Here is a 55,225-nt window from a genome sequence, read left to right as displayed (position 1 = left end):
GCCGCCGGTTTCGGTTGCGGTGACCTTGAAGTTGGCATCGAGTTTGACGGTGGCGTGGGTGCCGTCCGTCTTGGTGACGTGTGCTTCGTAGGCGGCGCTGCCGTCGTCTTCGGTGGTCATGTTCTCGACCGTGGCGCCGGAGTTGGCGGCGAGGACGGCGTCCTTGACCTTGGTGGCGGTGTCGCCGGTCAGGGCCGTTTCGTTCCCGTGCGCGGCCCCTTTCGAGGCAGGCGCGGACGGGCTGGCGGTGGAGGTGTCAGTGGTTGCGGCGTTGGCCGGCAGGGCCATGGCGGTGAGAGCGCCGCCGCCTGCGACGGCGCCCATCAAGGCAACGCCCGCAGCGATTTTCCGGACTTTGTTCACGTTGGTGCTCCTTAGAAGTTCAACTCCGACGGTTTCGAAGCTATCCCTATCCTGGAACCCCATACTTTCGTGCCTCTGTACCTACCCTGTGCCTGGACTGTGACAATTCCTGCCGACTCACAGCACGCGGATCGGGGCGCCAAATGGAGACTAGAGGTTCGTCATCCCTTCTGCGGCGTCGTTGTAGCGTCCGCCCTGCACCTGGATCTTGGAGGCAGCGTCCTGAATCTCGCCCAGTTCCTCCGCAGACAGTTCGACCTTGGCGGCACCGATGTTCTCCTCCAAACGGTGCAGCTTGCGCGTACCGGGGATCGGGACGATCCAGGGCTTTTGCGCAAGGAGCCAAGCCAAGGCTATCTGACCTGGCGTGGCACCCTTTCGTTGCGCGATGCTTGCCAGCAGTTCGACGACGGCGGCATTGTGCTCGAGCGCTTCCGGCGCGAACCGGGGAATGGTGCTGCGGATGTCGTTGCCGGCGTCGAAACTGGTGGCCGCGGTAATGGTTCCCGTCAGGAAGCCTTTGCCGAGCGGGCTGTAGGGCACAAAGCCAATGCCCAGTTCCTCACACGCGGCCAGCACTTCCTCCTCGGGACGGCGCCACCAGAGCGAGTACTCACTTTGGACAGCGCTCAGGGGCTGCACTGCATGAGCCCGGCGAATTGTCGCCGCCGAAGCTTCAGACATGCCGAAGTGCTTCACCTTGCCGGCTTCAATCAGTTCCTTGACCGCACCCGCAACGTCCTCGATGGGAACGTCAGGGTCCACGCGGTGCTGATAGTAGAGGTCGATGGCGTCGACGCCGAGCCGGCGCAGCGAGCCGTCCACCACATCCTTGATGACCTCGGGGCGGCTGCTCACCCGACCGCTTGGCTTGCGTTCGGCGGGATCGATGTCCCACCCGAACTTTGTCGCGATCACCACCTGCCCCTTGTACGGGGCGAGAGCTTCGCCAACCAGTTCCTCGTTGGCGTACGGACCATAGATTTCGGCAGTGTCGAAGAAGGTCACGCCCCGGTCTACAGCGGCGCGGATCAGCGAGGTCATTTCCCGCCGATCCGGCTTTTCGCTGTATCCACCGGTCATGCTCATGCAGCCCAGCCCGACGGCGGAGACCTCCAAACCGTGGGTGCCCAGTGTGCGCTTTTCCATGGTTGGTCCTCCTGTGTTGTAGAAACGGGGGCGAGTCTCGCCGTCAACACTAAGGAAACGTCGGTACCGCAGGGAGTCCCTGTCAGTACCTCCCTCATGGGGGGATCTCATGGGGGGAGCGCCCGACGGCGACCCGCCGCCGTCGGACGCTGGAACTGCGCATCAGCACGCTGGTCGGTTACGAACGTCGCTCGAGACATGCTGCTTGAGCAGCGAGCCTCCGGCTTCTGCCTTCAGTTCACGGTCTTCAACCATGACCTGCCCCCGGAGGACCGTCATGCTCGGCCATGCGGCCACCTCGTAGCCGTCCCACGGAGTGTAGTCGGCCTCGTGCAGGTCCTCAGCGTGGATGGCCCGCTTCACTGTGGTGTCCAGGACCGCCAAGTCGGCGTCACTGCCCACCGCGATCACGCCCTTCTGCGGGTACAACCCGAGGATCTTCGCCGCGTTGGCGGAGGTGATGTCAACAAAGCGGGTGACATCGAGACCGCGTTTGGCCACCCCTTCGGTGTACGCGACCGCCATGCGCATCTCGACGCCGGCATGACCGCCCGTGGCGTCAAGAATGGTCTTGCCACGGGTCTTCACCTCGAGGTCGGTGCACACGCCGTCGGTTGCCAGGGTGCTGAGTGAGCCTTCGAGTAGCGATTCCCACATGGAGTCGCGATCGGTTTCCGATTTCAAGGAAGGGTAGGTGTGGTAGATCGCGCCGTTCTTCTGTTTATAGTCCTCGGCCGTGAAGTAGGCGTAGTGGGGGAGGATCTCGCCGTAGACCGCTTGGCCGCGTCCCCGCGCCTCACGGATGGCGTCCACGCCTTCGCGGGCGCTGACGTGCATAAGATAGATGGGCGCACCGACGTGCTCGGCGAGCGTAATGACTCGCTGGAAGGACAACTTTTCCGAGAGGTTGTTGTGGGCGTGGTGCATGTTCTCCAGCCCTATCCTGCCTTCGCGCTGCAATTGCTTGTAGGCATACATGACGATGTCGTCGTCCTCGGCGTGCACCGCCAGCATTGCCCCGGCCTGGGCTGTTTGTTGCATGAGCCCCCAAATATTGCCGAGGTCCGTCTTCTGCTTGGGGCGCGTCGGGGTGGTGTTGGTCATCCAGACTTTGTAGCTTCCATGGCCGGCTGCGACTGCGTCGGGAATCTGTTCGAGCACTTCGAACGGAATCTCCGGTTCCTTGAACGTGCCGTGCAAGGCGTAATCTGTGTAGCTTGACCCAGCCCACTCGGCCGATTTGCGGGCAAAGGACTCCGAGAGCTCATCGCCGGGTTGCCAATGCGCGAAGTCCACCAGGGTGGTGGTGCCACCGTAGATGGCGCCCTCACTCACGCGATCAGGGCCAAAACACTTGATTCCGCTTTCGGCCGCCGTCGGAAGAACGGAGTTGGTATGGACATGTGGGTCCACACCGCCGGGGACAACCAATTGGCCGCGGAGATCGACCGTACGTGTCGCCTCCTCCGTGGGGCCGAGGCCAGTCTCCCGAAGGGAGACAATCTTGCCTCCCGCTATGCCGATGTCCAGGGTTTTGGCGCCAGACGGGGTAACGACCAGGCCGTTGGTGAGAACGAGATCAAGCATCAGGGGGTCGCGCCTTTCAGAGTTGGTGAGGGGTCAGTGTTGGTGAGGATCAAGGGAAAACGGTGTGGACGTGAAGTAGCGGGCGGCGAGCGAGACTTTTACGGAGGCGCGCGCGTTGACCAGTTGGGAGACAGAGACATCCGCGGCCGCGCTCATCAGCATCGCCGTTTTCTCCCGGGTCCACTTCCGGTCGGCCTGCAGGAGTTCGAGCATGTCGTCGAGCGCCAGCCGGGCGGCGTCGTCGAGCGTCTCGCCGTCACCGATCGTGATGACGGACCCCCCGGACAAGACCACAGGCCGTTTGACGGTGACCCCGGCCAGAACGTTGCAGGAGAGAACAACGCTGCCCTCAACCTCCACGGCGGTGAGGGAGCACTCGCCGTCGCCCTGTACTGCGTGGAGGTCTCCGGCATAGAGCAGGGCGTGGGCGCTCTGGACGGGCAAGATGACGGCAGAGCCTGCGGTCACGTCCTTGCAGTCCATGTTGCCGCCGTGCACCCCGACCGTGCTTGAATTGGGATTCTCATCGGCCGGTGCCACGCCAATCTTGCCGATCATCGGCCGAACGGGAATCCGGATATCGTCGTCGAACCGGACATTCCCGTCCTCAATGTCGACAATCCGGCCGGATCGGCCCAGTCCATCCGTGAAACCGCCGCGCCCGGGGAGCGTGACCATTGCGCCCCGATCGGCGATTCGGATCTCGTGGATGTCAACGCGGAGTGTGTCCCCCGGATTGACCCCGCGGACAGCCACCGGCCCCGTCACTGGGATCGATAGCTTCTCGTATTCGCCGGTGCGTTCGAACAAGCCCCCGGTCAGTAGGCTCCTTGCCTCGAGCAAGAATAGCTCGCCCTGGTTCACTTCGATCACGGGAGTCGCGTCTCGGTCAAAGGACCCCGACGCCGATTCATGGCTTGCGTGGAGCATGTTGAGCATGCTGCCCCTTTCGTTGAGGCGGTGGGGAAAACCTAGGCGGTGGGGTAGACGGGCAGTGCCCACTTTTGATCGGCGGCAACACGCCCGACGACGGCCTGGCGGTAGGCATGCTGCAGCTGGCGGGTTAGTTCGCCGGCTGTTCCGTCGCCGATGGGCGTGCGGTCCACCGACGAGACGTGGTTGATTTCGGCGGCGCTGCCGCACACGAAGATTTCGTCAGCCGAGTAGAGTTCCGTGCGGTCGATTGCCCGTATGTCCACGTCGACGCCGAGCACGTTTCGTGCCAGATGAAGGACACTGTCCCTGGTTATTCCCTCCAGGATGCTGTCCGTTGCGGGGGGTGTGCACAGCCTGCCTTGGCGGACCATGAATACGTTGTAGCCTGCGCCTTCCGCAACATGGCCATCCTCGGTCAACAGAAGAGCAGCGTCGTATCCGTTGCGTCGAGCCTCCAACATGGCGAGGCGTCCGTTCTGGTAGTTGGCGATCGACTTGACCCTGGGGGGCATGGAGCGGTCGGACAGGCGGGCCCAACTGCTGATCTGCACATCCAGTCCGCTGGCCCCGAAGTAGTTGCCCATGGGGATGGCCGCCATGAATACGGTGACCGGTCCAGTGTCTTCGGGCTTGCCATCGCTCGAGTCGACGAATACTTGTGCGCGCATGTGGAGGTTCCCGCGCAAATCGTTCGCACGCACGAGGCCGAGCAATTGTTCGCTCAAGACGCCGATGTCGCGCGGCCCGTCGATTTCCACAACCCGCATCGAGTCAATCAGCCGGCGCATGTGGTCGGCAACCCGGAAAGCGTAGAGTTGCTGGTCCTCATCGCTCCAGTAGGCACGGAACCCTTCGAATACGCCGACGCCGTACTTCAACGTTGTGCTCAGGACATGGAGCTTGGCATCTGCGTACTCCACCAGTTCGCCATCGCGGAGCAGGTAACGCACGCTGGGTTCGAATGCAGGCGCCTTGGTGTCGGTCACAGTTGCGGATTCGCTCAGATTGGTCATTGTTGTCTCCAAATCTTGTTCGGAAAACAGATCAGGGGCTCGGCTTCACACCAAGGTTGACATCCGTCTTCATCTTACTGCCGGTGTTGTCACCATAATGAAGATGCTTGAAGGTCCTGTCAACAGTGACCATTGACACTCGATGAAAGACTTCAATAAAGTGATGAAACTTCGATATGCAAAATCTCGGCAGGATGTCGAGTGGCTGGAGCCCGGATGCACCAGTCAAAAGAAGACTTTCACCTACACCCGTCAACCGGATCGAGTGCCAATTGAGTGAAACTACGACAGTCGAGTCCCGGACTCCAGTGACGTCCCTGGGCGGACGTGCGTCGAACTGGGCCAAGCAAAGCAGGGCCTGGGCGTACAAGCGATCAGGGACGGTCCTTGTCGTCGTCGCCGCCGGCATCATTGTGGGACTTCCACTTGCGGCGATTCTTCTCCGACTTCCCCAAAACCCCCTGCAACCGGACGTGGAATCCATGGCCCTGGCCCCCAACACCGTTCATTGGTTTGGCACGGACGGCAACGGCATGGACGTGTTCTCCCGCACGATTGAATCGGCGCGGCTCGACCTTCCCATCTCGCTAGCGGCGACGGCCATTGCCCTAGTCATCGGCGTTCCGTTGGGCTTGTTCGCCACTACCGGGATGGCTGGGGAAGCGATCATGCGGGTGGTTGACGCCTTTGCCGCGCTCCCTATAATCGTGATCGCGGTGGTTTCCATCCAACTCATGGGCGGCGGAGCCACTGATGTCATCCTCGCCATCGCCCTGGTTGCAGCGCCGCGATTTGTTCGCCTATCCCGGGCAGCGGCGATCTCGCTCCGCTCCTCCAGGTACGTGGAGGCTGCAGTCGCCATCGGATGTTCGCCCATTCGTGTGGCCTTCAACCACATCTTCAGGAACGCCTACGGCGTGATCCTGGTGCAGGCCACGCTCACCACGGCCGGGGCATTGAGCACGATTGCAGCCCTGAACTTCCTGGGCGTCGGCGTCAAGCCGCCCCAGCCAAGTTGGGGCGCGATGATCGAAGACGGCGTCAGCATGCTGATCCGGGGTCAGTGGTGGGCCGTGGCGTTTCCCTCGCTGGCCTTGCTGGTGGTCATCGGCTCGCTCAACATCATTGCCGGCGCCATTGAGAACAAGATGGAACGAGTGGAGCACACCCGATGAACAAGGCCCTCCAAGTCACGGAACTCGAAACCGAGTTCCACACTCCCAAGGGTGTGGTCCGGGCATTGCACCGAGTTTCTTTTGACGTGCAGGACAACGAGATCGTCGGAATTGTCGGCGAATCCGGCTCAGGCAAATCGACGGTAGTCCGTTCCATCACCAAGTTGTTGATGCCGCCGGGCAAGGTGTCGGCCGGCACTGTTACCTTCGCTGGGCGCAGTCTCCTCGGGCTGCCCGAGCGGGAGATGCGCCAAATCAGGGGAAAGGACATCGGATTCATTGCCCAGAATCCGTTCAGCGCCTTGAACCCGGTGACCCGCATCGAAAAGCAGTTTGCCAATATCGCCAAGGCGCACGGAGTGAAGGTAGATCCCTCGGAGCGCAACCGTGCACTGCAGCTATTGGAATCGACGGGAGTCCGCGACCCGGAGCGCGTCATGCGCGGTTACGCGCACGAACTCAGCGGCGGTATGGCGCAGCGCGTGGTCATCGCCATGGCGCTCTACCTTAATCCCCAGCTGGTAATCGCGGATGAGCCGACGACGGCGCTCGACCTTACCGTCCAGCGACAGGTGCTTGACACCCTTCGCCGCCTGACGGTCGAGAGCGGCCGCTCGATGCTGATTGTGACCCATGACCTTGGTGTGGTGGCCGCATACTGCAACCGCGTGCTGGTGATGTATCGCGGAAGCATCGTGGAACAAGGACTCGTTGCCGACGTTTTCGTTCGCCCGCAGCATCCTTACACCATCTCCCTGCTCAACTCCGTGGTGCGTCCCGAAGACGAGACGCCGTACGTGCCAGACGGCGGGGAGACCCCGGATGCCGGGGAGCCGGAATCACCAGACCCCTCGAAGGTCCAATTGTCCGAAGCCCGGAGGTCTTGAGAATGCCGCTCCTTGAACTCGTGGATGTCACGAAGATCTTCCGCACTCCTTACGGAGAAGCACGCGCCGTCGACGGCATCACCCTGTCCGTGGAGGCCGGCGAGACGCTTGGCATCATCGGCGAAAGTGGTTCCGGCAAGTCGACGCTCGGCCGCTTGATCCTGAGATTGGTCGAGCCGGACTCCGGATCTGTTGTCATCGAAGGGCAGGACGTGTTAGCCCTCAGCCGTGGCGAACTGCGCAAGAAGCGCCGCCATTGGCAGATAGTCTTCCAAGAACCTTTCGCTTCATTGAACCCGCGCCTGACGATCCGGCAGATAGTAGAGGAGCCGCTCGTCGTCGCCCGGATCGGCACCCGCGCCGAGCGGCGATTGCGGGTCTTGACGACCTTGGAAGAGGTTGGCCTTTCGGCTGATTTCATGGACCGGCGTCCGGCGAACCTGAGCGGCGGTCAACAGCAGCGCGTAGGCATTGCGCGGGCTCTGGTGACGAATCCAAGCCTGGTGGTCCTGGACGAGCCAACATCCTCGCTTGACCTGACCATACGGGCCTCGATTCTCCGTACCCTCGCGCGCCTGCGGGCTTCGCGGCGCCTGACGTACGTCTTCATTTCGCATGACATCGAAACTGTGCGGCATTTTTGTTCCACGGTGGCCGTGATGCATCGCGGAAAAATCGTCGAGGTTGGCCCTACTCAGGAGGTGTTGATGGCGCCACAGCACCCCTACACGCAATCGCTCATTTCCGCCGCACTGCCAGTGGTTCCCTATGCCGCAACCGTTGCCACCACGAATCTTCAGGGGCAGATTTCATGATCCGCTACATCATTTCAAGGCTCGTCATTGCAGCCTTACTGCTGTGTGGCCTCATTACGCTCAGTTTTGGCCTCGTATCCCTTCTTCCCGGGGATCCGGCGGTGGCGCTGCTGGGCGAATACGCAACGCCAGCAGACATCGCCCGTATTCACGCTGAGCTTGGCCTGGACCTGCCTTTCTGGGAACGCTACCTCGGGTACATGTCCAGAACCCTGAGCGGCGACCTCGGCCATTCGCTCTTCACCGGCAGTTCGGTGTCCGGTGAAATCATGACCCGGCTGCCCAATACCTTGATCTATTTGATACCCGGACTCGCCTTGGCCCTCATCATCGGCATGGCGAGCGGAACGTTCGCGGCATACCGCTACCGGCGCTTTGCCGACAAGACATTCACATTCTGGATATCCATCCTCATGGCGATGCCGGAATTCGTGCTGGCCCTCTTGCTGTTGTTCGTCTTCTATCAGCAACTGCGCATCGCGCCCGCGCCAATCGGCATGCTCTCCAGCGCCCAGATAACCCCGCCGCACGTCACGGGGTCAGTTCCCATTGACGCAATAATTGCCGGTCAATGGGCCACGTTTTCGTCAATCCTTGGCCGTGCAGTCCTTCCCATCGTCACCATGGGCCTGTTCTTCGCGGCACCGTTCGGCAAGACGGTGCGCTCTGGCCTCTTGCAGGTGCTCCAATCGCCGCAAATCGAGTTTGCGAGGGCCTGCGGACTGCGTCCAGCCCAGGTGTTCCGGTATGCCCTCAGTGACATTCGCGGCTCACTCATGACCTACTTGGTACTCCTTTTTGCCGCTTCCCTCAGTGGCGCGGCGATTGTGGAAAGCGTGTTTTCCTGGCCTGGGGTGGGCAGTTGGTCGCTCGACGGCGTGCTCAAAGGTGACGTTCCCGTCATTCAAGGATTTGTCCTCATCATGGGATCCACCAGCTTGCTCGGCTATGTCATTCTCGACGCCCTGATAACCCTTCTGGACCCCCGCACGCGCAGCAAGGCCGTGGCAGGACGGCGTCAGCCGAGGGAGCGCTCAACGCCTGCAATCACCTCAGCCAACTCCTGAGAACCCCTCCTCAATAACCCTTGAGAAGTCTTGACAGACATCTCCCGACTTCAATAGATTGAAGACATGTTCACTAAAGTGCATGAAGATAAAGTTATCGCCCTCGGTGGAACCATTCCGCTCGATGGCCGCGTTAGCTGGGTGCCAGCCGGAGCAACCGGCTTCCAGCCGTCGAATTGCTATCTCCTCAGTGAGGGTTCGGGCCGGCTGTTGGTCGATACCGGGCTCGCTGTTCACAGCCAGGAGATCCTCGATGACCTGGTTGAGCTGCTTGAAGATGACGGCCGGCTCTCCATGTTTTTCACGCGGAGCGAGATGGACTGCGTTTCGAACCTTGAACCCATTGCCGGGAAATTCGACATCGAGCGCCTCTTCACCGGCGGCGCCATCAACCCATTCGATGCCTTCGATGACCTCAGCCGCCTCGCGCTCCGAGGCCGTCGGCAGCAGATCGACCAGAAGGGAGAGGGCGGCGATTCCATGGCCCGGACCCCCGAGATCGAGGTGGCGCCCGGGCGTCACTTGACCATCGAGTCGCCGCTCCTGCGGCTCCTCCCGACCTTCTGGGGCTGGGACGCAAATACAGGAACCATCTTCACCTCCGATACCTTCACCCACGGGACCATGACGAGTCCGGAAGGTTCCCGGATCATTGACTCGTTGGCCCAGGACACCACCACGGCCAAGCAGGTTGCCGAGCATCTCTACGCGAAATACGAGTGGATCCCGCGGGCTACATGCGAGCCGCTACGGGAATGGCTCTCGGACAAGTTCGAGACTCTGGCCCCTGAAACCATTGCTCCTTCCCGTGGCTGTGTGATCCGCGGGCGCGAACTCGTCCGCCGGCACCTTGATTTCATGCTCGCCGCGTTGACACCGGAAAAGGCTTAGGAGGATCCCATGGAAGAACTAGTAGAAACAATGAGCCGCGACCTTCCGCGAGAGGTGGCCGACGGCGTCACCTGGATGAGTTCGTGCCTTCCGTTCCATCTCCAGGACCGTGTTATCCACGGGCACACCTCGACCTACCTCGCGCAGGGGACCGAGTCGTCAATCCTCATCGACACGGGCAATCCCTCCAGCTGGAACATCATCTCGAAAACCCTCGACGGTTTGCTGGGGGACAAGCCCCTGAGCTACGTCTTCCCGACCCACCCGGAGCTCCCGCACACGGGAAACCTTCCGCGCCTCGTCGAGAAGTACCCCGACGTCAAGATTGTTGGCGACATTCGGGATTACCACCTCTTCTACCCGCAGATCGTGCCCAACCTTCACGCCCGGGTTCCAGGGGACAGGGTGGATCTTGGCGGCGGATACGAATTCGTGATCGTCGAGGCGATGATCAGGGACCTGCCGAATACCCAGTGGGGCTTCGTGCCGAAGTCGGGTGTGCTTTTCACAGCCGACGGATTTTGCTACATGCACCGTCCGGAACTCGATGATGAGGATCCGGTGCACCTCCCCGGCGAATGTGGCCTGACAACAGATGAGCTCTCGGCACCTATTGCCGTCGAGAATGCTGCCTTCTTCACCGGCAGCGCGTTGTACTGGGCCAGATTCGCCAACGACGCCGACCAGGTTTACGACCGCGTCGGCAAGCTGATGGATGACCTTGGGGTCAAGATCGTGGCACCCACCCACGGCAACGTGATCACCAATATCCCGGAGGTAGCGCCCATCATCCGGGCCGGCCACAAGCACGCCTACCGTTACTAATCCACTGCCACGTCAGCAGCGCACTACTCGTAACACGTCCTTTCCCTCTGTACAGAAATTGGAACCAGGATTATGAAGAATTCGCGTCTATTGCTCGGCTGGTTCGCAGCCGCGGCAGCTGTGTCACTCACCGGATGCGCGGGGGCATCCCCTGCCGCCCAGGTGGCCAAACCCGAGTCGGTTGTTATCGCCGTCGGCGCCCTCCCGGACAGTCTCACCCCCGCACCTTGGGGCGGCAGCGCATCACATGTGGTGCTCAGCGGCCTCGGTTCCCAACTGCTTCAGTACAAGACCGGGGCAACGGACGGCGAATCGTGCTCGACGCCGTCCACCGCGGTGACCGGTCGGCTCGCCGAGAGTGCCGTAGCCGCCCCGGACGGCAAGGGGATCATCGTCAAGCTGCGGAAGCTCACGAGCCAAGTCGGGAATACGCTCTCGGCAGAGGACGTGAAATGGAGCCTGGCGATTGGCATGGTGCGCCAGCCAGTCATGAAGGGAACACTCAAGAGCAGCGGATTCAACGTGGACAACCTCGTCACTGTGATCGACGACCAGACTGTAGAGCTCAACACCCTCGGAATGACGTCCTACACGCTTGAGTCATTGCAAAACAACCTGTTCTACATCCACGACAGCAAGGAAGCGAAGCTCCACGTTACGTCGGATGATCCCACCGCCAACAAGTGGCTCTCCAAGAACCTGGCCGACTACAGCGGCTGGAAGCTCGAAGAGTTCACACCCGGAACCTCCCTGACGGTTACCGCGGACCCGAAGTGGGAAGGCGAGCGGGGATCGGTCAAGCGGGTTGTGGTCAAAGCTGTTGCCAACACAGCCACCCGGACACAACTTGTCAAGACCGGCGAGGCCCAGATTGCCAACGGCTTCGAATATGAGCAGTACGGTTCGATGTCCGGAGTCAGTGGCGTCAGTGTCCTGAAATGCACCAGCCAGACCCGCGACACCATGATGTTCAATACGAAGACCGGTCCTTTGGCAGATGAAAAGGTCCGCCAGGCCGTGTCCATGGCGATCGACCGTGACGCCCTGGCCAAGGGCGCCTACGCTGGTCTCGCTGACCCGGCGGGGTCGATCTTCCCAACGGTGAAGGGTTCGCCCACCTACAAATACGATCCTGAAGGTGCCAAGAAGCTGCTGGCGCAGACCCAGTACGCGAGTGGATTCCCGCTGACGCTCAGCTACAGCGTGAGCCGCCCGGGTCCAGTCGCGAAGAGTTCGGCCGTCCTCATCCAATCCATGCTGGCGAAGGTCGGCATCACCGTGCAGCTGCTGAATGTAGCGAGTCCGACCGACTTCTCCTCGGCGCTCATCGAAGGCCGCTTCCAAGCCGTCCTGTACTCCGAGCCGATTGTCATCGCCGATCCCGCGTTCTACACCTACGCGTTCTACTCCACCGGAGCTCCGAGCAACAGCACCGGATGGTCCAACCCTGAATTCGATGCCACACGGACTCAGCTGGCCTCCACACCCAGCGCGAATACCGACCAGCGGACAGCCCTGCTCAAGAAGATGGCTGGATTGGTGGATCAAGGCGCCCCGATTCTCTCCCTGGTGGAGGTCCGGAACCTGATCGTCAAGCAGGACACCCTTACGGGGGCCGTGCCGCTCACCAACGACCAAGTCTATTTCGCCGGTCTGGGCAAGTAAGCAACCCTACGAAGCGGGTAGTTCTGGCCGGCGGGCGACTGTCGGCCAGAACTCACTCGACCAAAGGTCCCTAAGACCCCAGATCCCCCGTAAAGGAAGAAAGCCATGATTGAAATTTGCGGCAAACCCGTGCGCGACACCCTCCAGGAGTTGCTCGATCCTGCCACCACCGCGCTGGTTGTCATCGACATGCAGGTGGGGGCCGTCTCGTCCGGTGGCGCAATCGGGGATTCCGGGCATGACATGACCATGATGCCGTCCGTCGTCGAAAAGTGCGGACGCGCCATCGCCGCGGCACGTGCCAACGATGTGCCGGTTTTCCACATTCGTGTCGAGAACCTTCCGGACGGCGCGAGCTCGCCGGCGGCCTGGTTGCGCGCCTTGTATACCGCAGCGAACGGTCGCCCCATTGACCTCGGCAAGCTCAGTGCCAAAGGGGACCCCGCGACGGAATTTTGCCAACCCTGCATGCCTGAAGACGGGGAAGTGGTGATCACCAAGCGACGCCCGAGTGCCTTCATCGCCACCGAACTCGCCTTGCTGTTGCGCAGCCAAGGGATTGAGTCGGTGGCGCTCGTCGGCGTTTCCACCGGCGGCTGTGTGGAAGCTACCCTACGCGACGCCGTGCACAACGATTTCTATGCCGTGCTGCTTGAGGATGCGGTGGGAGCCTACGACACCGTTGTGCACGACGCCGCGTTGACAGTCATGCGGGCCCGGCACGACGTTTGCACCCTCGATGAAGCGATTGCTGTCTGGGAGACAGCCAGCACCTCCTGAACCATCTGGATCCAAGGGAAGGAGTGACGATGGAAGGCTTGCTTGGTGGCCGGATCTACCGGCTCGGCGGGGACATCGAGCTGGACGAGCGCGTGAGCTGGTGCCCGCCTGGCATACGGCGTACGCAGGCGGTGAATTGCTATTTGATCAAGGGTCCGTCCGGGTCAGTGCTCGTGGATACCGGAGTTCGCCTTCACCAGGCGGACATCATCGAACAGCTTGATCGACTGCTATCACCCGGTGAGCCGCTGTCCATTGTCCTCACCCGCACTGAAATGGAATGCTGCCTCAACATCCCGGCAATCGAAGAACGCTTCACGGTTGGCTCCGTCTGGTACACCGGCGGAATCACCGTGCCGCGTTCGAAAGCCAAATCCAAGCGGATTGCCGTGGACCCCGGATCATCGATGCGGGTCAAGGTGATGGACGGCGTCGTCGTCGAACTCGTTTCACCGCTCCTCCGGCTTCTGCCGACCCTCTGGGTTTTCGACCCGGAATCAGGCGGGCTGCTGACCTCGGACGCTTTCACCCATGGGGGGAGTGCCGTACCGGAAGCTCGCGAGGGGCTCCGGAAATTTCGCTGGTTCTCCGGGGCGGATACCCGGCCGATCGCCCGGAACATCAGGGACATCTTTCGGAACCGTGATGTGCGCGCCGTCGGGCCGAGTTACGGAACACCCTTTGTTGGCACGAACGTGTGCCTCGATCAGGCGGGGGAACTGGCGCGGGCAATCGAGGAAATGGGTATTCAGTGAATGAGGATGCAGTGAAGCAGGATGCAGTCGAACTACGGTGGCTTGCTGACGGAACTTATTGGCTGGGTGGCTGCCTGTCGGCCAACGCCCAAGGGCAGGAAGTCCACTATCACGTCTCGTCCTATCTGGTGGTGGGTTCCAAATCGACCCTGCTGGTAGACACCGGGGATCCGGCCCACCGTGCCGTCCTTCTCGCCCAGCTGGAATTGGTTCTCGGCGAACGCCCCCTGGATTATGTCTTCCCGACCCATCCCGAAATCCCTCATGCCGGGAACCTGCCTGCCCTGCTGAACAAGTATCCGGAGGCGCTGGTGGTGGGCGACGTTCGTGATTACCATCTGCATTTCCCCGAATACCGGGCCAGGTTCAGGACCCAAACGGCAGGCAGCCGGATCGATCTCGGGGATCGGGAGTTCCGCTTCATTCCGGCCTTCATCCGGGACCTTGAGAACACGCTATGGGGCCACGACGACGGTGCCCGGATGATGTTTGTTTCGGACGGCTTTTCCTTCATCCACGATGTCCCCGCTGCGGGCAAGGCTGGGGCAGTAGCAGAGGACGACGACGAACCCGTCCACCTTCCCGGTCAGTGCCGTTTGCTGTCCGGCGAGATGCCTGAACCTCCCACCGTGGAGCAAGCGGCGTACGGGACCGGGAGGGCTCTCTACTGGACGAAATTCGTCGATGTCAGCGAGGCCTTCGACGCTATTGAGGCTTTGTTGGATGAGCTTCCTACGAGGCTGATCGGCCCGGCGCACGGCAACGTGATCGACGACGTCGACGGGATGCTCCGGACGTCGCTGGCGGCGCACAAAAGGGTCTATGCAGAAGGCCACTAATTGTATAGTGAAGCAAGTTTCAATATAATGAATTCAAGAATGCGACGCTTCAATTGATAGCGACGAACGGCAAGGAGTGAGTCAATGCGAGACCTCATTGGATACGGGGAAAACCCCCCGGTCGTGACCTGGCCAAATGGTGCCAAGGTGGCCATCTCCATGGTCATCAACTACGAGGAAGGCGCGGAGAGCTCCATAGAAGCCGGTGACGAAAGCGATGAAGACGTCACGATTTTCGGGGGCTGGTCTTCAGATCCAAGCCGCCGAAGCTTGATGAAGGAATCCTTCTTTGAATACGGCAGCAGGGTGGGCATCTGGCGTTACCTGGGTTTGCTCCGGGACTACAACGTGCCCGCGACCTTCATGGCCTGTGGTGTCGCCCTGGAGCGAAACCCGGAGGCCGCCCAGGCGATCGTTCGCGATGGACACGAGATTTGTGCGCACGGCTACAAATGGCGGGGAACCGTCGGAATGACTCCGGCCGAGGAACTTGCCGAGATCCGGACCTGCGTGGCGGCGATCGAAGGGGTTTCCGGTGTTCGGCCCGTGGGTTGGTATGTCCGCGAAGGCATTACCGAAAACACCCGCGCGATCCTCAAGGATGAGGGCTTTCTCTATGACTCCAATTCCTATGCGGATGACTTGCCGTACTTCGTCTCCGCCGGAGAGTCCCGCCACCTTGTGGTGCCCTACTCGGGCGACACGAATGACGCGAGGTTTTGGGGCCCTGGAAGCCTCGGCACGGCAGATGACTTCTTCAATGTACTGAAGGACAGCCTCGACTGCCTTCTGATCGAGGGAGAAACCGTGCCCAGGATGATGTCTGTAGGAGTGCACTTGCGCATCGGTGGACGGCCCAGCGTCGCCTTGGGGGTCCGGCGCTTCTTGGAGTATGCCCTTGCACGGAAGGACGTTTGGTTCGCCACGAGGGAGGAAATCGCCCGGTGGTGGATCGCGAATCCGCCTGCTGCCGGCCGACTCGAAGCGGCGTACGAAGGCCGAGCGTGACCACGTCAATACCAGGAGGGAGGACGCCGATGGGCGCGGATATTTCGCAGTTGGTCCACAACGTCAACGATCAGGGCTTCACGGCCCTGGACAAGACGGGCCTCCGCGGACAACGGGACCAAGGCCTCGTGTCCACTCTCATCTCACGTGACCTTAGCGGATCCGACGACTTATGCGTCAGTTGGGGCAGGATTCTCCCCGGCCAGCATCATCTGTGCCATCACCATCCCGATGCCTCCGAGTTCTACGTGGTTATTTCAGGCGAACCCCTCGTCCATCTGGGCGACACCGAGTACCGGGCCAAGCCAGGCGATGCTATTTACATCCCTCGGGGCACTACCCACGGCATCACGAACGACCGCGACGAAGACGTCAACCTTGTTGTCGGCGTCAGCAAACCCGCCGACTGGCTGTTTGTGGCGGACGAGTGATGGCGCCGTCCCCGCTGGTCCGGCAAGTCGGACTTATCACGGCCGAGCCGACCCCCACCCTGTTATCCGTGGTTGCCTACCGGAACCTTGATTTCGTGGTTCTTGACGCGGAGCAGACAACGTTGACCTTGCAGCAATGCGCCGATGCGGTACAGCGGCTGTCGGGGGCCATTACCCGCGTTGCCGTCCGGGTTCCTGACCTCGACGATATGACCTTGGTGGCGTTCGCCAATACGGGGGTGGACGAAATTGTCCTGCCCAGGGTGCGGCGTCCGGAAGAACTTGAGCGCGCCTACCGGGCGACGAGATTTGGGCCTCATGGATCCCGAGCGAAACAGGCTTCGTTCGCCTCGGCGTTTGGGGCGGACTATTCGCTGGAGCCCCGGCTGACCGTGCTTTTTGAGACCGTAGAAGCAGTCGACGCGGTCGAAGGCTTCGTGGCTTTGGAGTGTTTCGACGGCGGCTGGGTTGGCCCCACAGATCTTGCGGGCGAACTGCTGAATCAGGGGAGGCCTGGGGCGGGCGCGCTTGATGAATCCGTCCAGCGCGTGGTAGACGTCCTCGGAGCAGCCGGTCAAAGCGTGGGCCTTCCCGCAGTGGACATTGCCAGTGCTGGCGATGTCCACACCCGGGGCGCCGATCGCGCCGCGGTGTACTGGGAGCGGGAGCTTGCTTCGATGATCGCCCAGTTGGCTGCCGCCGGAGGATCCTGCCAGAATTCTTCGTTTAGTTGACGGTATCTTCGATATACTGATGACGAGCGTTCGACACTGAGGAGCTGTATTGGGAAGCACGGAAGTTGTTAAAGTCGACGACGATGACACCCTGCACCGCAACCTGTGGATCACCCATTTGGGCGCCATGCTCAAGGAACAGCGGGCCGGGCGATTCACGGTGGAAGAATTGGCGGACCGGGCCGGCGTGAGCGCCGGACTGATCAGCCAGATCGAGCGCGGCATCGGAAACCCGTCATTCGCCACGCTCCTTCGCTTGGCCAATTCCCTCGGTGTGCCGCTGGCGAGCATGTTTACCGACCCCAGCGAGACGCAGAACCACATGCTGGTGCGCCGAGCCGATCGACGCCGCATTGAGATCCCTTCCCAAGGAATCGTCATGGAACTGATCGTGCCCGACGCAGACCGCAAGCTTGGCGTCATCAACATGACCATCCCGGCGCATTTTGACGGCGCAGAAGTTCCGCACTCCCATGAGGGCGAGGAGTGCGTTGTAGTCCAGACCGGCACGCTCGTGGCGAGTGTCGGCGGACAGGAATTCACCCTGGGCGAGGGCGACAGCCTGACCTACGACGCAACCCTGCCGCATTGGTGGAGCAACCTCACGGACACCGCGGCGGTCATGGTGGCGATCTCAACGCCGCCGTCGCTGGGTAAGTCGCATTGACGAGCCGCCCACCGGGCCCCTCCTCCCGATTGGGAATGCTCGTGCCGTCGTCGAACTCCAACGCGGAGTCGCTGACAGCTGACATCCTGGCCGGATCTCCCGACGTCGGGGTCCATTACAGCCGATTCCGGCTTCCGGCAGGCCTCGACGACCGCATCGACGCGAAGGTTCTCGGTGAAGCGCCGTCGCTGCTCCGTGACGCCGAGTTGGACGCCATTGCGTTCCACGGAACATCGGGATCTTGGACCGGCCTTGAAGGCGATCGGGCACTCGCCGAATCATTGACGGAGGCCACCGGCGCGCCGGCCACCACTGCGTCCCTGGCTCTTGTGGCCGCACTGGACGCGCTCGACGTCGGCCGGGTCGCCGTCGTTTTTCCCGGCCCCGCGAGCATCATGGCCTTGATCGAACGCGAGTACATGGCCCATGGGCTGGTGGTGGTGCGCTCCTCAGTCCCGGCGATCTCAATGTCCAACCCGGAAATCTCGCGCATGTCCGGCGCCGATATCGACGCTCTGATGAGGCCGGCCTTCGGGCCGGGCGTCGACGCCGTCGTTTGTATTGGGACGAACCTTCGCTCGGCCTATCTGGCGGCCGGGTTCGAATCCGAGTTCGGCGTGCCGGTCGTCGACAGCGCAACAGCCACGCTGTGGCATCTCCTCCGACTGGCCGGAACCGCCCGCCCTATCCCTGGATGGGGTGCGTTGCTCGCTACCGCTTAGGGTTCGACGGCGTTGCTCGCGGCGGCGCCAGGCGCCGGTCGGGTGTTGAGCCACCAAGCGTCGATGATCTGCGAACGCGTCGCAATCCATGCCGAATTCCCGCTGGCGTGGGACAGAAACGTTTCGAGGGCGGCTGCGTAGGCGGGCCGCCCAATCAGGCGCGGGTGGAGGCCCACGTTCATCACGGACGGGCCGGACCGGTTGTCAGTGAGCATCATGTCCAGGGTGCCGCACAGGTGGCGGGCGAACGCGGCGGCTGTGGGGAACTGCGTGAACAGGCCCGAATCGTTGGTATCGCCCGCGTAGGGCAGCACGGGCAGCCCTGTTCCGTCCTTCCCGGTTCCGGGATGGGGCAAGTCGTCGTTGAAGCTATTGGACTCGTACATGAATCCCTCGTCGGCGAGGATGTCCCGGGTGCCTGGGTTGAGTCCGTCGCGGGAGTACCAGCTTGTGGGCATGACGCCGGTGCTCTTCGCGATCGAGTCGCGTGACGCGGTAATGAGCGCGCGTTCCTCGTCGGGAGCGAGCCCGGCGTGCGTGTCCCAGTTGTAACCGTGGTCGGCAATTTCGTGGCCATCCCTGACGAGCGCCGCCGCGATCTGCAGGTTTTGCTCAAGTGCCGTGGCGCAGCAGAAGGCTGTTGCCTTCACCTTGTGGTGCCTCAAAATGCGCAACACACGCCAGATGCCTGCCCTCGATCCGTATTCGAAAGCCGATTCCAGCGTGAGATTACGGACCGTGGGGTGGTCTGGATGCTTGATCCAGTGGGCTCCGAGATCGTCGGCCGGACCTCCGCGGGCGATGCTCCTCTCCGCCCCGTCTTCAACATTAATCACCAGGGACACGGCTACGCGCGCACCTCCGGGCCAGCGGAACTCCGGCGGCTGCTCGCCGTAGCCCACGAAATCACGGTTGGTGGAGGGAACGGACACGGTTGAATCTCCTCTGTGGTTATAGTGAAGAAACTTCGATATCATGAACCTAATCGATAGGGAGTCGAATGTCTACGCTCATTCACGGTGGCACTGTCGTGCCAGGCACGGGCAGTGCGGTGGTCGAATCAGGAACGGTCATCCTGCGCCACGGGCGCGTCGCCGACGTTCTGGAACGTTGGGATCGCGATCAAGCCTTCGACGGCGAGGTGATCGACGCGAGCGGATGCGTTGTGATGCCAGGCCTCATCAATAGCCACGTTCACGGAGTGACTCCGGGTCCCCTCATGCCCAGCGGTGCCCCCGCACTGCCCGACGACGAGTGGCTGGCGAATCTTGATCGCCACCTTCTTGCAGGAACCACCACCGTGCTGAACCTTTGCGGCTTTGCCACCATGGACGACGTCCGCGAAGCGGACCGACGCCATGCGGTCCATGTCCGGGGAGCTACGACGTACTTGCCCGAGGCCGAGCGGGCGGCACGCATGGCTGACGGCCGGGGACTGCCTGCGCAGACTGGCCACACCACGGTGGAAAAGATGCTCGACGACGGCGCGATCGCGATCGGTGAGCTGGGCGGCGGGCAGACCCTTGGCGGGGGAGGGCAGGACCTGAGCTACATCCCTCGCGCCATCGAAAGGGCGAGCGGCGTGCGGGTGCACTCCGCGCAGGCCCGGCGAATGAAGGAGGCCGTGCTTGGCCGGTTCATCGAGTTGGACGCTTGCGATATGGCCGAACTGCGCGCCGCAGCCGTCGAGGCAGGGTTGGAAGGACAAATCGACCTCGTTGAATTGCGGAACATCATCGCAGATTCAGTGTTGCCTTCGGTGGAGCCGGCAATCAACGGCATCCGGGAAGGCGTGCAGGCCGCGCAGCGTTATGGCGTGCCTGCGATTCTGCACAGTGCAGCCGCGACTGCACGGGTCATGCGCGAACTCATGGATGAGACTCGCGGAACCAAAGCGACTGTCATCGCCTCCCACGCCAACCACCCCTCGCACACTCCCGCGGAGGCCCTGGCGCTGGCCAGGCTCGGCAGGGACAACGGTTGGGCTGCCGAGGTTTCCGTTTTTGATCTCCTGCACCGCAAACAGACCGTGACCACGCGGGAGCACTGGGATGTTTTGCTGCAGGAGCCCGGGCTCGTTGAGGTTCTCGCCACCGACTACGGCCACGAGGGTCATCACGATGAAATGATCTCGGCCGTGCAGGATGTCGCCCAACACGGCTACCGATCCCTGGCAGGAGCTGTGGCCATGGCGACGTCCGCGGTAGTCAGGTTGATTCCGGGGATCGCCCCGAATGCCGGTCGGCTTGAGGCGGGGCGGGATGCCGACGTCGTAGTGGCCGGCGCCGAAGACTTCCGGGACGTGCGCTTCGTCTTTATCGGTGGAGCCTGTGTGGTGCGTGACGGTCGGCTGACCGCGGAGGCCCACCGGTGAGCGGGCAGCTGACCCCGGACCAGCGATCGCGTCTCGTCGAGCTGGTTGGCGAGGACATCCTGCAGGAGGACAGTGCCGCCGTCGAACGCTCTTTCAGTGATTTTCAGCAGGGCATGGCCGTCCTGAGGGCCGATTTCGACCCCCAACGTTTGCGCGCAGTACCTGGAGGTGACGCGAATGACTGAGGGATGGGAACTGGGAATTGCTGAGGCATCCGTACTCCTGCGCCGCCGCGAACTCTCTGCCGCGGAACTCGTGGAGTCTGTCATAGGGCGGCTTGAAGCGACAGAAGATTCAGTGCATGCGTGGGCCTACGTGGACCAGCAGGGTGCTCGACGTGGGGCGCTTGCCGCCGACAACAGCGCGCGGCGCGGCGAGTTCCTCGGACCGCTCCACGGGATTCCACTCGGGGTGAAGGACGTCATCGACGTCCGGGGGATGCCAGCCGAAGGCGGTTCCCTGGCGCTCAAGGGCCGCGTCGCTCCCGACGACGCCGGGGTGGTTCGGCATCTGCGGCGGAACGGGGGAGTGATCCTGGGCAAGACAGTCACCCACGAGTTTGCCTTCGGGCAGGGGACTCCGCCATCGAAGAATCCCTGGGGAGCCGAGCGATATGCCGGCGGGTCCAGCGTAGGGTCCGGAGTGGCTGTGGCTGTCGGGAGCGCGCCCGGCACCCTGGGCACGGATACCGGCGGTTCCGTGCGGAATCCGGCATCGGTCAACTGCTTAGTGGGGCTCAAAGCGACGGCCGGACTGATTGACGGGTCGGGCGTCCTCAATGTCAGCCACACGCTGGACCACATTGGCCCGATCACTCGAAGCGTGGCGGATTGCGCGGCGATGCTCCAGGGCATGGTCGGTCCGTCAACACCTGGGCTGCAAGAGAAGACCGTGCTCCCCGAAGTGATGCCTGCGCTGACCCGCTTGGCGGTGGATCGTGGCGCCTGGGCTGAATGGGGAGTCACGCGGGACGTGGCCGCAGTCCTTGAACAGGCCGTGCTCACCCTGGAAGAGCTGGGGGTGGAGATCGTCGACGTGTCCCTTCCTGAACTGAAGATGGCGCTGCCAGCGAGCTTGGCGATTTCCCTGTCCGAATCGGTCGAACACCATCGAGAGTGGCTGGGCAGGAGCGCTGAGCGTTATCTTCAGGGCACCCGCGTGATGATCGAAACCGGCGCCTTGGTCCCACCGGAGGACATCCAACTAGCCCGCCATGTGCGCTCGTATCTTCGATCTTCCTTGCGGACGGCAATGCAAAACGCAGGAATCCAGGCGTTGGTGTCCCCAACGCTGCCGTCTGTCGCGCCGATCGAAGCAGACATGTCCCATTCATTGACCGGCTCAACGGGACAGGATTCCCTCTCCAGCGCGCTCATGATGCTCTCGCCAGCCAACCTCACCGGAATGCCGGGACTGAGCATCCCTTGCGGGTTTGCTGCCGGTCAACCCGTAGGGATGCATTTCCTGGGACGGGAATTCGCCGAGTCGAATCTCTTGGGGATCGCGCACGTCTACGAAAGGAACACCCCGTGGCACGCCAAAGTGCCGGTGCGGGACATCGTGAAGGCGGAAAACGTAAGATCGGCCTGCGTGGAGTACCACGCAGGCCGATCGTGAGACGTCATTTGCTCGTTGGAATTGTGACGCCGGTACCTTCTATGTGGGGATCACATCAGCCGTTGTCGCCGGCAGGCGTCGAGGTGGTCGTGAAGCCGCCAACCTTGTTCGCCTCGATCGCGTACTTGTTCGTGAAGGTGCCGCCGACCGGGATCTTCGAGGTGTCCATGCCGAGCAGCTTCTCCATCGAAGCGATGGTCTTGGGGCCGCCCGCGGGCATGATGCCGTCCGGGAGGAACTGGCCCTTGTCCTGCTCGAGCGCCTTGACGTAGTCCTCTTTCTTGACGTTCTTGTTCTGGACGTAGTCCTGCGGCAGCTTGTCGGCGATGTCTTGGGCCGAGTGAGTCGCGATCCAGTGCATCGTCTCCACAAGCGCGTTGACGACCCGCTGAACGGCGTCCTCATGGGTCTTGACCCAGTCGGCGTTGGCGATGACGCCCGCAGCCGGCCAGGTGCCGCCCACGGCCTTGTTCGCGCCGTCGGTCGTGGCGAGGTCGATCGCCGACTGAGCGATGCCCTGGCCCTCCATCGCGGCGACGGTCGGCTGGGTCGTCATGACGCAGTCAGCCGCACCGGTCTTGATGGCGGCAAGGGCGGTAGCGCCCGCTCCGGCCTTGACGGTGGTGTAGTCCTTGTGCGAGACGCCGGCCTGCGCGGCGATGAACTGAGTCAGCGTGTCGGTGCCGGATCCGAGGTCGGTGACGCCCATCTTCTTGCCCTTGATGTCCGCGCCGGAGTGGACGTTGGCGTTGGGGCTGCACATGATGCGCTCGCCCGGGGCCCCCGAGAGCTGCACGAGGTTGATGATGTTCTTGCCCTTGGATTGGAAGTCGAAGGTGTGGATGTACCAAGCGCCGGACATGTCGACCTGGCCTGATGCCATGGCGTCTTCGGCGCCAACACCGCCGTCGGTCTCGGTCGAGAGCTCCATATTGACGCCGTACTTCTTGTACAGGCCGAGCTGGTCCGCGAGCTTGTACGGCAGGTAGATCTGCTTGTCGATGCCGCCGATCATCATCTTCACGGTGGGCATCGGGCCGGAGCTCGCAGTGCCCCCGCCGCTGGAAGCTGGGGCGCTGCCGCCACATGCCGCGAGACTGAGGGCAACGGCTCCGGTAGCGGCGACGGCAAAGATAGTGCGTTTCATCATTGTTTTACGCATCCTATGTTGATCCCCGAAGGGATGTGGGTGTTTTGGTGGAACAGAATTGCTGGGTGGGAAAGTCTGTTTTCGGCCTTAGATCGACTGGGCCTCGGAGCGGTTCGGTGGACGCCACTTGAGGAGCCGGTGCTCAAGCAGCCCGATGAGGAATTCGGCCCCCAGCGTGATGACCGCAATGATCACCATGCAGGCGAAGACTGTGTCCGGATCGAAGGTGCCCTGGGCTTGGCTGATGATGAGGCCGATACCCTTCTGGGCGCCCAGCACCTCCGCGACGAGGGCACCGATGATCGCGAAGCCGAATGCCGTGTGGAGGCTCGCGATGATCCACGTCATGGCGGACGGGATCGTCACGTGCATCGCCACCTGGAACGGGGAGGCGCCGAGCACCCGCACGTTCGCCACGAGGTTCTGGTCCACTTCGCGGACGCCTTGGAACGCATTGAAGAAGACGACGAAGAACACGAGCACGGCTGCGAGCAGGATCTTCGGGAAGCTCCCGAGGCCGAACGCCACGATGAAGATCGAGCCGAGCACAATACGGGGGATCGAATTCAAGATCCGGATGTACGGCCCGACTACCGCCGAGAGGTACTTGTTTGAGCCCAGGAGGAGGCCGAGCACGACACCGACGAGCGTCCCGAGCACGAAACCGAGGAGCGCCTCCTGGGCCGTGACCCCGAGGTTCTCCCAAATGGTGCCGAATGCGGTTCCCTCTGTGAAGAGCTTGACGAGGGCGTCCCAGATCTGCGTGGGCTGGCCGAAGAAGAACTTGTCGACCCAGCCTTCCTCGGTGAACCACTGCCAGCCGCCAATCACGACGACGGCGAGCATCAGGCGACCTATCCAGATCGCTCTCGTGCGGCGCCGGGCTTTGTTCCGGCCGGCGTTCTTGGCTGCTGTCTCGGTTTCCACTGGCTTCTCGCTCTTGCGCGTTTCATTATGGGTGAGGGTTGTCATGCTGCTGCTGCTCCTGCTGCTCCTGCTGTGCGCGCATAAGCGCGGGTAACCTCGTCCTTCAAGGACTCCCAAATGTGCCCCTGGAGCTCCAGGAAGCGCTCCTCGTGCCGGATCTCCTGGACATTTCCGCGCGGCCTAGGCAGATCGATGTCGAAGACATCCTTGACCGAGCCCGGGCTGCTCGTCATGATGACCACCCGATCGGAGAGCGCCACCGCCTCGTCGAGGTCATGAGTGATGAACAGGACCGAAGGGCGCAGCTCCTCCCAGAGCTTCAGCAGCTCGTTCTGCATGATGGCCTTGGTCTGCACGTCGAGCGCGCCGAACGGCTCGTCCATCAAGAGAATCCGAGGATTGTTGATGAGGGCCGCAGCCATTGCTACGCGCTTGCGCATACCCCCGGACAACTGGTGCGGGTAGCGGTCCTCGAAGCCTGCCAAGCCGACCCGACGCAGCCAGTCCATGGACAGTGCCGTGGCTTCGCGCTTGGGCGTGCCGAGGAGCGTCGGGCCCATCATCACGTTGCCGAGCACGCTCTTCCAGGGGAACAGTGCGTCTGCCTGGAACATGTAGCTCACGCCGTTCGTGATGCCCTCCACCGTCATGCCGCCCACCTTGACGGAGCCTTCGCTCGGGTTTTCCAGGCCCGAGACCTGGGCGAGCGTGGTGGACTTGCCACAGCCGGTCGGTCCGACAATGGAGCAGAACTGGCCCGGTTCCACCCTGAGGGTCACATCACGGATGGCAGTGAATGTCTCGCCTTTGGGCGTGAGATAACGCTTGGTCAACCCGACGATGTCGATACCCGCGCTGTCCTCGGCTCTCTCCAGAGCACCAGGCGGGCGGTGGTGATTGTTGGCTTCCATCTGCAAAGACCTCTCTGTCTTTTGGTTACTGTGTGCGTGATGTGGATCACTGAAACTATGTAGAGCTTAGAAAGTGAAAGGCCGTGCCAGAAGGCTTCAGTAAGTTGTGGGGTTTAACAGCAAAAGTGCAGGTTTTGAGCCTTTATGCACGGCCGTGAATCGCGCGAAGGACGCTCCCTGCTGCATAGTGGCCGTGAACTTTGTCACATAAGCTGCTAGTAGGAAATGAGGAAGAGGATGGCAGTACACATAGAGTTGCGTGGACCGTGAAGGCTTTGCTTGCGCGCTGGAAGGCGCGTCCCCTGGCCTCCCAGATCCTGGTGTGGCTGCTCTGTATCCTCTTCGTCACCGTGACCCTGGGTGCGCTTCTCTACACCCAGATCAGCAACCAGACCCTCGAAGATCAGTACCGGCTCCGGGCGCTGGGGATTGCCACGACAGTGGCACAAATGCCCGAAATCGTGACGTCGCTGGGCAATGGCGACCCGAGCCAATCCATCCAGGCGATCGCCACAAAGGTGCAGGCAGAGGCGCAGCCGGCGTACGTCGTCGTGAGCGACCGTTCGGGGAAGCGATACTCCCACCCGAACCCGGACCTCATTGGCCGAACCCTTGAAGAACCGGTCGCCGTCCTTGACGGGCAGACCCATGTCGGCATCGACAAGGGCAGCCTGGGCGACTCAGTCAACGCCAAGGCGCCGGTGCGCGCGGCGGACGGGACCGTCGTCGGGCAGGTCTCGGTAGGGATCCTGGAGACCACGGAAAGCAGCGAACTTGCCCAGCAGATGTGGCTGATCGCCGGCTATTCAGCAGTGGTGCTCTTGATCAGCGCCACGGGTTCGGCGCTGCTGGCGCGCAGGATCAAGCGGGTCACGTTCGATCTCGAACCGGTGGAGATTGCCTCTCTCTTGCAAGAGCGCGAGGCGCTGCTGCACGGGATCCGGGAGGCGATGATCGGGTTCGACGACGACGGGCGGGTCACCGTTATCAACTCGGAGGCGCGCTCGCTGCTGAATTTGGAAGCCAACGTACTGGGGGAGAAGATCGAGGATCTTCTGCCGCCCGGAAGGCTCCGTTCCCTGCTGACCGGCCAGATCAGTGGAACCGATCAGATCGTGATCACCGAGGACGCTCTGCTGGTGGTGAACCGGATGTCCGTTGCCTTGGCCGGCAGAAGCATAGGTTCTGTGGTGACATTGCGCGACCGTACGGAGGTTGAAGGCCTCGTGCGAGATCTGCGCTCCGTCGAAGGCCTGATGGAGGCCTTGCGCGCCCAGGAGCACGAGTACGCCAACCGCCTCCATGTGGTGGACGGACTTCTGGAACTCGGGGATGTGGACCAGGCGCGGAACTTCGTATCGCGGATTTCGGACACGTCGCGATCGCTTGGCGAGGGCCTGCGCTCGCGGATAGAGCCGCCGGAGCTCGCCGCGCTCTTGCTGGCCAAGACCACCGTGGCTGCTGAACAGGACGTGGATATTTCGGTGACTGACGACTCGCAGCTGCGTCAACCGTTCCTGGAAACGCAAGCGCTGCTCACGATCGTCGGGAACCTCCTGGACAACGCCGTCGAGATCCTTTCGGACCAGCCTGCGCCCCGCGAGGTGACCATCCAGCTGGACGATTCCTCGGGTATCTTCATCTGCGTGACCGACAATGGGCCCGGTGTTCCCGCAGAATTGGTGGGCAAGATTGCAGCCGATGGCTTCACCACCAAGGAACCGCGGCCCGGAATGAGGCGCGGGATAGGCCTTGCGCTGGTGAGCAGGATCGTTCACCGTGCAGGAGGCACTATGGATGTTTTCCCCGGCCCCGGGGGACGCTTTGAAATCTGGTTGCCGGAACCGCACGTGGAAACCGAAAGCCCAGCAATGACAGGAAAATCGATCGAATGATCCGCACCTTGGTAGTGGACGATGACTTCCGCGTAGCGCGCATCCACGCCAGCCGCGTGGCCAAAATCGAGGGGTACGAATGCGTGGGCGAGGCGCACACCGCGGCGGAAGCCAGGGAGGCCGTGCAGCGGCTCAAACCCGACCTGCTTCTCCTGGACGTCTACCTCCCCGACGAAGACGGAATCAGCCTGTTGCGCTCCCTCCAGGGAGCCGGTGAAAAGCTCGACGCCGTCATGATCACTGCCGCACGTGACCTTGAGACCGTGCGGGCTGCTATGCGCGGGGGAGCGGTCTACTACCTCGTCAAGCCGTTCGGCTTTGAGCAACTTCAAACCCAGTTGGAGGCCTATCGGCGCTGGCGGAAGGAGGCGGAGTCCCGGACCATGGCCGATCAGGCGACGGTGGACCAACTGTTCAGCCTCCGCCGAACGGCTGCGCCGGCCCAAGGTCCTCGGCGGCTGCCGCCCACCATGCAAAAAGTCCTTGACATGGTGGTCCACTCCACCGAGCCCTTGGGTGCCTCGGAGATCGCGAGCAGCGTCGGCGTCAGCCGCCCCACGGCCCAGCGTTACCTCAGTGAACTCGAACGGAAGGGGCTCATTGACCTGCATTTGGCCTATGGCGCCACCGGGCGGCCGGTGAATACATACCTGCCGAGGAAGGCTTGAGACCTGGCAGCGGGATATGCTGCTGGCGCGGGGTAGGCTTCGCCGAGTCGGCGTCCCGCGCCATGGTGGGGGACATTTTTTTGGGGGGGGTAGAAAGTGAAGAATTGGAGTCTGGCCTGCGTGGCCGCCGCGGGGGCGGCCCTTTTTCTGGGGGCGGTGCCCGCGGTGGCAGCCCCTTCGGAGGCCCTCGAGGTCCGCGGGGTGCCTGTTGGGGTGGTGGTTGGTTCCGATGGCACCGCGTATGTGGGCGATTACGGCGCGGCTGGCGGGATCCAAGTGATACCGCCCGGAGCGGTCCGGCCCTCCCGGACCATCAGCACGGGAGGCTACACCTCGGGCCTTGCAATGGCCCCGGACGGCACCATGTATGTGGCTGAGCGGGACAATTCCACGAGTCAATACGACCTGGGCGTCATTCCCGCCGGCGCCACCGGTGTCGCAAGGCGAATTCCGGTTTCCCCCGGGAACCACCTGATCGCCGCGGGCCCCGATGGGACGGTCTACGTTCCGAACTCCTCGGAGCACACCGTGTCGGTCATCGCGCCGAAGGGATCGGCCGTGGACCGGACAGTAGCAGTCGGTTCAGGACCGGTGGAAGTCGCAGTCACCAAAGACGGCACCGCATTCGTTGCGAACCAGGCCGAAGGGACGGTCTCGGTCATACCTTCCGGGGCGAACACCGTGTCGCGGACCATTCAGGTCAGCTCAACACCCGGGCACACAGAGAACCCCCACGGGATCGCCGCAGGCCCGGACGGGACAATCTATGTCACCAACATCAGTTCCAATGAGGTCGCTGTCATCAAACCGGGCGCTGACACGGTCGCGTACCGCATCCCGATCTCGGGAGGACCCCAAGAGGCTGCTGTCGGGCAGGACGGAACCCTCTTCGTGGCGACCGTCCAGGACCGCGTGTTGTCCGTCATCCCGCCGGGCGCGACAACCGTGGAATCCTCCATTCCAGTCGATAGGAACTCCGGCCATCTGGCGGTGGCATCGGACGGGACGATCATCGTGACGAGCCCGGGCAACGGTACGGGCAACGGCTCGGTGTCCCGATACGCTCCCGCTGCTGCGGGCGCCGAGGGCTCCGCATCCTCAAAACCGGCGTCAACAATCACCCAGCCCGGGCAACCGGAGCATGCCGCCGGAACACAGTCCGGAGATGGGATTATCGGTCTCTGGAACACAATGACTGCAATCGCGGGCGGCGCCGCGACAGTGGCAATCGCCGTCGCTGTCTTTATCGTGGCCGCGGGACGACGCAAGAGATCCGCCCTTGGTGATAGCGGCAAGCCCCGATCTGCAACCTAGGGGTTTGAGCGCCGGTTGCGCGCTTGGTGCGCCAACTGGATGAAGCCGTAGATGAAGGCGGCCTCGACGAGTGCCATCAATCCCAGCCACAGCAACTCGCCCTTGCCGATAAAGTCGATGGCACCGACCAGGACAAGTATGGTTCCCAGGACCAGCGCGTAGACGGCGAATCCGAAGGCCACGCTTGCGCTGCGCACGCCCGTCTGGAAGCCAAAGCCCAAGGGTTCCCCTCCGGGGTGTCCCTCGACACGATCGTGTCCTGCGGGCGTGAGCCTGTCGAACTCATCCCAAGGATCCAGATCTTGATTGGCCATGTAACCATTATCCCGCGGATGCGGCTGACTTGCTTGAGGGTTCGTTACCGGTGTTAGGCGGCGGCGTCCAAGCTCCGATGGCCGTCACGAAGTCGGCGCCCCCTATATCGTGCGGCTAGGACAGTTCCGATGGTTGCCAGTACCGGGACGGTCAGGACGACGGTACCGGCCGCGATGTTCACCACTGCGACTATCGCGATCCACCAGCACAACACCGCAGTGAAGCCGCAGAGGACCACTACGGATTTGCGATGCGCAGATAGTGCACCGTGTGCCCTCTGGTGTTGCAATTGATTGACGTGTTGTGCCTTATGGGGCGGGGGCCGATGGCGTGCGGCCCTGAGTGTTGCGATAGTTGCCAGGACTGGAATCGCCAGGAAGATGATACCGGCCGCGCTGTTCACGACTCCGGCTATTGCAATCCACCAACACAATGCCGCAGTGAAGCCACTAAGGATGACCAAGGCCGTTCGTGTAGCCGGACGAGGTGGAATCAGCGGTTCGAGATTGCTGCTCACGGTGGCTCCCTGTGCGAAATCCCTGTATGTGCTATTCATCAGAGCACGGATCGAAGGGTTTGACGAGGGGAATTCTGTCCCTTCCGATCGACGGAATTCGCTTGAGGACTCATGTCCGATCCTGGCGCCCCGCGTCATTTTCGGGAAACGTTCGGGAAGGCCATGAACAATGGGGCCATGATGCCCGAAGAACTGACCGCCAGCCCGCGGGTCGAGGACGCCGTAGCAGCCGACGGAAAACAGAAGAACGCAGTCTCCCGAGCCGCCGCCTCGAAGGTCCCAGAGGTCACCCTTTTGTTCTGGGTAGTGAAGATCCTCACCACCGGGATGGGCGAAACGACGTCCGACTTCCTCGTCCACCGGTTCGAACCCGAGATCGCCTTGTCCTTGGGGTTCGCAGCATTGCTGATTTCGTTGGTCTTGCAGTTCTCGGTCCGCCGATACATTCCTTGGGTTTACTGGACCGCCGTCGCGATGGTCAGTGTGTTCGGCACTATGGCTGCCGACGCGGTGCATGTGGGGCTCGGCGTTCCCTACCTGGCGTCGACCCTGTTCTTCGCCGTGGCGCTCGCCGTCGTTTTCGTGCTCTGGCACCAGAGGGAGAAGACTCTCTCCATTCACAGCATCACCACCCGGCGTCGGGAGTCCTTCTACTGGGCTGCGGTGCTGACAACCTTCGCACTCGGCACGGCTACCGGGGACCTGACCGCCTACACGCTGGGCCTCGGCTACCTTGCCTCAGGCATCATGTTCGCAGTTGCTATTGCGGTCCCCGCGCTTGCCCACTTGCGCCGCCTGCTGGCAGCGATCCCGGCCTTTTGGTCCGCGTACATCCTGACCCGGCCATTGGGTGCGTCCTTCGCCGACTGGACCGCCGTTTCCCCTGACCGCGGGGGACTCGATTGGGGCACCGGACCGGTCAGCCTGGTCCTGGCCGTAGCGATAGCCGTCTTGGTCGCGTTCTTGACGATCGCAAGGCGGCGAACCCCCGCGTAGTGCACGTGCGCGTTTCGTACTGTTGTTCGTATGTCCTGACATATTCGCGTTAATTCTGTTTCCGGTTAACCGCGGATTCATGACCCGTGACCCGCTCCTTCACTTTGACCTTGGATGGTGGTTCCTGCATTTGCGGGACTTTTCGAGACGAGATGAAGGAACACCATGACCAACCGCTTCCTAGCAGCGGCCGCCGTCGCCGTAGTTGCAGCCACCGCTGTGACCGGCTGCGCGCAAAGCAGTACCGCATCGGCCCAAAACAATGGCGCCAGCGCATCACCGGACAAGACCGTCACCGTGTTCATCAGTGGGGACACCAACGTCCAGAACCTGTGGGAAAAGAGCCTTGTCCCCGCGTTCGAAAAGGCCAATCCCGGCTACCACGTGAAGGTCACGCTGGATCTGCACGGCGAGCACGACGCCCAGACACTGGCGAAACTGACCAGCGCCACGGAACAGAACAAGGAACCTGACTTTGACCTGGTGGACGGCGGCTTCGTCTCCAAGGCCTCCGCAGCCAACCTGTTGACCTCCGTGAGCTCCCAGACGATTTCGGCCCTGAACGATGTCCCGCAGGACGTCATCAAAGCCGGTGGCACGGGCGGCATCCCGTACCGCGGGTCCGCAGTGCTCCTGGCATATGACACCAAGACTGTCGCCACCCCGCCGAAGACTCTCGACGAACTGCTCGCCTGGATCAAGGCAAACCCGGGCAAGTTCACCTACAACTCGCCCAAGTCCGGAGGATCCGGTGGCGCATTCGTTGCCACGGTTTTGGACAAGTTCGTCCCGGCCGACGCCCGCGCAAAGATGGCCGTCGGTTACGAGAAGGACCTCGAGAAGTACTGGGACCAGGGCTTCGCGGCACTGAAGGACCTCAACTCCTCCGTCTTCCAGAGCGGGGTCTACCCCAACGGCAACCAGCAGACCCTTGACCTGCTTGCCAAGGGACAGATCTCCATGGCCCCCGTCTGGTCGGACCAGTTCATCACCGGCTCGACCAACGGCCAGATTCCGTCCACCGTGAAGGCAACCCAGATCAGCAACCCGTCCTTCACCGGCGGCGCTGCCTACCTCGGCATTCCCAAGTCCTCGCCCCGTCAGGAAGCGGCCCTGAAGCTTGCCAACTTCGTCCTGACGCCGGACGCGCAGTCCATGATCATCAAGGAAATGTCCGGCTTCCCGGCCATCAGCCTGGACAAGCTGCCAGCAGATGTGAAGGAGAAGTTCAAGGACGCAGACACGAACAACCTGCGTAAGGGCTACTTCGACCAGATGGGCAAAGACCTGAACAACCTCTGGGACCAGAAGGTTCCTGGCCAGTGACAACAACGCTGCACAAGCCGGCGGAACTGGAACCTAAGGTTCCGCCGGCTCGCATCGGGCGACCGAAGCGCCTAGGCCAGCGCGCCGTCGGGTTTTTCATGGCCCTCCCGCCGATCTTGCTGATCGCGCTCTTTATCGGCTTCCCGATCGTGCTCGCCTTCGGCTTCAGCATCGGACTGACCGGCGGGTTGAACCACACGATCGCCACCATTGGCCAGAACGTGCACGAGGCGGACGCCTGGTGGGGAACCCTGGCGGCATACCAGGAGATGTTCACCAACAAGCGTTTCCTCGGGGACCTCCTCGTCACGGTCATTGTGACTCTCGTGAGCACTGTAACGGTCCTCTTCCTGGCCCTGGGGATCGGGCTCTACCTCAAGCTCAAGGGTGGCCGAATGGCCCGCCTGCTCTCCGGCCTTGCGATTGTGCCGCTGTTCATCCCGGTGGTCATCGCTTCCTGGGCGATCCTGACCTTCTATTCCGGTACGGGTTTCCTGCGGAGCGTCTTCGCCCTCTTCGGACTCGACTTCCCCGTGTGGGCCTTCACCATGGTCACGGTCATCATCGGCTCGGTGTGGACTTCGCTTCCTTTCGCGGTGCTCATGGTCTCCTCCGGGCTACAGTCCGTGCCAAACGCCATGATCGAAGCAGCCCGCGACGCCGGTGCCGGCTCCCTGCGCACAATCGTCTCGGTGATCGTTCCCATGGCCGCTGTTCCGATCATCATCGCGACGACGTTTACCGCCATCGGAATCGTTGGATCGTTCACGGTCCCTTACTTCACAGGGCCCAATTCGCCGAACATGCTCGGAGTGGACATGTCCAACTACTTCTCTGCCTTCAACCAGCCACAGCAGTCCGCTGTCATGGCCTTCACTGTGTTCCTGATTGCCTCCGGAATTGCCGCGCTTTACGTGTGGGCAAACTTCCGTTCCGCCAAGGAACAGGGGAAAGTCTGATGGCTATCATTACTGATTCCCGCACCGGGCCTGCGTCCCGCACCCGCCGGCCGCTCACGTTGGACTCGATGGTCCGCAGCGCCCTGGTGGTCCTGTTCGTGGTCCTCATGGTGGTTTTCATCCTGGGCCCGTTGCTCTGGCTGGGTGTCCGCGCTTTCGCCGGTAACTGGACGTTTCCCAACCTCCTTCCCGACGATTGGACGCTGCGCTGGTGGCAGGTTGTCATCAACGACGGCGCACTCGGCGTCGCGGTGCAGAACTCCCTGTTCTTCGCTCCGCTGACGGTCCTGGTTTCTGCAATCATTTGTTTGCCTGCGGCCTACGCCTTTGCCCGCTTTGATTTTCCCGGACGCCGGTTCTTCCTGATCAGCCTGTTCGCGACCAACGCCTTCCCCAAGATGGGATTGTTCGTCACCCTCGCGGCGCTGTTCTACGCGTTGAACCTGATGAACACCGTGCTGGGAATCCTGGTGGTGCACGTGTTGGGAACCGTGGTTTTCATGACCTGGATCCCCGCGGCAGCGTTCGCTGCCGTGCCGCGAAACCTGGAGGAAGCAGCCCGCGACGCCGGAGCCTCCAAACTGCGCGTGTTCGCTTCAGTGACGCTCCCCATGGCATTGCCCGGGATCATCGTCGCCGCAGTGATGTCCTTCCTGGCGTCCTTCGACGAAGCGCAAGGAACGTACCTGGTGGGTGCGCCGGCCTTCATGACCATGCCCACCCAGATGTACAGCCTGGTGCTGAACTACCCCACCCAGGTGGCGGCCGTTTTCTCCATTCTGCTGGCCATCCCCTCCGTAGCCCTCATGCTCGCGGCGCACAAGCACATCCTCGGCGGCCAGCTCGCCGAGGGCTTCCAGATCAAATAGCGCCCTGCGCTCAACGTCAGACAGAGACCCCATGACAATTCATGAACCATTGACTGAACCACCGGCCAGCACCACCGAGCCGGGCGCCGCGGCTGGCGGTGGACTGACCATCCGCGGCCTCCACAAGATCCTCGGCGGCCGTACGATCATCGACAACTTGGACCTGTCAGTGAACGAGGGCGAACTCGTGTCCTTGCTGGGCCCCTCCGGCTGCGGCAAGACCACTACGCTGCGGATGATCGCCGGCTTCCTGGAACCCGACGCCGGCTCCATCGAGGTGGAAGGCCAGGAAGTGTCCCACTTGGGCGCGGAGAACCGCCCCAGCGCGATGGTGTTCCAGAACTACGCCCTGTGGCCCCACATGACCGTGGCCAAGAACATCGGCTTCCCGCTGAAGTTGCGCAAGATGTCCAAGGCCGAGATCAATGACCGGGTGGAAACCGTCCTGGAACTGGTCAGCCTGTTGCACCACAAGGATTCCAAGCCGGCGCGCATTTCCGGCGGTGAGCAGCAACGCGTGGCTTTGGCCCGGGCCCTGGTCCAGGAACCGAAGCTCCTGCTCCTTGACGAGCCGCTGAGCAACCTGGACGCGAAACTGCGTGTCAAAGTGCGCGAAGACATCCGCAAGATCCAGCAGGAGTTGGGCATCACCACGGTCATCGTCACGCACGACCAGGAAGAGGCGATGTCCATGTCCGACCGGATCGCCGTCATGAATGCGGGCAGGATCGAGCAATACAGCACCCCGGAGGCCCTCTATGCGCGCCCGGAAACCGAGTTTGTGGCCACTTTCATCGGCAGTATGAACCGCGTGGAGGGCTCGCTCAACAACGGACTCATCTCAGCGGGCGGGGATATCCTAGGGATCCGACCGGAGGACGTCATCCTGCATGACGTGCCGTTCGACGGCGCACTCCCGGCGACGGTTGAAAGGGTTGTCCCCCGCGGACATTTCCAGGAGGTGTACTTGCGCAGGGCAGATGCTCAGCTCCGCAGCTTCGTCACGGGCGAACTCATGCAGCCGGGCCAGCAGACCTACGCGGAGATTCGCAAGGCCATGACCTTCCGGGACGGGCGGCTCGTAGCCGAATCGGGCGCTGCACGTTGAGCCGCATCGCAGCCACCGAAAAGACCCGCGCCACCGCCCACCGTGGTGATTCCAGCAACTTCCTGGAAAACACTCTGCCTGCGATCGCCTCAGCCATCGAAGCGGGCGCGGACCTCGTGGAAGTGGATGTCAGGGTCACGAAGGACGGGCAAGTGATCCTGCTCCACGACGCTTCCCTCCTCAGGATCTGGGGTCTGGACTGCGACGCCGCAGGCGTCGACTATGAGCGGATCAGCCAGTTGGGCGCCGGAGAAGAACGCATCCCGCTGCTCTCCGAAGCCCTCGAACTTTTCCGCGGCAGCCCGTCTACGCTGCTCATCGACATGGACGAGCCGGGCCCTGCCGAGGCGGCTGCCGCCGTCGTACGCGAAAGCGGCGTGGCAGTGTCCTGGTGCGGGAACCTGGACGGAATGCGCACCATCCGCGCACTGGACAAGGATGCCCGGATCTGGCTGCCGTGGAACAAAAGGGTCGCCCCGCCGGAAGACCTGCTGGCCGAACTGAATCCCGAGTTCGTCAATTCCGAATACGTGGTTCTCAGCAAGGACATGGTGGAACAGATTCACTCCGCGGGGGCGAAGGTTTCCTGCTGGACCGTGGATGACTTGGAGTCCATGCGCTGGGCGCTGGGACTTGGCGTGGATTCGATCACCAGCAACCAGCTGGATCTGTTGCAAAGCGCCATCGCCGAAGATCGCGAAGCATGGTCTTCGGCCCAGGCGCCCAAGGCGCTGGCCGGGGACGAGGTTCTCGAGTCCCGGAAAGTCGCCCTGGAACTTGCCGGGTGGGCCGTCGGGTACATGCGCGACGCTGATCGCGGCCAGGTCTCTACCAAGGCGCACCCTGCTGACCTGGTCACGGAAGTGGATGTCGCCGTCGAGCGCTACGTCCGCGAAGTGATTGCTGCCCGCCTTCCCGGCCACACCGTGGTTGGCGAAGAAATGGGCGGAGTCGCCGTGCCCGGCGCACCGTGTTGGTACCTTGATCCGGTCGACGGAACCACTAACTACGTGAACCACATTCCCTGGACGGCGTTCTCGCTTGCCTTGGCTGTGGACCGCAGGCCCGAGGTGGCCGTCGTCGCGGACCCGTGGCGTGGCGAGATTTTCGAAGCCGTGGCTGGCTGGGGTGCCCGCTTGAACGGGCAGCCGCTGTTGCTGGCTCCTGCGGGAGTTTCGCCGGCGCCTTTGGCAGGAACCGTGGTGGCGACGGAACTGGCGGGGCACTTGCCGTGGCCGGGCATGCTGGAGCTTCTTGAGGAGCTTGGCGAGCGGCACAGCATCATGCGGATCATGGGGTCAGCCACCATGACCGTGGTGGGCGTCGCCGCCGGACGCGGTGCGGGAGCCATTATCGGCGGCTTCAGCCCGATCGACCACTTGGCCGCCACGCTTATAGTTCATGAGGCCGGGGGCGTTGTCCTCAACTCCGAGGGTGAGACGGACATGTTCCCCGAACATGGTGGGGTGCTTGCGGTCCGTCCGGAGTATTCCGCCGAGCTATACGAACTGTGGAGGAAAGTAAGTGCCGACGCCGGCAACTGAGACACGCACCCGGCTCGCCGACGCTGTTTCCGGGATTGACCGGCGGAGCCGTTTTGAGTTGCTCGGGGAAGTCCACCTCGACTTCCCGACCCACCACCCGCAGGGCATGGCTTTCGCCAGGGGACTGACATTCCTGTCTTCTGTTGAAATCCTCGATCCGCCGCGCCCTGCGGCTGATCCGGCACTGCGCACTCCCGGGCGGGGGAGCGGGCACGTCTTCGTCCTCGACCCGGACGGCGGGCTGCTACGGGATATCCCCGTGGGCGAGGACACGGTGTACCACCCCGGCGGTATCGATTTCGACGGCGACCATGTGTGGGTCTCAGTGGCCGAATACCGGGCCCGGAGCCGGAGCATCGTCTACACGATCGATCCGGTCAGCTTCGAGGTTCGCGAGCGGTTCCGCGTGGACGACCACATTGGCTGGATCCTCCGTGATCCCGGACTGGACCTCGTCTTCGGTGGAAGCTGGGGTTCCCGGCACTTCTACACCTGGGATACAGAGGGCCGTTTGCTGGACCAGTGGGAGAACCCCGGCCATTTCGTTGACTACCAGGACGCCCAACTCCTTGGTCCCGGACTGTTGCTGTGCAGCGGTATTTCACTGCTGCCTCAGGCTGGTGGCAGCTCGCTTGAACTCGGGGGACTGGCCTTGGTGGAACCACTTCGGCAAAGGATCAGGCGGGACGTCCCCGTCAGCGTGTTCAGCGCTGCCAGTCACGTCATCACCCGCAATCCCGTCACGGTCACCGCGGATGAATCCGGGCTACTGTTTCATGCTGCTCCCGACGACGGTGACGATTCCGGCGGAACACGGATCCTGAGCTACCGGATCATTTAACACAGCCGTGACAGTCCGGAAACGGGTCCTGAACCGGGCGTGGATAGCGTGGCCCCATGATCGTATCCATCATGTCCAAGGTCAGCGCCTGGATCGAGGCAGCCTACTTCTACGATGCTGCCGAACTGGGGGCCTCCGGAGCCACTGAAGCCACCCGGTATGGCTGGCTTCCGGCCCTCAGCGGCGTGGCCATCGCCGACGCCCAGGCCCGGAAAATCCGCGCAGGGGAGTAGCGCAAATGAAGGCGCTTGTGTGCTGAAATAGTTGGAACCAACAACTGCGGCACCTACTCCTTCGATATGGGATGAGCCTTCATGGAAACTGTTCAGGTTTACACCAAGGCCATCCTGAAATCGTGGGTGGATGTTCCGATCCTTCGGACCTATTTTGAATCGGATCTTTCCGAACCCGAAGCGGTAACACTTCTCGAACGGGTTCTTGCCACAATGGACCTGCCTGCTGCCGGGGCCGGCCAGGGCGGTGTCGCACCATACCCCTTGGGCCCCATCGTTGCCATCCACCGGGCGGACTCGACGGCAAGGGCCCGTTCCCTTCTTGAAGCCTGGCCGCCGGCATCGAGGCCGAAGGCGTAACCGGAGCCCTCCGTGCCCTTCCTCGGGAGCACCGGATCGTCGGTCACCCCGATTTGAATATGGCCGGGTACATCGCCGGTGTTCGCTTGATCGGCGAAACAGACCCCGAAGCCATCAACCGACTGATTGTGCCGGTTGAGCTGATGGACGCTCTGATTGACGTGGCCCTGGAATGGTGCCAGCTACCGTCCGGTACCCATTACGTGAGCACTGCCTGGTCGCACGTGAAATGTACGGCTAGCCAGCGCAAAGCAGTCCTCAAAACAGGGTGGGACCCCTACACGGCGAGTTCGCTTGCCTGCGTCAACGGGCCTGACGAAATCAGGAGTGTTGAATTCGGGGATTGGGGGACTGTCCAGTTCGGCCGTATTGATCCGGATCGTCGTTGGGAGCCTGCGGTGGCCGATTTGGCCGACCTGCTGGCGTCCTTGGCTGATCAGATCGAGTACGGGTGCGTCAAGCGGGCCAGGCTAGGAGCTGGAATCTGGCACGGATTCCAGGATCATGACTGGCCTGCGCGGCCACACCTCAGTGATTCCCAATTCGCGACATACTTTTTGGCGCAGCAGGTACCGGATGCTTACGGTGTCCAGGTCCTTGGTCCCGGCCACCGATTGCCGGATCCCCTCGCGCCGTTCTGGACGGTGCAACAGGTAGGGGCCGCATCAACGCTCCTTAAACACCGGGATCTTCCGTCCTGGTTTGAAGATCGGTTGCCCGATCCGAACACCCTCGATGAGGCCCGCAGATCCCTTGGCCCTCTCCTAATAACCACCGAGCAGGTGTTCGCCGCCCGGGGCCTGAGGTAGGCGCGGATTGCTTCGCTTTTATTTCGGAGCTCTCGGACTGGATGGGACGTCCGTCGAAGCTGAGATTTGTGAGCCGTTCCCGCGCCGCGGAGTAGCTGAGACCTCGAGATTCTGGGGTTTTCACGTGGCCAGATGTCTTGTTGAACACACTATTCGTTGCTGGCGTGTACTATGCCCTAAACTGCTTCACTGAGGTGCCTGAAATGGCACTATGCAGCAACGAAAGTGAACCACACCAATGGCTACCGATTACGACGCCCCACGCAAGACCGAAGAAGAGTCTCCCGCCGAATCGCTCGAGGCCCTTCAGGCGTCGCGCGGCTCCGGTGCCCAGACTGCTGTCATCGACGTCGACGAGAACGACACAGCCGAGGGCATTGACCTTCCGGGCGCCGATCTGTCCGGCGAAGAACTGACCGTCATCGTTGTCCCGGAGCAGTCCGATGAATTTACGTGCTCATCGTGCTTCCTGGTCCGTCACCGGTCGCAGATCGCACTGGAAAAGAACGGCCTCAAGTACTGCCGCGACTGCGAAGGCTAAACCCCGCACGTAAAGCAGCCCCGCCCGGGAAGCGCACCAGCTGGGCGGGGCTTTTGCATGCCTGCGGGACCCGATGCCCCTGCGGCGCAGCTGGCCGGTAACCGGCGTCGTGCTCGCCTGAGCCCCTCAGGCAGCCTGCAGTTTGGCGGGTTGGGCGTATTTGAGGGCTTTGGCTTGGTGTCGTAGCTTGCGTCGGTGTTGCCTGGAATGTGGTGGCGCACTTTCGGGGAGCCCTGTTCCTTCCAGTTCGGTTCCTGGCGGCTCGGTTCCGGGCAGGGGCGGGGCTGTTGATCGGTAGTGGTGTCCGGTGGGGGTGCGGATTTCGAAGTTGTGCCGTGTCCCGGGGCGGGTTTTTGCTGTCGGGGTTCGTGCTGTCCACCCTGGGAGTTCTTTGGTGTGGTTGCAGGCTTCGCACAGGCCCGCGCCGTTGGCCAGGCTGGTGGGGCCTTTGTTGTGCCAGGGGATGATGTGGTCGAAGTGCCGGATCGGGGCGTCGCAGTACGGGGTGCGGCAGGTGTCGTCGCGGGCTTGGATGAAGCGCCGCAACCCTGCGGGGAAGAGCCGCGCCCGGGAATCCGCGGCCACGAGTTCCCCGATTCCGGGAGCGGTGTAGAGGCGCCGGAGCCAGAGCTTCAGCTCCCGGGCTTGTCCGGGCACGCCGTGCCCGGGCTCCCCGGGGGCACCCCGTCCTCGCTCGGGCTGGCGGGGTGCGGCGTGCTTGTTCCCGGTTTGGCCGTGTGGCGGCCGGCTGTCTTCGCCTTGGTGGTGGTTCCCGGTGAGCAGGGTCCGGGCCCAGCTGGCGGGGACGATGCCGTACCCGGGCAGGCGTGCGGGTTCGCTGTCGCCTTGGAAGAGGGTGCGGTCGGTCATGACGAGCTGGACTTCGATGCCCGTGATCCCGCCGGGGGTGCCGGTGGTGCGTTCGACCAGGGCGTCGGCCATGATCTGGCCCCGGGTCCGGGTCTCCCCGGCCGAGCGGAGGGTGTCGGCGTGCCGGGACAGGGCCGCGTGCACGGCCACGCCTTGGGCGACGGGAAGCAGGGCGGTGAGGTAGGTCATGGTGTCCGGTGCCGGGCGGAGGCTGACGTGCCGTTCCGTGGCGGCGTGGCTGGCGCGTTGCGTGACGGAGCGGGGGTCCCGCCGGTAGGCTGCGGTCTTGGCGGCGGCGGTGATGGCCCGGTTTCCGGCGCCGTCGAAGGTTCCGGTGTCGGCGGCGAGCTCTTCGTCCACGGCGCGGCGGTCCGCAGCGGTCAGGCAGGCTGTTTCCCTCACGAGCAGGGTGGCGCGCCATTCGTTCAGCTGTCCGGTGTCCAGGGCGGCGAGGGTGTGCGGCATTTCGGTCACGAGGGCTTTCGCGAGTCCGAGGAGCCGGGATCCGCGGGCGGGGGATTCCCGCCGGGCCAGGGCCACCTGCGCGGCGACGCCGCGTCCCTGTTCGTCGGCCGGAATGCCCAGAGCTTTCTCGGCGCTGCGCTGGGCGGCATCGAACGCGATGGCGATCCGGGCCTGGGCACCGGCGACCGCGGACTTGAGATCCTCAAGACCGCGCAACTGGTTTATCAGTTCGGCGCTGTCAGGCAATTCCGTGCTGCCGGCCGATTGCGTGCCGCCGGCTGCTGCCGTGCTGCCGACTCCTGGCCGGAGCGAGTTCACGGCGTCGATCAGATCCTGCACACGGACGCACGGGACGGCAGCATCCGGAACTTGGCTGCCAGAAGGCGCGCCCGCCCCGATCAACTGTTTCCCCCGAATGCCGGCCATGACCAAAGCATTCCAGAGGGGTACGACTTTTTTGGGCGGACAACCATCCGGTCGAAAAAACCCGAAAGATCATCAGGACAGGCCATCGAGCGCCCCGAGATTCTCACGGCCCAAGATCGATCGCTCCGCAACCGCAGTAGGAGGGCTCAGGCCGGAACCGCGGGTTCCGCCGTCGTTATCCGGGATAACGAACGGTGGCGCGAAACGGCGCTGAAGCCACCGAAAATCGCGGAATCCGGGAAGCCGAAAGACGTCCCCGTGACCTTGCGCGGGGTTCATTAACGGTTGGGTGCCGAAGCGGACACGAAGCTCCTGAAAGGGCCCCGACGCTTCTACGCTTGAGGTATCGAATCAAGCATTTAGGAGGAGTGGGCCCAAGTGAGAAAGTTTCAGGTGTGGTTGGCAGCTTTGATAGCTGCCGCTGGACTTGGTTTCATGGCTCCGGGGGCAGCTTCGGCAGCCCCGTATTGCGGGATCGTCTGGGGATCGCTCGCAAAGTCCAGCTCGGCGCTGACCCAGGCTCCAGTTGTCAACGTCAGGACGGGGCAGCAACCATGCTTTGACCGTTTAGTGGTCGACCTGAACGGCACGGTTGCAGGCTACTCGATCCGGTACGTTCCACAGATATTGCAGGACGGCTCCGGACTGCCCGTTGAGTTGAGGGGTAATGCGTTCCTGCAAGTCACGGTCAACGCGCCCGCGTACAACTCAAGCGGCAGTGCCACGTACAACCCGGCGAACAAGACGGAACTGACCGACGTCGCCGGCTACAAAACCTTCCGGCAAGTGGCATACGCGGGAAGCTTCGAGGGCTACACCAGCCTCGGATTGGGCGTCCGTGCACGGCTTCCGTTCAGGGTCTTCACGCTGGCCGGCCCGGGAACAGGATCGCGCCTTGTGATTGATGTGGCCAACATGTGGTGAAGCAACCCCCGGTCGGCGGGATGAACACGCACAGAAGCCCTGTTCCGGGTGGATCCGGAACAGGGCTTCCGCGAGTTGGATGCTACTCGGGAACTACGAGGGCAGGGGTGTCCTTGCGCAGGGTTTCGCCGCGGAAGAAGCCGGGCCGGACGCGGGCCATGACCAGCATGACCACCGCTCCGAGGGCCAGGATGCCGATGCCGATGATGAACACCAGGCCGACCCCGAAGATTTCGGACCCGCTGCCGAAGTCCGGCGACCAGCTGTCCACCGCCGTCTGGACGAAGACCAGCGTCAGCACGACGCCGCCGACCACCGGGAAGAGCAGGCGCATGAAGAAGTTGCGGACGCTGCTGAACACGCTGTGCCGGAAGTACCAAGCGCAGGCGAACGCGGTCATTCCGTAGTAGAAGCAGATCATCAAGCCCAGCGCCAGGATGGTGTCGTTGAGGACGTTCTCGCTGACCACCTTCATGATGGCGTAGAACCCGCCGGAGATCGCGCCGGCAACGATGGTCGCGTAACCCGGGGAACCGAAGCGCTTGCTGACGCTGGAGAACTTCTGCGGCAGGGCGCCGTAATGTCCCATGGCCAAGAGGCTGCGGGCGGGCGAAGCCATGGTGGACTGCAAGGACGAGGCGGTGCCTGCGAGTACAGCGAGGGACATCAGGATGGCCAGCGGACCCATGACGGGCGAGGCCAATGCGGCGAAGATGTTCGACTGGTTGTCCGGGTTGTTCAGCCCGATCCCATCGCCGCCAATCCCGGCGACCATCATCGTGGCCACGATCACGGCGACGTAGAGTCCCAGCACGGCGATCGCCGTCGTGGTGCCGGCCTTGCCGGCGGTGCCCTTGCCGCCCTTGGTCTCTTCATTGACCGTCAGGCAGACGTCCCAACCCCAGTAGACGAAGACCGCGAGGGACATGCCGGCGGCGAATTGCTCGAAACTGCTGATCTTTGTCGGGTCAAACCAGTCCCAGCTGAAAGCGATGGCCGTGGGGGTATCGCCGGAGGAGGCATGGGTAAGGGCCATGACGATGAAGACGCCCAAGACCACCACCTGAAATCCCACCATGGCGTACTGCACCAGTTTGGTGGCGTGCAGGCCCCGGTAGCTCACCCACACTGCCAGCGCCACGAAGGCAAGGCACGTGGCGATGTTCAAGGCCTTGTTGGACGTCAGGTCAGCAAGATCGGGATTGCCGAAAACCTGGGCAAGGAAGAGGTAGAAGAAGTCCACCGCGACGCCGGCCAAGTTGGAAAGGACGATGATGTTGGCAGCGAGCAGTCCCCAGCCGCCCATCCAACCGATGAACGGGCCGAAGGCCTTGGTGGCCCACGTGAAGGTGGTGCCGCTGTCGGGGGAGTCTGCGTTGAGCTCGCGGTAGGCGAATGCCACCAGGATCATCGGGATGAAGGCAACGATGAAGATGGCGGGCAACTGCAGGCCCACTGCGTTGACTGCCGGGCCAAGCGAGCTGGTCAGGCTATAGGCGGGTGCCACCGAGGAAATGCCAAGGACGACGACGGCGAGGAGCCCCAGCTGCCCCGTCTTGAGTCCTTTGCCGCTGATGCCGTGTTCGGTGCCGGCGGGATCGTGGGCCTCCACGGATTTCCTTGCGCTTGGGCGGGTTATTTGAGTCATGTGATTGGCTCTTTCTAGATGGCCGAGAGGTGTCGCTGGGTGATGCTGTGGTATTCGGTCATGCAGATTGCTCTCCATTGAGACGAGAGTCACTAAATGAATGACGTTCATTTAGTATGGACGGGGAGAGGCCTTGGCGCAAGGGGTCTTGACGAACAATTTTGGTTTTGTGGCGCGCGAAAAGTGAGATCTCGGCTCTTTCGCAGGCTGAAAGAGCCGAGATCTCACTTCTCAAATAGGGGGATTGGGGCTGCTCAGGTGCTCAGTTCGGCCCGGAGGGAGTAGTCGTCGCCGTCCAGCACAATTTGCGTGCAACGTCCTGTTTCAGGGTTCAGCACGATCGGGGCCGCGAGGTTGACCGTGGTTTTTTCCGGAGTCGGGTTGACCACTACGAGGACGGTTGCCAACCCCATCGGATCTGGAACATTGCCGTCCAACCCAGCCCCGTCCAACCCAGTCCGGTCCAAGCCGAGAACCTCCAGCGTTGAGTGGGGGATGGCGGGGGCGTAGTCCGGAACATAGACGGCGGCGTCGGCCAGGAACATCCGGATCCGCGGGTTGGCTGACTCCATCGCGTAGAGTCCGGGGGCGCCGTCGATTCCCCGCAAGGCAAACCCGTCGGAGGCCTCAAGCCCGGGCATCGGCGCTGTGAAGCTCAGCTCACTAAAAGCCAGTGCCGTACTCATCGCAGGAAATCCATGAGCGTTGGCTGGAGTGCCTTGGCGGTGACCGCGAGGGCAACCTGGTAGTTGGTTTCCTGCAGTTTCAAGTCCAGGACCGTCTTTCCTATGTCAGCGTCTTCAATACCGGAACGCTGCGCGTCCAGTGTTGCCTTCAGCCCATCGTTGGAATCTTGGGCGCTCATGAGTTTGGCCTGCCTCGCTCCGACGTCTGCGCGCCCGGTGACGACTGCCTTGATCCTGTCACCGATTGCTGCCAAGCGGGCGCTGACATCCGCACCGGAGCGGATGTCCGCGACGACGTTGCTCACCAAAGCGAAAACCGAACTGGCGCCGTCTCCGAAGATGGCACCGCCGTCGGCGTCTACCCGCACTGTCTGGGATGCATCAACGCGCCGCTCCACCGTGCCGCCTGGCGTTCCGTTGTACACCGGCGGCGCAGCATTGCTGTACGCCCCCGCGGAATCGGAACTTCCAGCGAAGACGTTGCGGCCCAGATATTGGGTGTTCGCTTGGGCAAGAAGATCCTTGTTGAGGCCTTCGATTTCGACGGCGATCGCCTCCTTGGCGGTGCTGTTGAGGGAGCCGTTGGCGGCTTGGACGGTGAGGTCCCGGACGCGGTTGAGGAGGTTGGTGGCCTGGCCGAGCGCCGAATCGGCGGTTGTCAGCCACCCGCTGCCGTCGCTGATGTTGTTTCCATACTGTCCAGCGGCACTGAGCTGGCTCTTCGTGGCAAGCAGGTTCGCCGTGGCCTCGGGATCGTCGGAGGGCCGGGTGATGTTTTTGAGGGTACTGGCCTTGTCCTGCAGGGCGGCGAGCTTGGACTGCCCGGCCTGCAGGTTCCGTTGGGCGGCCGCGGACATCGTCAGGTTCGTGACACGGTTCAGCATGGTTTACCTTCCCACCAATCCGGTGTGATTGATCAGGACATCGAGGGTTTCGTCTACTGCGGTCATTGCCCGTGCTGCCGCCTGGTAGGCGTGTTGGTTGGTGAGCAGGCTGATGTTTTCTTCGTCAAGGCTGACGGACGCGCCGGAGGAACGCTGGCCGACGGCGGCCGCGCTCGCCGCGTCGGCGAGCTGCTCGTGTTGCTGCGCCGAACGGGAAACCGTGCCAATGCCGGTCACGATGCCGGACCAGAACGCGTCGGGGGATCCGGGCGATGCACCAATCTGGGCCACGGCGTCCGCGATTTTGCCGTCGAGGGCGCCGGAACTCGGAGCGCCGGTGGCGATTCCCGCGGCGCTGGTCGGGACCACGGTGAGGGACAAGGCTGCAGGTCCTGCGGGGTTCGTGGAGAAGAAATCGAGGTTGGTGGCGCCTTTGGGGGATTGTCCGGTGCGGTGAACGGCATTGACGTCGTTCATGAGTTTTGTGGCGAAGGCGTTGTAGGAAGCCGCGGCTTCGGAGACGGCGCCTCCCGTCCCTCCAGCTGCGGCCGGGGCGAGGAGGGATACCGCACCGGCGAGCTTTCCGCCGTCGAGGGGAACAGCGACGCCGGGTCGGTCGGCCCATTCCAACTGCACCGCTGAACCTGAGGCGCCCATGGTTGCTTGGCCTGCCAAGGTGAGATCGCGGTGCGAGGTGCCCGAGACAATGGCATTGCCTCCGACGAAAACATCCACCGTGCCATCGGTGTTATCCCTGACAGTTCCCCCGGCCAGGGACGCAATGGTTTCAGTCACCTGGTTGCGGGCATCGATGAGCTCGTTGGCAGAGCCGCCCGAGGCCGTCACGGAGCGGATGGTCGCACTGAGTCCAGCCACGCGGGCTGCGGCATCGTTCAGCGTCGTAACGGTCGTTGCCGCTTCCCCACGGACGCGCGTCCACTGTGAGTCCAAAGCCCGGTAACCCGTTGATACAGTCGCGGCGAGGGTAGTGCCTGCCTGAAGGACGGCGCCGGCGGGCGCCGCTTCGCCAGGGTGGTTGGAGGCTCCCTGCCACGAGGACCAGAAGTTCTGCAGCGCCGTCGATATCCCGGCAGCCCCGGGCTCGTTGAGGGACCCCTCGATCCGTTGAAGTTCTGTGGACCTCTGACCTGCGTAGCCTGCCTGGGCGGCGCTGGAGCGCACCCCGGCATCGAGGAAGCCGTTGCCCAGGCGGGCGATCCCGTCCACTGACACGCCTTGGCCAGCCTGCACGCCGGCGGAACTGAGGCCTGTGCGGACCGGTGCGCCGATCGCTGATTGTTCGATGCGTTGCCTCGTGTAGCCGTCGGTGCCGGCGTTAGCGATGTTCTGCCCGGCAAGGTTGATGCCCTGCTGCGCTGCGGTGAGGCCCAGGTAGGCCGTGTTGAGTCCGCCGAATGTGCTCACTGCTTATCCTTTGGTGGTCCGGGGCTGCGTTTGATGAGTTTCGGTCAGAATTGCTGGTCGAAAAGGCGGGACGGGGCTGATTCCCCGGTCCGGCCCTGGGATCCGGTTCGGCCGTGGGAGTCGTAGGTCCCCGCAGCCGGCTTCAGGTCCGCCATGGTCTCCTGGGTGGAACGGACGGCGGCGCGGAGGAACTGCTCGTTGGAATCACGCAGCTCCTTGATGGTGGCGGTCTGCTGGTGCATGGCATTCAGGTGCGCGGACAGGACATCAGCCCAGGCCTCTTCCGGGGCGGCCGAGGCCAGCTCGCCCAGCGAGGCCTCCGCGGGCAGGCCCCATTGCTCTGCCACGGCCGCTACTTCCACAGCCCTGGCCAGACCGGCCTTGGAGAGGTGCTCCAGGACCTGCTCCACTTCCCGCGTGCCATGTGGCAACCAGCGGGATTTGCCTGCCGTGAGGAGCAGCTGCTCCTCCTCCAGCTTGAATGTCAGCAGATCCAGCAGCTCACGCTCTCGCCACAGCAGGGCCGACAGTTCATGGATGGCCATGGCGGGTCAACTCCAGTTCCGGGTTGGTTTTCGGGTGCGTTCCCGCGAGAAAGCACTTCCCCTGTGCCTTCACCGCGCTGGAAACAACTATCGGCCGCCTTGCCCCATGCGTTAGGAGTTGTTGATGCATGATTTGGACACTTTGTCCAGTCAAGCGTCCGATGGTCGATCTTGTGGGCCGCAGCAAATTTTTCCTGCGGCTTTTGCTAACCAACAGAACCGCCGTTCCGATAACCAGAAGTGACAGGCCACGGACGGCCTGGGAGTAATACCAGACCCAATCACGGAGGAATACATCATGGGCATGGCAATCAACACAAACCTGATGGCGAACAACGCTTACGGCAACCTCAACCGCACGCAAAACGACGTGTCCAAGTCGATGGAAAAGCTCTCGAGTGGCCTTCGCATCAACCGTGCCGCTGACGACGCAGCCGGCCTCGCGATCTCGGAAGGACTGAAGTCCCAGGTCAGCGGCTCGGCAGTCGCCGCCCGTAACGCCCAGGACGGCATCTCGGTCATCCAGACCACTGAAGGCGCCCTGACCGAAGTCCACTCGATCCTGCAGCGCATGCGTGACCTCGCTGTCCAGGGCTCGAACGACACCAACAACGCCGCATCTCGCACGGCTATCAAGGGCGAAGGTGACTCGCTCGGCAAGGAACTGGACCGTCTCACTAAGTCCACCCAGTTCAATGGCATTGACCTGCTCCAGGGTGCAGGTGGCAACAGTGGCGCTACCCTGAGCATCCAGGTCGGTACTGGCGGCAGCGCCAACGACAAGATCGCCATCACCCTTGGCGACGTTCCCACCGCCGTTGGCACGCTGGCTGGTGCTGCTGGTGCTGCCGGCTTCCTGGTCGGCACGAGCGCAACAGCTCAGACAACGATTGGAACCATCGACACTGCCATCGCCGCGGTTTCGGCTCAGCGCGCTGACTTGGGCGCAACCCAGAACCGTTTGGAACACGCCACGAAGACCCTCCAGGTCTCCGGCGAAAACCTGCAGGCGGCTCAGTCCCGCATCACGGACACCGATATGGCTGCGGAAATGGTCAAGTACACCAAGGCCAACATCATGTCCCAGGCCGGCACCGCAATGCTGGCCCAGGCCAACCAGTCCGGCCAGGGCATTCTCTCGCTCCTGCGCTAGGACCTTCCGGTAACAGACCGGTAATAAGCGAATGGCGGCCAGGGCGGGTATACCCCTTGGCCGCCATTCGCGTCCGGATCCCGCTGACATAACCAACACATCCGGAAGGACAAACCGTGGGAAGCTCGATCGACGGTCTCGCCAGCGGCTTGAACACCACCTCAATCATTAGTTCGCTCATGGCTGTGGAAGCACAACCGCAGACACAACTGAAGACAAAGCTTGTGTCAGACCAGACGATGATTTCGACGCTTCAGTCGCTCAACTCCAAATTGTCTTCACTGAAGGGCCTTGCGAGCGGCGACTCGGCCTTGAACGCCATGAACTTGTTTACCGCCACCACGAGCTCGCCACTGCTCACTGCGACGGCGACCACCTCCGCGACCGCGGGCTCTATTGATGTCACAGTCACCCAGTTGGCCCAGAGCCAAGTGGATGTTAGCGCCGCCATCACCAGTTGGCCTACGGACGGCTCGGGTGCTCCCGCGCACCTCACACTCGTCGATTCCACGGGAAAACAGACCGAGATCACGCCGGGATCCACCTCCCTCGACGACGTCGTGACGGCAATCAACGCAGCCTCCGGCCCGGCGCGGGCCGTGAAGGTTCCCGCAGGCAACGGGACCTATCGACTTCAACTGACCGCAGCCACTTCCGGCTCGACAGGCGCCTTCAGCGTCTACCAGGGTACCGCAGCGCAAGTGAGCGCGGGCACCGCAACCGACCTGATGGCAGACCCCTCGGCCGCCGTGGTCAAGGCCGCCCAAGACGCCAAAGCAACGCTGTATGCCGGCACGTCGGCAGCCCAGACGATCACCTCCGGAACGAACACTTTCACCGAGTTGCTTCCCGGTGTATCAGTCACAGCGTCAGCGGCCACAGCCGGACCTGTGACCGTCAACATCGCGAGTGACTCCACAGGGATCACCAAAAAGGCCGGCGACTTGGTGAACGCGGTCAATGACGTGCTTGGCTTCGTGTCCATCTACAGCACGGTGACCCAGACAACGGACGCGAAGGGCGCCAGCGCGGCAAGCGGCGGGATCTTCACCGGCAACAGCAGCATCCGCGCGGTCAACGACGACGTCTTCGCCGCGATGTCGATGCCCGTGAACGGGAAGTCTCCGTCCGAGTACGGAATTAACGTCACCAGGGACGGCAACTTCACTTTTGACGCAGCCAAGCTCCAATCCTCATTGGCCTCGGACCCCTCCGGTACGCAAGCAGCACTCCAAACCATCGCGTCCCGGGTGTCCGACGCCGCCAACAATGCAACCGATCCGATCAGCGGCTCGGTTACCGGCCTGATCAAAGGACAACAATCCGAAGTGGCGGATCTGGGCAGCCAGATCTCCGACTGGGACCAGCGCTTGGCCACCAGGCGGCTGACCTTGCAAACCACGTACAACGCCATGGAAGTCGCCCTTGGCCAACTCAACGCGCAGCAATCATGGCTCACGGGCCAGATTGCCGGCCTCTCGACCTCGACCAAGTAAGGAGCGTAACCATGACTTCCACAGCCCTCCGCGCCAGCCAGCTTTCGCGCTACAACGACGATGCAGTCCTTTCCGCCCCGCCGGCCCGATTGCTCACCATGCTGTATGATCGGCTGCTCCTGGACCTGAACCGCGCCCAATTCGCCCAGGAGAACGCCAACTGGGGAGTCGCAAGTGAAAACCTCTTGCATGCACAGGCGATCGTCACCGAGTTGTCCTCCACCTTGAAGACCGATGCATGGGATGGGGCGCCCGGGCTGCTGAGCATCTACCAGTACGCCATGGAAGCCATGATCGGGGCCAACATCTACCGCGACGTCAACCGGACCAAGGAATGCATTGCGCTCCTGGAGCCCCTACGGCAAGGATGGCACGAGGCTGCCTCACAGCTGCCGGTCCAGGCCACGGTATCCGCCACGACCAGGACGAACGGCATGCTCGGTGTCGGCTGATTCGGTTCAGGAATGGTCCGAAATCCTGGACCGCTTGGAAGCCGGCATCGCAGAGGCCTTCGTCAGCGGAGAACCCGCGCCATGGAATCCTCCCGACGAGGCCAGGCCTCTTCCAGTGGAATTGGCTGACAGGGCGCGGCGGGTCCTCGACGCGCAGCTGGAAGCAATGGCCATGCTCGGCAAGGTCCGCAACGACGCTCTGGCCCACTTGGACGCCCTCAGCACTGTCCCGAACACCCAAAGTACAGCGCGGCCGCTGTTCCTTGACGTCCAAGGCTGAAGAGAACGCACCGAAAACAACTTCCACGATCGACTAACGGATGCCCTGTAGGTGCCGATGGTGGAAGTTGAGCAGGGATCGCTCGATGCGCGGCCACGGATCGGCCTCTTCATATCTATTCGCGAAGGCAGGCCGTCGTGTTCGATTCAGTGACTTCTGTTGCCCTTGGTAGCGCGCTCGACGGGCTGACATTGCGCCAGCGCACCATCGCCAACAACATCGCGAACATCAACACCCCTAACTACCACGCCAAGAGGGTCCAGTTCGAAGACGCCCTCGCAGCCTCCGTGCGCTCAGGTGACGGGTACGCCGCATCCACGATCTCGACGTCGCAGGAGCCCGCCCAGCTCAACGGCAACAACGTGAACCTGGACACCGAAACCCTTTCCAACATCGACACCGTGCTCCGGTACCAGTTCGCGGCCCGGGCCGCCAGCAGCGAATTCACGGCCCTCCGCACCGCCATGAGGACCAGCTGATGACCTTTGATGCGATCGGCATTGCCGGCTCCGCCCTGACCGTGCACCGCAAGTGGCTCGACGCCGTCTCGGACAACCTGGCGAACATGAACACCGCGACCCGCACCAACGGCAAGGCGTTCCAAGCGCGCTACATCGAGGCCGCCGAAGGCAGCAACGGAACCGGCGTTTACGTCAAGGCCACCACTCAAGGCAGTGCAACGGGCAGGCTCGTGTACCAACCTGACCATCCGCTGGCCGATGCCCAAGGCTACGTCCGCTATCCGGACATAGACATCGCCGAACAGATGGGTTCCCTGATTGTGGCCCAACGCGGTTACCAGGCCAACGCCCAGGTGGTGGACCGCGCCCGCGAGACTTACCTGGCAGCGCTTGAGATAGGAAAATCCTGATGGCATTGGACCCGATCGGTGCAATTCAAGGCGCTGGCAACGGGCTTGGCGTGCAGGGCGTCAGCGGCACCGGCTACGCGGGTGGCACAGGTAACGCCACTGGAACGGCCGGGGCGGCGGGCGGCAACGGCTTCGCCACCGCGCTTACCGGCGCCGTGGACAACCTCCAGTCACTGCAATCGACGTCGAACCAGCTGGCTGTGTCCGCGGTGACGGGCAACCTTGATGACATCCACAAGGCGACCATCGCGGCCACACGCGCCCAGATCACTTTGGAACTTGTGGCCACGGTACGGAACAAGGGCGTTGACGCGTTCAACGAGATCATGAGGATGCAGGCCTGATGCCTCCACAGATTGCCGCTTTCTTTCGCAAGCTCGGCGATGGATTCAAGGGGTTCACCGCCGGGCAGCGCACCATCGCCATCATCGGCATCGCAGTCCTGGTCCTGGGCGGGGTGGCCCTGTCAGCATGGTTGGGCAAACCGTCCTACTCGCCCCTTTTCTCCGGATTGAAGGACACCGACGCCAACGGGATCGTGGAGCAGTTGCGCAAGGACAATGTTCCGTATGAGCTCAGCAATGGCGGTTCCACCATCCTGGTTCCCGACAACAAGGTCAACGATGAGCGGCTGAAGGCAGCGGCAGCGGGCCTTCCGGCGGCCGCCGCCACGGGCTATTCGCTGCTGGACAAGCTCGGGGTGACCTCTTCCGAGTTCCAGCAATCCGTCACCTACAAGCGCGCGCTTGAGGGCGAACTCGCTACCACCATCCAGGCCATGGACGGCGTCAAGACCGCCGCCGTGCAGCTCGCCATTCCGGCAAAAACAGTATTCGTGGACAAATCCCCGGACGCCACGGCATCCGTGTTCGTGGAAACACGGCCGGGCGTGACCCTGTCCGCGGACAAGGTCCAGGCGATTGTGCACTTGACGTCCGCCTCGATCGAAAACCTGAAGCCAACGAATGTGTCCGTGGTGGATTCGCAGGGCAACGTCCTCTCCACGGTGGGTGGAGGAGCCACGGGCTCCTCGTCCAAACAGGCCACCGACTACCAGCAGCGCACGTCCGATTCGGTGCGGGCCGTGCTGGACAAGGTGGTAGGACCCGGCAACGCCACCGTCGCCGTCGCCGCCGACGTGACCGCAGAATCCGCGCAACAGCGCAGCGAGACATTCTCCGCGGCCAAGGACGCTGTTCCGCTGAGCGAGACCACCAAGACAGAGAAGTTCACCGGAACGGGAGGCGGTGCGTCCGGCGTCCTGGGACCGGACAACATCGCTGTGCCCGGCGGGACCAACGGCAACGGAACCTTCGACTCCAGCGACACCACCAAGAACAACGCGGTCAACAAGGTCACCGAAGACCGCACCATTCCCCAAGGTGCCGTGAAGCGCCAAACCATCTCCGTCGCCATCAACCAGTCCGCGGCTGCAGGACTCAACATCAACTCGATCAAGGCACTGGTGACTTCCGCCGCCGGCATCGATCCTGCGCGCGGCGACGTGGTGACTGTCGAAGTGTTGCCCTTCAGCACGTCGGCTGCGGACGCAGCCGCACAAGCGCTGGGCTCGGCCAAGGCCCAAGCCGATGCCAAGCAACAGTCGGATTTGGTGAATACGCTCATCCTGGCGGGCAGCATCCTGCTGGCAGTAGTTGCCCTGATTGTGCTTGTGCTCATCCTCCTGCGGCGCAGGCAGCAACGCGAACCAGTTGACCTTGGTGAGCGGCTTGACTACGAGATGCTTCCCCTTGCGGTCACGACACCGGCCCTTGAAGGGCCCCCCTCGACGACGGCGATTGAGCTGCCCCCGGTGCATCCCGTTCCGGCCTTGCCCATGCCTGCCTTGCCGATACCAGGCGCCGAAGCGCTCGACGGCGAGCGGCGGCGTGCCCAGATTGAAGCCATGGTCGCCGAAAACCCGGCCCGGACCGCCGAGTACCTGCGTGGGCTCATGGACGAAAAGCAGCCGGTATGAGGGCCGGAGAGCTCGGCTTGGAGGTAGGCGGCCTGACCGGTGCCCAGAAGGTGGCCGTGGTGCTGATGCAGATGAGCCCGGCCAGTGCGGCCTCCGTCATGACCCAGTTTTCAGAGTCCGAGGCTGAAGACATTGCCGCCGAGATCGTGCGCTTGCGCCGCGTCTCCTCGGCAGTGGCGGACCACGTCATGACCGAGTTCCACGAACTTGCGGTCAGCGGACGCCGGACTGCCCGCGGTGGCCAGGAATTCGCCGTCGGGCTCTTGGAAGCGTCCTTCGGTGCGGATAAAGCAGCAGGTTTCATGGACCGCCTTGCATCCACCATGGCCGGGAAGTCGTTCGAGTTCCTGGAAATGATGGACTCCGGGCAACTCTTGGCCCTGATCGACAGCGAGATGCCCCAGACCATTGCCTTGATCCTGGCGCACCTGCGGCCGGGCAAGGCCTCCGCGGTCATGGCCGGTCTGGGCGACGTCCAACGGAGCGAGGTGGCCCGTTGCATCGCCACGATGGGAATGGCGTCGCCGGAAGCCGTGGGAATCGTGGCCGAGACCCTCAAAGTGCGTGCCGGTGCGGTCATGTCGCAAAGGAAATCGAGCGAGATTGTCGGTGGAATCCAACCCCTGGTCGACATTATCAACCGATCCGATGTCAACACGGAACGCTCCGTACTGGACGGTTTGGAGACCCTCGACCCGGAGCTGGCCACGGAGGTGCGCGCCCGGATGCTGACCTTCGTGGACATCGTGAAACTGGAACGCCGCGACATCCAGCAGATCCTGCGAGGAGTCAACGCCGAAGTGCTCGCCGTCGCCATGAAGGGCGCGCCTACAGCAGTGCTCGAAGCGGTGCGCACCAACGTGTCCGGCCGGAACCTCGAGATCCTCGAAGCCGAGATGGCTTCCGCCGGGCCTGTCCGCGCGTCCCAGGTTGAAGAGGCCCGCGCGGAGATTGTCCGCTCGATCCGCGAATTGGAAGCCGAAGGTGCAATCGTGGTCCGGCGCGGCGAAGAGGACGACTATGTCTACTGACGCCTCCACCGATTTCGCCCGCGTCGTCTTCCCTGACATCCAGCCAGCTGAGCGGTCCCGCAAGAAGGACAGCGGCTACACCCAAGGACACGCAGCAGGCTACGCTGCAGGCATCAAGGCTGCGGCGCAGGAACAGCAGCGCCTTCGCGACCAGCTCCAGGCTGAACACCGCGCAATGCTCGACGCCGGGCGGCAGACGGTAGCGCAAGCTGTCCGTGCGCTCGAAGCAGCCACAGCCGCAACCCGTCAATACCGTGGCGTTGCGTTGGAAAAAGCGCAGGATGTGTTGGCGGCCAGTGCGATCGAGCTTGCCGAAGCCATCCTTGGCTATGAACTCGACAAGGGCCAGAACACCGCCCGGGCTGCTCTCGCCCGTGCCCTCGGAGCCGTGTCCGGGCTGGAAACCGTGACTGCCATCCGCCTCCACCCGGCAGACCTTGCCGCGCTGGCCGCCGTCGACGCCGGGAACGTGGCCGGCGTCGAACTCAAAGCCGATCCGGCACTGAAC

General features: G+C 62.8%; 60 protein-coding genes (1 of these 60 running past the window's edge). 43 read left to right on the top strand and 17 right to left on the bottom strand.

Translation table 11 applies throughout. The annotated features are described in order from the left end of the window. The 5 genes from OOZ51_RS15000 to OOZ51_RS14980 all read right to left on the bottom strand — a co-directional run. A partial coding sequence (locus OOZ51_RS15000; protein WP_265980588.1) for a hypothetical protein occupies positions 1–363 on the bottom strand: 363 nt, incomplete at its 3' end. Positions 364–513: 150 nt separating this feature from the next. After that, positions 514–1,512 (bottom strand): aldo/keto reductase, encoded by a 999-nt coding sequence (locus OOZ51_RS14995; RefSeq protein WP_265980587.1) that lies wholly within the window; start codon positions 1,510–1,512, stop codon positions 514–516. A gap of 162 nt (positions 1,513–1,674) precedes the next feature. Further along, positions 1,675–3,099: a dihydroorotase gene (locus OOZ51_RS14990; RefSeq protein WP_265980586.1), complete on the bottom strand. Its 1,425-nt coding sequence runs from the start codon at positions 3,097–3,099 to the stop codon at positions 1,675–1,677. A gap of 33 nt (positions 3,100–3,132) precedes the next feature. Further along, entirely contained in the window at positions 3,133–4,038 is a 906-nt protein-coding gene (locus tag OOZ51_RS14985) for an acetamidase/formamidase family protein (protein WP_265980584.1), read from the bottom strand. Positions 4,039–4,070: 32 nt separating this feature from the next. Further along, on the bottom strand, positions 4,071–5,048 hold the full coding sequence (locus OOZ51_RS14980) for a branched-chain amino acid transaminase (protein ID WP_265980582.1): 978 nt from the start codon (positions 5,046–5,048) through the stop codon (positions 4,071–4,073). 272 nt (positions 5,049–5,320) lie between these two features. Between OOZ51_RS14980 and OOZ51_RS14975 the strand changes: the two genes are divergently transcribed. The 15 genes from OOZ51_RS14975 to OOZ51_RS14905 all read left to right on the top strand — a co-directional run bounded on the left by OOZ51_RS14975 (position 5,321) and on the right by OOZ51_RS14905 (position 18,309). Continuing rightward, positions 5,321–6,223, top strand: a complete 903-nt coding sequence (locus OOZ51_RS14975) for an ABC transporter permease (RefSeq protein WP_265980580.1) — start codon at positions 5,321–5,323, stop codon at positions 6,221–6,223. Next, the gene (locus OOZ51_RS14970) at positions 6,220–7,110 is read left to right on the top strand and encodes an ABC transporter ATP-binding protein (protein WP_265980578.1); all 891 of its coding nucleotides are present in this window, start codon (positions 6,220–6,222) and stop codon (positions 7,108–7,110) included. Before OOZ51_RS14975 ends, OOZ51_RS14970 begins: the two co-directional genes overlap by 4 nt. Before the next feature lie 2 nt (positions 7,111–7,112). Next, entirely contained in the window at positions 7,113–7,925 is an 813-nt protein-coding gene (locus OOZ51_RS14965; RefSeq protein ID WP_265980576.1) for an ATP-binding cassette domain-containing protein, read from the top strand. Continuing rightward, positions 7,922–8,992, top strand: a complete 1,071-nt coding sequence (locus tag OOZ51_RS14960) for an ABC transporter permease (protein ID WP_265980574.1) — start codon at positions 7,922–7,924, stop codon at positions 8,990–8,992. The genes OOZ51_RS14965 and OOZ51_RS14960 overlap by 4 nt, the downstream gene beginning before the upstream one ends. Positions 8,993–9,058: 66 nt before the next feature. After that, complete coding sequence (locus OOZ51_RS14955; protein ID WP_265980572.1) at positions 9,059–9,883, top strand: MBL fold metallo-hydrolase; 825 nt, start codon at positions 9,059–9,061, stop codon at positions 9,881–9,883. A gap of 9 nt (positions 9,884–9,892) precedes the next feature. Then, on the top strand, positions 9,893–10,708 hold the full coding sequence (locus OOZ51_RS14950) for an MBL fold metallo-hydrolase (RefSeq protein WP_265980570.1): 816 nt from the start codon (positions 9,893–9,895) through the stop codon (positions 10,706–10,708). A gap of 72 nt (positions 10,709–10,780) precedes the next feature. Beyond that, positions 10,781–12,373 (top strand): ABC transporter substrate-binding protein, encoded by a 1,593-nt coding sequence (locus OOZ51_RS14945; RefSeq protein WP_265980569.1) that lies wholly within the window; start codon positions 10,781–10,783, stop codon positions 12,371–12,373. Positions 12,374–12,478: 105 nt separating this feature from the next. Continuing rightward, positions 12,479–13,153 (top strand): cysteine hydrolase family protein, encoded by a 675-nt coding sequence (locus tag OOZ51_RS14940; RefSeq protein ID WP_265980567.1) that lies wholly within the window; start codon positions 12,479–12,481, stop codon positions 13,151–13,153. A 29-nt stretch (positions 13,154–13,182) separates the two neighbouring features. Beyond that, positions 13,183–13,908: an MBL fold metallo-hydrolase gene (locus tag OOZ51_RS14935; RefSeq protein WP_265980565.1), complete on the top strand. Its 726-nt coding sequence runs from the start codon at positions 13,183–13,185 to the stop codon at positions 13,906–13,908. 11 nt (positions 13,909–13,919) lie between these two features. Continuing rightward, positions 13,920–14,747 (top strand): MBL fold metallo-hydrolase, encoded by an 828-nt coding sequence (locus tag OOZ51_RS14930; RefSeq protein ID WP_265980563.1) that lies wholly within the window; start codon positions 13,920–13,922, stop codon positions 14,745–14,747. A gap of 84 nt (positions 14,748–14,831) precedes the next feature. Continuing rightward, a complete protein-coding gene (locus tag OOZ51_RS14925) occupies positions 14,832–15,755 on the top strand; it encodes a polysaccharide deacetylase family protein (RefSeq protein ID WP_265980561.1) in 924 nt (307 codons plus the stop codon). Continuing rightward, complete coding sequence (locus tag OOZ51_RS14920) at positions 15,752–16,186, top strand: cupin domain-containing protein (RefSeq protein ID WP_265980559.1); 435 nt, start codon at positions 15,752–15,754, stop codon at positions 16,184–16,186. The genes OOZ51_RS14925 and OOZ51_RS14920 overlap by 4 nt, the downstream gene beginning before the upstream one ends. Then, complete coding sequence (locus OOZ51_RS14915) at positions 16,186–16,920, top strand: aldolase/citrate lyase family protein (protein WP_265980557.1); 735 nt, start codon at positions 16,186–16,188, stop codon at positions 16,918–16,920. The genes OOZ51_RS14920 and OOZ51_RS14915 overlap by 1 nt, the downstream gene beginning before the upstream one ends. 49 nt (positions 16,921–16,969) lie before the next feature. Next, a complete protein-coding gene (locus OOZ51_RS14910; RefSeq protein WP_059388278.1) occupies positions 16,970–17,587 on the top strand; it encodes a helix-turn-helix domain-containing protein in 618 nt (205 codons plus the stop codon). Positions 17,588–17,628: 41 nt separating this feature from the next. Then, a complete protein-coding gene (locus tag OOZ51_RS14905; protein ID WP_265980551.1) occupies positions 17,629–18,309 on the top strand; it encodes a maleate cis-trans isomerase family protein in 681 nt (226 codons plus the stop codon). Here the strand turns inward: OOZ51_RS14905 and OOZ51_RS14900 are convergent. Then, positions 18,306–19,241, bottom strand: a complete 936-nt coding sequence (locus OOZ51_RS14900; protein WP_265980549.1) for a polysaccharide deacetylase family protein — start codon at positions 19,239–19,241, stop codon at positions 18,306–18,308. The two genes, OOZ51_RS14905 and OOZ51_RS14900, sit on opposite strands and share 4 nt — an antisense overlap. 68 nt (positions 19,242–19,309) lie before the next feature. On the opposite strand from OOZ51_RS14900, the gene OOZ51_RS14895 reads away from it, so the two are divergent. From OOZ51_RS14895 to OOZ51_RS14885, 3 genes are read left to right on the top strand one after another with little or no spacing between them, the layout of a single operon-like run. Beyond that, a complete protein-coding gene (locus OOZ51_RS14895; protein ID WP_265980547.1) occupies positions 19,310–20,683 on the top strand; it encodes an amidohydrolase family protein in 1,374 nt (457 codons plus the stop codon). Next, positions 20,680–20,868, top strand: a complete 189-nt coding sequence (locus OOZ51_RS14890) for a hypothetical protein (protein WP_265980545.1) — start codon at positions 20,680–20,682, stop codon at positions 20,866–20,868. Before OOZ51_RS14895 ends, OOZ51_RS14890 begins: the two co-directional genes overlap by 4 nt. Beyond that, a complete protein-coding gene (locus tag OOZ51_RS14885; protein ID WP_265980543.1) occupies positions 20,861–22,300 on the top strand; it encodes an amidase in 1,440 nt (479 codons plus the stop codon). Before OOZ51_RS14890 ends, OOZ51_RS14885 begins: the two co-directional genes overlap by 8 nt. A 55-nt stretch (positions 22,301–22,355) precedes the next feature. On the opposite strand, the gene OOZ51_RS14880 is transcribed toward OOZ51_RS14885, so the two are convergent. From OOZ51_RS14880 to OOZ51_RS14870, 3 genes are all read right to left on the bottom strand, one after another. Continuing rightward, positions 22,356–23,450 carry an ABC transporter substrate-binding protein gene (locus tag OOZ51_RS14880; RefSeq protein ID WP_265980541.1) on the bottom strand — a complete coding sequence of 365 codons (1,095 nt, stop codon included), beginning with the start codon at positions 23,448–23,450 and terminating at the stop codon, positions 22,356–22,358. A gap of 87 nt (positions 23,451–23,537) precedes the next feature. Next, positions 23,538–24,422 (bottom strand): ABC transporter permease, encoded by an 885-nt coding sequence (locus tag OOZ51_RS14875; RefSeq protein WP_265980539.1) that lies wholly within the window; start codon positions 24,420–24,422, stop codon positions 23,538–23,540. Further along, positions 24,419–25,288, bottom strand: coding sequence for an ABC transporter ATP-binding protein (locus tag OOZ51_RS14870; protein ID WP_265980537.1), 870 nt, complete (start codon positions 25,286–25,288; stop codon positions 24,419–24,421). Before OOZ51_RS14870 ends, OOZ51_RS14875 begins: the two co-directional genes overlap by 4 nt. A 266-nt stretch (positions 25,289–25,554) precedes the next feature. Between OOZ51_RS14870 and OOZ51_RS14865 the strand changes: the two genes are divergently transcribed. From OOZ51_RS14865 to OOZ51_RS14855, 3 genes are all read left to right on the top strand, one after another. After that, the gene (locus tag OOZ51_RS14865; protein WP_265980535.1) at positions 25,555–27,183 is read left to right on the top strand and encodes an ATP-binding protein; all 1,629 of its coding nucleotides are present in this window, start codon (positions 25,555–25,557) and stop codon (positions 27,181–27,183) included. Further along, complete coding sequence (locus OOZ51_RS14860; RefSeq protein ID WP_265980533.1) at positions 27,180–27,851, top strand: response regulator; 672 nt, start codon at positions 27,180–27,182, stop codon at positions 27,849–27,851. Before OOZ51_RS14865 ends, OOZ51_RS14860 begins: the two co-directional genes overlap by 4 nt. A gap of 96 nt (positions 27,852–27,947) precedes the next feature. Further along, the gene (locus tag OOZ51_RS14855; protein WP_265980531.1) at positions 27,948–29,165 is read left to right on the top strand and encodes a virginiamycin B lyase family protein; all 1,218 of its coding nucleotides are present in this window, start codon (positions 27,948–27,950) and stop codon (positions 29,163–29,165) included. Here OOZ51_RS14855 and OOZ51_RS14850 read toward each other — a convergent pair. Together OOZ51_RS14850 and OOZ51_RS14845 are read right to left on the bottom strand one after the other, a co-directional pair. Then, positions 29,162–29,479 carry a hypothetical protein gene (locus OOZ51_RS14850; RefSeq protein WP_265980529.1) on the bottom strand — a complete coding sequence of 106 codons (318 nt, stop codon included), beginning with the start codon at positions 29,477–29,479 and terminating at the stop codon, positions 29,162–29,164. The genes OOZ51_RS14855 and OOZ51_RS14850 overlap by 4 nt on opposite strands. 53 nt (positions 29,480–29,532) lie before the next feature. Beyond that, entirely contained in the window at positions 29,533–29,997 is a 465-nt protein-coding gene (locus tag OOZ51_RS14845; protein WP_265980527.1) for a hypothetical protein, read from the bottom strand. 177 nt (positions 29,998–30,174) lie between these two features. Between OOZ51_RS14845 and OOZ51_RS14840 the strand changes: the two genes are divergently transcribed. The 11 genes from OOZ51_RS14840 (at position 30,175) to OOZ51_RS14790 (ending at position 39,583) form a co-directional block, all read left to right on the top strand. Further along, positions 30,175–30,993, top strand: a complete 819-nt coding sequence (locus OOZ51_RS14840) for a COG4705 family protein (RefSeq protein ID WP_265980526.1) — start codon at positions 30,175–30,177, stop codon at positions 30,991–30,993. Positions 30,994–31,158: 165 nt separating this feature from the next. Beyond that, a complete protein-coding gene (locus tag OOZ51_RS14835; protein ID WP_265980524.1) occupies positions 31,159–32,319 on the top strand; it encodes an extracellular solute-binding protein in 1,161 nt (386 codons plus the stop codon). After that, positions 32,316–33,278: an ABC transporter permease gene (locus OOZ51_RS14830; RefSeq protein ID WP_265980522.1), complete on the top strand. Its 963-nt coding sequence runs from the start codon at positions 32,316–32,318 to the stop codon at positions 33,276–33,278. The genes OOZ51_RS14835 and OOZ51_RS14830 overlap by 4 nt, the downstream gene beginning before the upstream one ends. Continuing rightward, positions 33,278–34,147: an ABC transporter permease gene (locus OOZ51_RS14825; RefSeq protein WP_265980520.1), complete on the top strand. Its 870-nt coding sequence runs from the start codon at positions 33,278–33,280 to the stop codon at positions 34,145–34,147. Before OOZ51_RS14830 ends, OOZ51_RS14825 begins: the two co-directional genes overlap by 1 nt. 31 nt (positions 34,148–34,178) lie before the next feature. Continuing rightward, positions 34,179–35,255, top strand: a complete 1,077-nt coding sequence (locus OOZ51_RS14820; protein ID WP_265980518.1) for an ABC transporter ATP-binding protein — start codon at positions 34,179–34,181, stop codon at positions 35,253–35,255. Then, entirely contained in the window at positions 35,252–36,799 is a 1,548-nt protein-coding gene (locus OOZ51_RS14815) for an inositol monophosphatase family protein (RefSeq protein WP_265980517.1), read from the top strand. Before OOZ51_RS14820 ends, OOZ51_RS14815 begins: the two co-directional genes overlap by 4 nt. Beyond that, complete coding sequence (locus tag OOZ51_RS14810; RefSeq protein WP_265980516.1) at positions 36,780–37,640, top strand: DUF6454 family protein; 861 nt, start codon at positions 36,780–36,782, stop codon at positions 37,638–37,640. The genes OOZ51_RS14815 and OOZ51_RS14810 overlap by 20 nt, the downstream gene beginning before the upstream one ends. Before the next feature lie 56 nt (positions 37,641–37,696). After that, positions 37,697–37,873, top strand: coding sequence for a hypothetical protein (locus OOZ51_RS14805; protein WP_265980515.1), 177 nt, complete (start codon positions 37,697–37,699; stop codon positions 37,871–37,873). 81 nt (positions 37,874–37,954) lie between these two features. Further along, positions 37,955–38,233 (top strand): hypothetical protein, encoded by a 279-nt coding sequence (locus OOZ51_RS14800; protein ID WP_265980514.1) that lies wholly within the window; start codon positions 37,955–37,957, stop codon positions 38,231–38,233. Positions 38,234–38,292: 59 nt separating this feature from the next. Further along, a complete protein-coding gene (locus tag OOZ51_RS14795) occupies positions 38,293–39,042 on the top strand; it encodes a hypothetical protein (RefSeq protein WP_265980513.1) in 750 nt (249 codons plus the stop codon). A 238-nt stretch (positions 39,043–39,280) separates the two neighbouring features. Beyond that, the gene (locus OOZ51_RS14790; RefSeq protein WP_028266109.1) at positions 39,281–39,583 is read left to right on the top strand and encodes a DUF4193 domain-containing protein; all 303 of its coding nucleotides are present in this window, start codon (positions 39,281–39,283) and stop codon (positions 39,581–39,583) included. A gap of 126 nt (positions 39,584–39,709) precedes the next feature. Here OOZ51_RS14790 and OOZ51_RS14785 read toward each other — a convergent pair whose 3' ends face one another. After that, positions 39,710–41,344, bottom strand: coding sequence for an HNH endonuclease (locus tag OOZ51_RS14785; protein ID WP_265980512.1), 1,635 nt, complete (start codon positions 41,342–41,344; stop codon positions 39,710–39,712). Positions 41,345–41,722: 378 nt separating this feature from the next. On the opposite strand from OOZ51_RS14785, the gene OOZ51_RS14780 reads away from it, so the two are divergent. Continuing rightward, positions 41,723–42,268: an AMIN-like domain-containing (lipo)protein gene (locus tag OOZ51_RS14780; protein ID WP_265980511.1), complete on the top strand. Its 546-nt coding sequence runs from the start codon at positions 41,723–41,725 to the stop codon at positions 42,266–42,268. A gap of 82 nt (positions 42,269–42,350) precedes the next feature. Here OOZ51_RS14780 and OOZ51_RS14775 read toward each other — a convergent pair whose 3' ends face one another. The 5 genes from OOZ51_RS14775 to OOZ51_RS14755 all read right to left on the bottom strand — a co-directional run bounded on the left by OOZ51_RS14775 (position 42,351) and on the right by OOZ51_RS14755 (position 47,456). Next, on the bottom strand, positions 42,351–43,916 hold the full coding sequence (locus OOZ51_RS14775; RefSeq protein WP_265980510.1) for an APC family permease: 1,566 nt from the start codon (positions 43,914–43,916) through the stop codon (positions 42,351–42,353). A 254-nt stretch (positions 43,917–44,170) separates the two neighbouring features. Beyond that, positions 44,171–44,602, bottom strand: coding sequence for a flagellar assembly protein FliW (locus tag OOZ51_RS14770; RefSeq protein WP_265980509.1), 432 nt, complete (start codon positions 44,600–44,602; stop codon positions 44,171–44,173). Beyond that, a complete protein-coding gene (flgL, locus tag OOZ51_RS14765) occupies positions 44,599–45,486 on the bottom strand; it encodes a flagellar hook-associated protein FlgL (RefSeq protein ID WP_265980508.1) in 888 nt (295 codons plus the stop codon). The genes OOZ51_RS14770 and flgL overlap by 4 nt, the downstream gene beginning before the upstream one ends. 3 nt (positions 45,487–45,489) lie before the next feature. Beyond that, on the bottom strand, positions 45,490–46,911 hold the full coding sequence (gene flgK / locus OOZ51_RS14760; protein WP_265980507.1) for a flagellar hook-associated protein FlgK: 1,422 nt from the start codon (positions 46,909–46,911) through the stop codon (positions 45,490–45,492). A gap of 44 nt (positions 46,912–46,955) precedes the next feature. Further along, on the bottom strand, positions 46,956–47,456 hold the full coding sequence (locus tag OOZ51_RS14755; RefSeq protein ID WP_265980506.1) for a flagellar protein FlgN: 501 nt from the start codon (positions 47,454–47,456) through the stop codon (positions 46,956–46,958). 298 nt (positions 47,457–47,754) lie between these two features. On the opposite strand from OOZ51_RS14755, the gene OOZ51_RS14750 reads away from it, so the two are divergent. The 10 genes from OOZ51_RS14750 to OOZ51_RS14705 form a co-directional block, all read left to right on the top strand. Continuing rightward, positions 47,755–48,609, top strand: a complete 855-nt coding sequence (locus tag OOZ51_RS14750; protein WP_265980504.1) for a flagellin N-terminal helical domain-containing protein — start codon at positions 47,755–47,757, stop codon at positions 48,607–48,609. 116 nt (positions 48,610–48,725) lie between these two features. Continuing rightward, positions 48,726–50,105, top strand: a complete 1,380-nt coding sequence (gene fliD / locus OOZ51_RS14745; protein WP_265980502.1) for a flagellar filament capping protein FliD — start codon at positions 48,726–48,728, stop codon at positions 50,103–50,105. Between the two features lie 11 nt (positions 50,106–50,116). Then, complete coding sequence (gene fliS / locus OOZ51_RS14740; protein ID WP_265980500.1) at positions 50,117–50,557, top strand: flagellar export chaperone FliS; 441 nt, start codon at positions 50,117–50,119, stop codon at positions 50,555–50,557. After that, the gene (locus OOZ51_RS14735) at positions 50,547–50,837 is read left to right on the top strand and encodes a hypothetical protein (protein WP_265980499.1); all 291 of its coding nucleotides are present in this window, start codon (positions 50,547–50,549) and stop codon (positions 50,835–50,837) included. The genes fliS and OOZ51_RS14735 overlap by 11 nt, the downstream gene beginning before the upstream one ends. Positions 50,838–50,974: 137 nt before the next feature. Next, entirely contained in the window at positions 50,975–51,316 is a 342-nt protein-coding gene (locus OOZ51_RS14730) for a flagellar basal body rod protein FlgB (RefSeq protein WP_265980498.1), read from the top strand. After that, the gene (locus tag OOZ51_RS14725) at positions 51,316–51,708 is read left to right on the top strand and encodes a flagellar basal body rod protein FlgC (RefSeq protein WP_265980497.1); all 393 of its coding nucleotides are present in this window, start codon (positions 51,316–51,318) and stop codon (positions 51,706–51,708) included. The genes OOZ51_RS14730 and OOZ51_RS14725 overlap by 1 nt, the downstream gene beginning before the upstream one ends. Then, entirely contained in the window at positions 51,708–52,052 is a 345-nt protein-coding gene (gene fliE, locus OOZ51_RS14720; protein WP_265980496.1) for a flagellar hook-basal body complex protein FliE, read from the top strand. The genes OOZ51_RS14725 and fliE overlap by 1 nt, the downstream gene beginning before the upstream one ends. Then, the gene (gene fliF, locus OOZ51_RS14715) at positions 52,052–53,686 is read left to right on the top strand and encodes a flagellar basal-body MS-ring/collar protein FliF (protein WP_265980494.1); all 1,635 of its coding nucleotides are present in this window, start codon (positions 52,052–52,054) and stop codon (positions 53,684–53,686) included. Before fliE ends, fliF begins: the two co-directional genes overlap by 1 nt. Then, positions 53,683–54,717: a flagellar motor switch protein FliG gene (gene fliG / locus OOZ51_RS14710; RefSeq protein ID WP_265980492.1), complete on the top strand. Its 1,035-nt coding sequence runs from the start codon at positions 53,683–53,685 to the stop codon at positions 54,715–54,717. The genes fliF and fliG overlap by 4 nt, the downstream gene beginning before the upstream one ends. After that, a protein-coding gene (locus OOZ51_RS14705) for a FliH/SctL family protein (RefSeq protein ID WP_265980491.1) crosses the window boundary here: on the top strand, positions 54,707–55,225 show its 5' portion. 102 nt of this gene lie beyond the right edge of the window; 519 of the gene's 621 nt are visible here — the first part of the coding sequence; its start codon is at positions 54,707–54,709; the stop codon falls past the right edge of the window. The genes fliG and OOZ51_RS14705 overlap by 11 nt, the downstream gene beginning before the upstream one ends.

Source organism: Arthrobacter rhizophilus, from assembly GCF_026241105.1.
Taxonomy (GTDB): Bacteria; Actinomycetota; Actinomycetes; order Actinomycetales; family Micrococcaceae; genus Arthrobacter.
Note: the sequence above shows the minus strand (reverse complement) of the source record. Positions and strands in the feature narration are given on the sequence as shown.

What these genes read in the sequence shown, in the direction of transcription:
- OOZ51_RS14995 (WP_265980587.1), bottom strand. Translation starts at nt 1,512, where the DNA reads ATGGAAAAGCGCACACTGGGCACCCACGGTTTGGAGGTCTCCGCCGTC.
- OOZ51_RS14990 (WP_265980586.1), bottom strand. Translation starts at nt 3,099, where the DNA reads ATGCTTGATCTCGTTCTCACCAACGGCCTGGTCGTTACCCCGTCTGGC.
- OOZ51_RS14985 (WP_265980584.1), bottom strand. Translation starts at nt 4,038, where the DNA reads ATGCTCAACATGCTCCACGCAAGCCATGAATCGGCGTCGGGGTCCTTT.
- OOZ51_RS14980 (WP_265980582.1), bottom strand. Translation starts at nt 5,048, where the DNA reads ATGACCAATCTGAGCGAATCCGCAACTGTGACCGACACCAAGGCGCCT.
- OOZ51_RS14970 (WP_265980578.1), top strand. Translation starts at nt 6,220, where the DNA reads ATGAACAAGGCCCTCCAAGTCACGGAACTCGAAACCGAGTTCCACACT.
- OOZ51_RS14965 (WP_265980576.1), top strand. Translation starts at nt 7,113, where the DNA reads ATGCCGCTCCTTGAACTCGTGGATGTCACGAAGATCTTCCGCACTCCT.
- OOZ51_RS14960 (WP_265980574.1), top strand. Translation starts at nt 7,922, where the DNA reads ATGATCCGCTACATCATTTCAAGGCTCGTCATTGCAGCCTTACTGCTG.
- OOZ51_RS14955 (WP_265980572.1), top strand. Translation starts at nt 9,059, where the DNA reads ATGTTCACTAAAGTGCATGAAGATAAAGTTATCGCCCTCGGTGGAACC.
- OOZ51_RS14950 (WP_265980570.1), top strand. Translation starts at nt 9,893, where the DNA reads ATGGAAGAACTAGTAGAAACAATGAGCCGCGACCTTCCGCGAGAGGTG.
- OOZ51_RS14945 (WP_265980569.1), top strand. Translation starts at nt 10,781, where the DNA reads ATGAAGAATTCGCGTCTATTGCTCGGCTGGTTCGCAGCCGCGGCAGCT.
- OOZ51_RS14940 (WP_265980567.1), top strand. Translation starts at nt 12,479, where the DNA reads ATGATTGAAATTTGCGGCAAACCCGTGCGCGACACCCTCCAGGAGTTG.
- OOZ51_RS14935 (WP_265980565.1), top strand. Translation starts at nt 13,183, where the DNA reads ATGGAAGGCTTGCTTGGTGGCCGGATCTACCGGCTCGGCGGGGACATC.
- OOZ51_RS14925 (WP_265980561.1), top strand. Translation starts at nt 14,832, where the DNA reads ATGCGAGACCTCATTGGATACGGGGAAAACCCCCCGGTCGTGACCTGG.
- OOZ51_RS14915 (WP_265980557.1), top strand. Translation starts at nt 16,186, where the DNA reads ATGGCGCCGTCCCCGCTGGTCCGGCAAGTCGGACTTATCACGGCCGAG.
- OOZ51_RS14895 (WP_265980547.1), top strand. Translation starts at nt 19,310, where the DNA reads ATGTCTACGCTCATTCACGGTGGCACTGTCGTGCCAGGCACGGGCAGT.
- OOZ51_RS14885 (WP_265980543.1), top strand. Translation starts at nt 20,861, where the DNA reads ATGACTGAGGGATGGGAACTGGGAATTGCTGAGGCATCCGTACTCCTG.
- OOZ51_RS14880 (WP_265980541.1), bottom strand. Translation starts at nt 23,450, where the DNA reads ATGATGAAACGCACTATCTTTGCCGTCGCCGCTACCGGAGCCGTTGCC.
- OOZ51_RS14875 (WP_265980539.1), bottom strand. Translation starts at nt 24,422, where the DNA reads ATGACAACCCTCACCCATAATGAAACGCGCAAGAGCGAGAAGCCAGTG.
- OOZ51_RS14870 (WP_265980537.1), bottom strand. Translation starts at nt 25,288, where the DNA reads ATGGAAGCCAACAATCACCACCGCCCGCCTGGTGCTCTGGAGAGAGCC.
- OOZ51_RS14860 (WP_265980533.1), top strand. Translation starts at nt 27,180, where the DNA reads ATGATCCGCACCTTGGTAGTGGACGATGACTTCCGCGTAGCGCGCATC.
- OOZ51_RS14850 (WP_265980529.1), bottom strand. Translation starts at nt 29,479, where the DNA reads ATGGCCAATCAAGATCTGGATCCTTGGGATGAGTTCGACAGGCTCACG.
- OOZ51_RS14840 (WP_265980526.1), top strand. Translation starts at nt 30,175, where the DNA reads ATGATGCCCGAAGAACTGACCGCCAGCCCGCGGGTCGAGGACGCCGTA.
- OOZ51_RS14835 (WP_265980524.1), top strand. Translation starts at nt 31,159, where the DNA reads ATGACCAACCGCTTCCTAGCAGCGGCCGCCGTCGCCGTAGTTGCAGCC.
- OOZ51_RS14825 (WP_265980520.1), top strand. Translation starts at nt 33,278, where the DNA reads ATGGCTATCATTACTGATTCCCGCACCGGGCCTGCGTCCCGCACCCGC.
- OOZ51_RS14820 (WP_265980518.1), top strand. Translation starts at nt 34,179, where the DNA reads ATGACAATTCATGAACCATTGACTGAACCACCGGCCAGCACCACCGAG.
- OOZ51_RS14805 (WP_265980515.1), top strand. Translation starts at nt 37,697, where the DNA reads ATGATCGTATCCATCATGTCCAAGGTCAGCGCCTGGATCGAGGCAGCC.
- OOZ51_RS14800 (WP_265980514.1), top strand. Translation starts at nt 37,955, where the DNA reads ATGGAAACTGTTCAGGTTTACACCAAGGCCATCCTGAAATCGTGGGTG.
- OOZ51_RS14795 (WP_265980513.1), top strand. Translation starts at nt 38,293, where the DNA reads ATGGCCGGGTACATCGCCGGTGTTCGCTTGATCGGCGAAACAGACCCC.
- OOZ51_RS14790 (WP_028266109.1), top strand. Translation starts at nt 39,281, where the DNA reads ATGGCTACCGATTACGACGCCCCACGCAAGACCGAAGAAGAGTCTCCC.
- OOZ51_RS14785 (WP_265980512.1), bottom strand. Translation starts at nt 41,344, where the DNA reads ATGGCCGGCATTCGGGGGAAACAGTTGATCGGGGCGGGCGCGCCTTCT.
- OOZ51_RS14775 (WP_265980510.1), bottom strand. Translation starts at nt 43,916, where the DNA reads ATGACTCAAATAACCCGCCCAAGCGCAAGGAAATCCGTGGAGGCCCAC.
- OOZ51_RS14770 (WP_265980509.1), bottom strand. Translation starts at nt 44,602, where the DNA reads ATGAGTACGGCACTGGCTTTTAGTGAGCTGAGCTTCACAGCGCCGATG.
- flgL (WP_265980508.1), bottom strand. Translation starts at nt 45,486, where the DNA reads ATGCTGAACCGTGTCACGAACCTGACGATGTCCGCGGCCGCCCAACGG.
- OOZ51_RS14755 (WP_265980506.1), bottom strand. Translation starts at nt 47,456, where the DNA reads ATGGCCATCCATGAACTGTCGGCCCTGCTGTGGCGAGAGCGTGAGCTG.
- OOZ51_RS14750 (WP_265980504.1), top strand. Translation starts at nt 47,755, where the DNA reads ATGGGCATGGCAATCAACACAAACCTGATGGCGAACAACGCTTACGGC.
- fliS (WP_265980500.1), top strand. Translation starts at nt 50,117, where the DNA reads ATGACTTCCACAGCCCTCCGCGCCAGCCAGCTTTCGCGCTACAACGAC.
- OOZ51_RS14725 (WP_265980497.1), top strand. Translation starts at nt 51,316, where the DNA reads ATGACCTTTGATGCGATCGGCATTGCCGGCTCCGCCCTGACCGTGCAC.
- fliE (WP_265980496.1), top strand. Translation starts at nt 51,708, where the DNA reads ATGGCATTGGACCCGATCGGTGCAATTCAAGGCGCTGGCAACGGGCTT.
- fliF (WP_265980494.1), top strand. Translation starts at nt 52,052, where the DNA reads ATGCCTCCACAGATTGCCGCTTTCTTTCGCAAGCTCGGCGATGGATTC.
- fliG (WP_265980492.1), top strand. Translation starts at nt 53,683, where the DNA reads ATGAGGGCCGGAGAGCTCGGCTTGGAGGTAGGCGGCCTGACCGGTGCC.